The 57,671-nt window shown below is 59.6% G+C and carries 48 protein-coding genes, 2 tRNA genes and 1 pseudogene (1 of these 51 running past the window's edge); 22 read left to right on the top strand and 29 right to left on the bottom strand.

What is annotated here, in order from left to right:
- Both psrA and ACXAC3_RS19880 read right to left on the bottom strand, forming a co-directional pair.
- Positions 1-1,035 carry the 5' portion of an iron-containing alcohol dehydrogenase PsrA gene (psrA, locus tag ACXAC3_RS19885; RefSeq protein ID WP_475164082.1) on the bottom strand. It extends 93 nt beyond the left edge of the window, so the window shows 1,035 of its 1,128 coding nt (coding positions 1-1,035); its start codon is at positions 1,033-1,035; its stop codon lies off the left edge, out of view.
- Positions 1,036-1,158: 123 nt separating this feature from the next.
- Positions 1,159-2,178, bottom strand: a complete 1,020-nt coding sequence (locus ACXAC3_RS19880) for a GlxA family transcriptional regulator (RefSeq protein WP_475164079.1) — start codon at positions 2,176-2,178, stop codon at positions 1,159-1,161.
- A 171-nt stretch (positions 2,179-2,349) separates the two neighbouring features.
- On the opposite strand from ACXAC3_RS19880, the gene ACXAC3_RS19875 reads away from it, so the two are divergent.
- Entirely contained in the window at positions 2,350-3,024 is a 675-nt protein-coding gene (locus tag ACXAC3_RS19875; protein ID WP_475164077.1) for a GntR family transcriptional regulator, read from the top strand.
- An 8-nt stretch (positions 3,025-3,032) separates the two neighbouring features.
- Here ACXAC3_RS19875 and ACXAC3_RS19870 read toward each other — a convergent pair whose 3' ends face one another.
- The 7 genes from ACXAC3_RS19870 to ACXAC3_RS19840 form a co-directional block, all read right to left on the bottom strand.
- Entirely contained in the window at positions 3,033-3,989 is a 957-nt protein-coding gene (locus ACXAC3_RS19870) for an ABC transporter ATP-binding protein (RefSeq protein ID WP_475164073.1), read from the bottom strand.
- Positions 3,986-4,963: an ABC transporter ATP-binding protein gene (locus ACXAC3_RS19865; RefSeq protein ID WP_475164071.1), complete on the bottom strand. Its 978-nt coding sequence runs from the start codon at positions 4,961-4,963 to the stop codon at positions 3,986-3,988. The genes ACXAC3_RS19870 and ACXAC3_RS19865 overlap by 4 nt, the downstream gene beginning before the upstream one ends.
- Positions 4,964-4,967: 4 nt before the next feature.
- Positions 4,968-5,870, bottom strand: coding sequence for an ABC transporter permease subunit (locus ACXAC3_RS19860; RefSeq protein ID WP_475164068.1), 903 nt, complete (start codon positions 5,868-5,870; stop codon positions 4,968-4,970).
- Positions 5,870-6,877 (bottom strand): ABC transporter permease subunit, encoded by a 1,008-nt coding sequence (locus ACXAC3_RS19855; protein WP_475164065.1) that lies wholly within the window; start codon positions 6,875-6,877, stop codon positions 5,870-5,872. Before ACXAC3_RS19855 ends, ACXAC3_RS19860 begins: the two co-directional genes overlap by 1 nt.
- Positions 6,877-7,971, bottom strand: coding sequence for a M24 family metallopeptidase (locus ACXAC3_RS19850; protein ID WP_475164802.1), 1,095 nt, complete (start codon positions 7,969-7,971; stop codon positions 6,877-6,879). Before ACXAC3_RS19850 ends, ACXAC3_RS19855 begins: the two co-directional genes overlap by 1 nt.
- 67 nt (positions 7,972-8,038) lie before the next feature.
- Positions 8,039-9,622: an ABC transporter substrate-binding protein gene (locus ACXAC3_RS19845; protein WP_475164063.1), complete on the bottom strand. Its 1,584-nt coding sequence runs from the start codon at positions 9,620-9,622 to the stop codon at positions 8,039-8,041.
- A 410-nt stretch (positions 9,623-10,032) separates the two neighbouring features.
- The gene (locus tag ACXAC3_RS19840) at positions 10,033-10,650 is read right to left on the bottom strand and encodes a TetR/AcrR family transcriptional regulator (RefSeq protein WP_475164062.1); all 618 of its coding nucleotides are present in this window, start codon (positions 10,648-10,650) and stop codon (positions 10,033-10,035) included.
- Between the two features lie 204 nt (positions 10,651-10,854).
- Here ACXAC3_RS19840 and ACXAC3_RS19835 point away from each other — a divergent pair, with 204 nt between their 5' ends.
- The 5 genes from ACXAC3_RS19835 to ACXAC3_RS19815 all read left to right on the top strand — a co-directional run bounded on the left by ACXAC3_RS19835 (position 10,855) and on the right by ACXAC3_RS19815 (position 15,332).
- Positions 10,855-11,784, top strand: coding sequence for an AEC family transporter (locus tag ACXAC3_RS19835; protein ID WP_475164060.1), 930 nt, complete (start codon positions 10,855-10,857; stop codon positions 11,782-11,784).
- Positions 11,785-11,887: 103 nt separating this feature from the next.
- On the top strand, positions 11,888-12,721 hold the full coding sequence (gene fghA / locus ACXAC3_RS19830; RefSeq protein WP_475164057.1) for an S-formylglutathione hydrolase: 834 nt from the start codon (positions 11,888-11,890) through the stop codon (positions 12,719-12,721).
- A gap of 3 nt (positions 12,722-12,724) precedes the next feature.
- Positions 12,725-14,173, top strand: coding sequence for a Si-specific NAD(P)(+) transhydrogenase (gene sthA, locus ACXAC3_RS19825; protein WP_475164056.1), 1,449 nt, complete (start codon positions 12,725-12,727; stop codon positions 14,171-14,173).
- Complete coding sequence (locus ACXAC3_RS19820; RefSeq protein ID WP_475164054.1) at positions 14,170-14,625, top strand: YaiI/YqxD family protein; 456 nt, start codon at positions 14,170-14,172, stop codon at positions 14,623-14,625. The genes sthA and ACXAC3_RS19820 overlap by 4 nt, the downstream gene beginning before the upstream one ends.
- 86 nt (positions 14,626-14,711) lie before the next feature.
- Positions 14,712-15,332: an HAD family hydrolase gene (locus ACXAC3_RS19815; RefSeq protein WP_475164051.1), complete on the top strand. Its 621-nt coding sequence runs from the start codon at positions 14,712-14,714 to the stop codon at positions 15,330-15,332.
- Position 15,333: 1 nt separating this feature from the next.
- Here the strand turns inward: ACXAC3_RS19815 and ACXAC3_RS19810 are convergent, their stop codons facing one another.
- Positions 15,334-16,572 carry an MFS transporter gene (locus tag ACXAC3_RS19810; RefSeq protein WP_475164048.1) on the bottom strand — a complete coding sequence of 413 codons (1,239 nt, stop codon included), beginning with the start codon at positions 16,570-16,572 and terminating at the stop codon, positions 15,334-15,336.
- Between the two features lie 146 nt (positions 16,573-16,718).
- Between ACXAC3_RS19810 and zapE the strand changes: the two genes are divergently transcribed.
- Positions 16,719-17,777 carry a cell division protein ZapE gene (gene zapE, locus ACXAC3_RS19805; protein ID WP_475164045.1) on the top strand — a complete coding sequence of 353 codons (1,059 nt, stop codon included), beginning with the start codon at positions 16,719-16,721 and terminating at the stop codon, positions 17,775-17,777.
- Positions 17,778-17,854: 77 nt separating this feature from the next.
- On the opposite strand, the gene ACXAC3_RS19800 is transcribed toward zapE, so the two are convergent.
- Genes ACXAC3_RS19800 through ACXAC3_RS19785 form a run of 4 tightly spaced genes read right to left on the bottom strand, consistent with a single transcriptional unit; the run spans position 17,855 to position 24,105 of the window.
- Positions 17,855-19,129: a bifunctional folylpolyglutamate synthase/dihydrofolate synthase gene (locus ACXAC3_RS19800; protein WP_475164040.1), complete on the bottom strand. Its 1,275-nt coding sequence runs from the start codon at positions 19,127-19,129 to the stop codon at positions 17,855-17,857.
- Complete coding sequence (accD, locus tag ACXAC3_RS19795; RefSeq protein ID WP_475164039.1) at positions 19,126-20,058, bottom strand: acetyl-CoA carboxylase, carboxyltransferase subunit beta; 933 nt, start codon at positions 20,056-20,058, stop codon at positions 19,126-19,128. Before accD ends, ACXAC3_RS19800 begins: the two co-directional genes overlap by 4 nt.
- Positions 20,059-20,117: 59 nt before the next feature.
- Positions 20,118-21,005, bottom strand: a complete 888-nt coding sequence (locus ACXAC3_RS19790; RefSeq protein ID WP_475164037.1) for a lysostaphin resistance A-like protein — start codon at positions 21,003-21,005, stop codon at positions 20,118-20,120.
- A complete protein-coding gene (locus ACXAC3_RS19785) occupies positions 20,998-24,105 on the bottom strand; it encodes an ABC transporter transmembrane domain-containing protein (RefSeq protein ID WP_475164035.1) in 3,108 nt (1,035 codons plus the stop codon). The genes ACXAC3_RS19790 and ACXAC3_RS19785 overlap by 8 nt, the downstream gene beginning before the upstream one ends.
- A gap of 245 nt (positions 24,106-24,350) precedes the next feature.
- On the opposite strand from ACXAC3_RS19785, the gene ACXAC3_RS19780 reads away from it, so the two are divergent.
- The 3 genes from ACXAC3_RS19780 (at position 24,351) to ACXAC3_RS19770 (ending at position 27,098) form a co-directional block, all read left to right on the top strand.
- Positions 24,351-25,112 (top strand): DUF6478 family protein, encoded by a 762-nt coding sequence (locus ACXAC3_RS19780; RefSeq protein WP_475164033.1) that lies wholly within the window; start codon positions 24,351-24,353, stop codon positions 25,110-25,112.
- A gap of 11 nt (positions 25,113-25,123) precedes the next feature.
- Positions 25,124-25,483, top strand: coding sequence for a hypothetical protein (locus ACXAC3_RS19775; protein WP_475164031.1), 360 nt, complete (start codon positions 25,124-25,126; stop codon positions 25,481-25,483).
- An 88-nt stretch (positions 25,484-25,571) separates the two neighbouring features.
- Positions 25,572-27,098 carry an MFS transporter gene (locus ACXAC3_RS19770; RefSeq protein ID WP_475164028.1) on the top strand — a complete coding sequence of 509 codons (1,527 nt, stop codon included), beginning with the start codon at positions 25,572-25,574 and terminating at the stop codon, positions 27,096-27,098.
- A gap of 47 nt (positions 27,099-27,145) precedes the next feature.
- Here the strand turns inward: ACXAC3_RS19770 and ACXAC3_RS19765 are convergent, their stop codons facing one another.
- The 7 genes from ACXAC3_RS19765 to ACXAC3_RS19735 form a co-directional block, all read right to left on the bottom strand.
- A complete protein-coding gene (locus ACXAC3_RS19765; protein WP_475164025.1) occupies positions 27,146-28,483 on the bottom strand; it encodes a S41 family peptidase in 1,338 nt (445 codons plus the stop codon).
- Positions 28,484-28,489: 6 nt separating this feature from the next.
- A complete protein-coding gene (locus ACXAC3_RS19760) occupies positions 28,490-29,620 on the bottom strand; it encodes a murein hydrolase activator EnvC family protein (RefSeq protein WP_475164023.1) in 1,131 nt (376 codons plus the stop codon).
- Positions 29,617-31,134 carry a 2,3-bisphosphoglycerate-independent phosphoglycerate mutase gene (gpmI, locus tag ACXAC3_RS19755; RefSeq protein WP_475164021.1) on the bottom strand — a complete coding sequence of 506 codons (1,518 nt, stop codon included), beginning with the start codon at positions 31,132-31,134 and terminating at the stop codon, positions 29,617-29,619. Before gpmI ends, ACXAC3_RS19760 begins: the two co-directional genes overlap by 4 nt.
- Before the next feature lie 102 nt (positions 31,135-31,236).
- Positions 31,237-32,880: a sulfatase-like hydrolase/transferase gene (locus ACXAC3_RS19750; RefSeq protein WP_475164799.1), complete on the bottom strand. Its 1,644-nt coding sequence runs from the start codon at positions 32,878-32,880 to the stop codon at positions 31,237-31,239.
- A gap of 101 nt (positions 32,881-32,981) precedes the next feature.
- Complete coding sequence (gene nqrM / locus ACXAC3_RS19745; protein WP_475164019.1) at positions 32,982-33,218, bottom strand: (Na+)-NQR maturation NqrM; 237 nt, start codon at positions 33,216-33,218, stop codon at positions 32,982-32,984.
- A 15-nt stretch (positions 33,219-33,233) separates the two neighbouring features.
- Positions 33,234-34,259: an FAD:protein FMN transferase gene (locus ACXAC3_RS19740; protein ID WP_475164017.1), complete on the bottom strand. Its 1,026-nt coding sequence runs from the start codon at positions 34,257-34,259 to the stop codon at positions 33,234-33,236.
- A 67-nt stretch (positions 34,260-34,326) separates the two neighbouring features.
- On the bottom strand, positions 34,327-34,512 hold the full coding sequence (locus tag ACXAC3_RS19735; protein WP_475164015.1) for a hypothetical protein: 186 nt from the start codon (positions 34,510-34,512) through the stop codon (positions 34,327-34,329).
- A gap of 121 nt (positions 34,513-34,633) precedes the next feature.
- Between ACXAC3_RS19735 and ACXAC3_RS19730 the strand changes: the two genes are divergently transcribed.
- A complete protein-coding gene (locus tag ACXAC3_RS19730; protein WP_475164014.1) occupies positions 34,634-35,158 on the top strand; it encodes a CBS domain-containing protein in 525 nt (174 codons plus the stop codon).
- An 86-nt stretch (positions 35,159-35,244) separates the two neighbouring features.
- Positions 35,245-36,256, top strand: a pseudogene (locus ACXAC3_RS19725) (NAD-dependent epimerase/dehydratase family protein).
- Positions 36,257-36,300: 44 nt separating this feature from the next.
- Here the strand turns inward: ACXAC3_RS19725 and nqrF are convergent.
- From nqrF to ACXAC3_RS19695, 6 genes are read right to left on the bottom strand one after another with little or no spacing between them, the layout of a single operon-like run.
- Positions 36,301-37,524 carry an NADH:ubiquinone reductase (Na(+)-transporting) subunit F gene (nqrF, locus tag ACXAC3_RS19720; RefSeq protein WP_475164012.1) on the bottom strand — a complete coding sequence of 408 codons (1,224 nt, stop codon included), beginning with the start codon at positions 37,522-37,524 and terminating at the stop codon, positions 36,301-36,303.
- 10 nt (positions 37,525-37,534) lie between these two features.
- Positions 37,535-38,143 (bottom strand): NADH:ubiquinone reductase (Na(+)-transporting) subunit E, encoded by a 609-nt coding sequence (nqrE, locus tag ACXAC3_RS19715; protein ID WP_170480069.1) that lies wholly within the window; start codon positions 38,141-38,143, stop codon positions 37,535-37,537.
- On the bottom strand, positions 38,143-38,796 hold the full coding sequence (locus ACXAC3_RS19710; protein ID WP_475164010.1) for an NADH:ubiquinone reductase (Na(+)-transporting) subunit D: 654 nt from the start codon (positions 38,794-38,796) through the stop codon (positions 38,143-38,145). Before ACXAC3_RS19710 ends, nqrE begins: the two co-directional genes overlap by 1 nt.
- A complete protein-coding gene (locus ACXAC3_RS19705) occupies positions 38,796-39,623 on the bottom strand; it encodes a Na(+)-translocating NADH-quinone reductase subunit C (protein ID WP_475164009.1) in 828 nt (275 codons plus the stop codon). Before ACXAC3_RS19705 ends, ACXAC3_RS19710 begins: the two co-directional genes overlap by 1 nt.
- Positions 39,616-40,824: an NADH:ubiquinone reductase (Na(+)-transporting) subunit B gene (locus ACXAC3_RS19700; protein ID WP_475164007.1), complete on the bottom strand. Its 1,209-nt coding sequence runs from the start codon at positions 40,822-40,824 to the stop codon at positions 39,616-39,618. Before ACXAC3_RS19700 ends, ACXAC3_RS19705 begins: the two co-directional genes overlap by 8 nt.
- A 5-nt stretch (positions 40,825-40,829) precedes the next feature.
- Entirely contained in the window at positions 40,830-42,173 is a 1,344-nt protein-coding gene (locus ACXAC3_RS19695) for a Na(+)-translocating NADH-quinone reductase subunit A (RefSeq protein WP_475164006.1), read from the bottom strand.
- Between the two features lie 288 nt (positions 42,174-42,461).
- On the opposite strand from ACXAC3_RS19695, the gene ACXAC3_RS19690 reads away from it, so the two are divergent.
- Together ACXAC3_RS19690 and ACXAC3_RS19685 are read left to right on the top strand one after the other, a co-directional pair.
- Entirely contained in the window at positions 42,462-43,577 is a 1,116-nt protein-coding gene (locus ACXAC3_RS19690; protein ID WP_475164003.1) for a THUMP domain-containing class I SAM-dependent RNA methyltransferase, read from the top strand.
- Between the two features lie 113 nt (positions 43,578-43,690).
- Positions 43,691-43,767, top strand: a tRNA-Pro gene (locus ACXAC3_RS19685).
- A gap of 84 nt (positions 43,768-43,851) precedes the next feature.
- Here the strand turns inward: ACXAC3_RS19685 and ACXAC3_RS19680 are convergent.
- Positions 43,852-45,471 (bottom strand): GMC family oxidoreductase, encoded by a 1,620-nt coding sequence (locus ACXAC3_RS19680; RefSeq protein ID WP_475163999.1) that lies wholly within the window; start codon positions 45,469-45,471, stop codon positions 43,852-43,854.
- A 203-nt stretch (positions 45,472-45,674) separates the two neighbouring features.
- Positions 45,675-45,759: transfer RNA gene (locus ACXAC3_RS19675), tRNA-Leu, on the bottom strand.
- 768 nt (positions 45,760-46,527) lie between these two features.
- On the opposite strand from ACXAC3_RS19675, the gene ACXAC3_RS19670 reads away from it, so the two are divergent.
- From ACXAC3_RS19670 to ACXAC3_RS19635, 8 genes are all read left to right on the top strand, one after another.
- Positions 46,528-46,935, top strand: coding sequence for a hypothetical protein (locus tag ACXAC3_RS19670; protein WP_475164798.1), 408 nt, complete (start codon positions 46,528-46,530; stop codon positions 46,933-46,935).
- Positions 46,936-46,937: 2 nt separating this feature from the next.
- Positions 46,938-48,947, top strand: coding sequence for a dynamin family protein (locus ACXAC3_RS19665; RefSeq protein ID WP_475163997.1), 2,010 nt, complete (start codon positions 46,938-46,940; stop codon positions 48,945-48,947).
- A gap of 8 nt (positions 48,948-48,955) precedes the next feature.
- Entirely contained in the window at positions 48,956-50,704 is a 1,749-nt protein-coding gene (locus ACXAC3_RS19660; RefSeq protein ID WP_475163996.1) for a dynamin family protein, read from the top strand.
- A 21-nt stretch (positions 50,705-50,725) separates the two neighbouring features.
- Positions 50,726-51,127, top strand: coding sequence for a hypothetical protein (locus ACXAC3_RS19655; protein ID WP_475163993.1), 402 nt, complete (start codon positions 50,726-50,728; stop codon positions 51,125-51,127).
- Between the two features lie 24 nt (positions 51,128-51,151).
- Complete coding sequence (locus ACXAC3_RS19650) at positions 51,152-52,012, top strand: hypothetical protein (protein WP_475163991.1); 861 nt, start codon at positions 51,152-51,154, stop codon at positions 52,010-52,012.
- 67 nt (positions 52,013-52,079) lie between these two features.
- A complete protein-coding gene (locus ACXAC3_RS19645) occupies positions 52,080-54,122 on the top strand; it encodes a dynamin family protein (RefSeq protein WP_475163990.1) in 2,043 nt (680 codons plus the stop codon).
- Positions 54,119-55,405 carry a dynamin family protein gene (locus ACXAC3_RS19640; protein WP_475163988.1) on the top strand — a complete coding sequence of 429 codons (1,287 nt, stop codon included), beginning with the start codon at positions 54,119-54,121 and terminating at the stop codon, positions 55,403-55,405. Before ACXAC3_RS19645 ends, ACXAC3_RS19640 begins: the two co-directional genes overlap by 4 nt.
- Before the next feature lie 339 nt (positions 55,406-55,744).
- Positions 55,745-57,671, top strand: a 1,927-nt coding sequence (locus ACXAC3_RS19635; RefSeq protein ID WP_475163986.1) for a serine/threonine-protein kinase, incomplete at its 3' end; no start/stop codon positions are given.

The following is a 57,671-nucleotide window of genomic DNA, read 5'->3' as shown; positions in this document are numbered from 1 at the left end:
AAAAGCTTCGTCGATGATGTCCATGCGCTGGCCGTCCGAAATACCGTAGTCGGCGAAACGGGTGGCGACCCCAAGCTGTGTCAGGAACGCAGCCAGGTCGTTCGAGCCCACCACAAGATCGGGGCCAAAAACCGCGTGCAACGCGGCCTGCCGGAACCCGCCGATTCCGTCCACGGACCGTAAAATCACCGGCAGCGTGAAGGAACAGGCAATCCCATGCTGTACCCCCCACCCCAACGTGATGGGATAGGACAGGTTATGCGCGATGGCGGTCTTGGTGTTGGAAAAAGCCAGACCGGCGCTCAGCGCCGCTTCGGCCAGGCGCGTGCGCAGGTCCAGATTGCCCAGATCGCCAAGCAAGGCCGGCAACGTGTCCAGAACCATTCTGGCGGCCGCCACGGCGTGCCGGGCCGAGACCGGATTGGCGTTGATGTTCCAGATGCTCTCCAACGCGTGCGAGAGCGTGTCCAGCCCGGTGGCCAGCGTCAGTCCATAGGGCTTGTTGACCATCAGCTCCGGGTCGATCAGTGCCGTTTCGGGGTACAGGTTATTTCTCGCCAAAGAGTATTTCTTGCCGCTTTCCTCGTGCCAGACCGTCGCCCAACATGTGACTTCGCTGCCGGTTCCCGCGGTTGTTGGCACGGCGATGACGGGCAGAGAGGACAAAGCCTCTGCTCCTGACCTTGTCTCCAGAAAATGCGCGACCTTGCCAAAATCGCCCCCGGCGGCGGCAAAGACCTTGGCCGAATCTATGACCGACCCGCCGCCAAGTGCGACGATGACGTCGACGTCACAGTCCGGGTGACCAAACCGAGCAGACTGATCGCGCAACAACCGGTAGTCCGGGTTCGGGGCAACATCGTCGATGATCAACGCGGCAGGCCCCGCCGATTCCGCCAGTCGGCGTGTCAGATCCTTGGAACGGGTATCCGGATAGGTCACCAGCGCATATCGACGGCCGCCGATCAGCCGCGGCAACTCACTGACAGATCCGGCCCCGAATACGGTTTTGACCGGATTGGAATATGTCCACATTGCGGGCCTCACGAAAGTTGCTGAATCGCCGGGTTGGGTCGCAATCTGGTGGAATTCATTCCATCGGTCCAATAGATTGTTTGGATAAAACCTATTGGTTAGTTCTATAGCAAATTCGCTCGCTCAGCCCTGCCCTTCATGCGCCCAGGATCGCCGGAAATTATACGGAGAGACCTTGTATCGCGCCCGGAAATGAACCGACAGCCGGTCAGTGCTGGAGAACCCGGACGCAAAGGCAATTTCAGATACGCTCAGATCGGTTTCGCTCAGTAACGCAAAGGCGCGATCCAGCCTGAGGTTGTTGTAAAATCGGCCCGGCGACATGTTGGTGTGCTGCCGGAACAGACGTTCCATATGGCGCCGGGACAAGGCGGCCTGTTCGGCCACCGCTTCGAGGCTGAGAGGCGATTCAAGATTGTCGCGCATGATCTGAACCGCTTCGATCAGCTTTGCGTTCCGGGTGCCCAGCAGGGCCGACACCGGAGAGACCTGTTTGCTGCTGCTTTCACCGGACCGGCGATGCAAGCACATCTCGGACACGCTGACCGCAAGCGCGTTTCCGAACATCTCTTCGATGACCTCCAGCATCATGTCCGTACTGGCGTGCCCGCCGCCGCAGGTGCGCAGCTTGCCATCTATCTCATACAGGTTCTGCGTAGGGACGATTGCCGAGAAGTTCTCGCAGAAACCGGGGCGGTTTTCCCAATGCACCGTGAATCTCTTGTTGCCAATCACCCCGGCCCTGGCCAGGGCGAATGCCCCGGTGCAGATGCCGCCAAAGTCGCAACCATGCGCCTTCTGGCGACGGATCCAGTTCAGCACCGGCGCGTCGAACGAGTTCATCGGCTCGGTCCCCGAACAGACAAACGTATAGGCCCCCTTGTCCAGATCGTGCATCGCCTGGTCCACCTGAATGCGAATGCCGTTGGAACAGGTCACCGGTTCACCATCCGGCGACAGCACATACCATTCGAATAGTTGCTTTCGGGCCAACTGGTTCGAAATCCGCAAAGGTTCTATCGCGGCGCTGAAGGCCAGCATCGTCGTTTTGGGCAAAAGCAGGAAGTAGAAGGTTTTGGGCGGCCCGTCATAGGGGACGTCCACGGATATTGCGCCTTTGGGCAGGAAACGCTGGCTGTCCATTTCATCCTCCGCTTTCATCGGGGCCAAATCCGATCTCCCTGCACGACCCGCTTTGGCCACCACCTGAAACCAATCAACACCAGATAGTTAACGCCGCATGCAAGCCCCTTGGAAATCGCGCCCTCATTTTGTATTTTGGATACAAGTTGACAGCACCCAGAGACCACCCGAATGCCCAGAACTCGCGCGATCCCACGACAAAGCCTGCCCGATGTTATCACAAACGACCTGCGCGAGCGCATATTGAGTGGTGAAATGGCCGAGGGCGAAACCATCCGTCAGGAGGCTTTGGCCGAGGACTACGACGTTTCGCGCATGCCGATCCGCGAGGCGCTGAAACGGCTGGACGCCGAAGGGCTTGTCCAACTGACAAACAATCGCGGGGCCTCGGTCACGACCCATTCACTTTCGGAAATCGGAGAGATATTTGACCTGCGGGTCCTGCTGGAACTGGATCTGTTCCGACAGGCCATCCCAAAGATGACCAACGTCAATTTTGCCGAGTGCGAACGCATTCTGGACGAGATGGAGAAATCCTATGACGCCTATGACGTCGGCCGGTGGGGCAGTCTGAATACCGAATATCACCTTGCGCTATACGCGGCGGCCGGGCGCGGGCTGACCAATGACATTCTGCAACGGGTCAACCTGCAATCCGACCGGTATGTCCGCATGCATCTCAGCGTCATGGAACAGCGTGAACCGGCGAAAAAGGATCACCGCAAACTGTTGTCGCTGGCCCGCGCGGGGCGGGTGGACGATGCCTGTGACCTGCTGACAAAACATATCCGCCGCACCAAGGAACAACTGCTGGACATGGTCATTTCCACACGAGCCGCCGACTGACGGCTGCTTCAGTCCAGAGGATGCAGGCAGGCGACCTGATGGGTTGAGCCGCTCAACTCTGGCGGTGCCGCGCGGCATTCATCCGTTGCAAGCCAGCAGCGTTGCGCAAATGCACAGCCCGTTGGAATATTCATCGGTGATGGCAATTCACCCTCCAGTTTGATCCGCTCTTTCCGGGCTTCGGGGTCGGCCCGTGGCGTAGTGGAGAGCAGTGCCTTGGAATAGGGATGCCGGGGGGCCGCGAAAAGCTGCTCTTTGGGGGCTTTTTCGACCGCGCGGCCCAGATACATGACGATCACGTCATCGGCGAAATGCTTCACCACCGACAGGTCGTGCGAAATGAACAGATAGGCATGGTTCAGACGCTCCTGCAACTCGACCAGCAGGTTCAGAATTTGCGACTGGATCGACACGTCCAGCGCCGAAACCGGTTCGTCCAGCACAAGCAGCTTGGGGTTCAGCATCAGCGCGCGGGCAATGGCGATCCGCTGGCGTTGCCCGCCCGAGAACATATGCGGATAGCGGTCGTAATGTTCGGGACGCAGGCCCACAAGGTCGATCATTTCGCGCGCGCGCGCCTCGCGATCAGCGGCGGACATGTCGGGGCGGTTGATGATCAGCGGTTCCTGCAGGATCTGACCGATCCGCTGGCGTGGATTGAGCGAGCCATAGGGGTCCTGAAACACGATCTGCACCGTCTCGCGCATCTGCGCCCATTTCGACGGGGTAATATCAACCCCGTCGATGGTCAGGGTGCCCGAGGTCGGTTCCTCGATCATCGTCACCACGCGCGCAAGCGTCGACTTTCCGCATCCGGATTCCCCAACTATGGCCAGCGTTTTGCCGGGTTGCAGATCGAAATCCACACCGGACAATGCCCTGACCGTCGCCGGTTTGGACAGCAGGCCACCCTTGACGGTGTAGAATCTGGCCAATGCACTGGCCTGAACGATGGGGGCACTCATGCCAGTTCTCCGGCGGTTATCTTTTCAACATAATGGCACCGGGCCTTGCCAAATTCCGCGCTGTGCGGCGTTGGTGGAAGGCTGCGGCAAAGATCATCCGCGAATTGGCATCGCGGGCTGAACAGACATCCCTTTGGCCTGTCAAACTGACCGGGCACAACACCGGGAATGGTGGGCAACATCCTGGAGGTCGCCCGCTCGGGCAACGCACTGAGCAGCGCCGCGGTATAAGGATGGCGCGGAGTGCGGAACAGATCGGCGACCGGCTGCTCCTCGACCTTTTGCCCGGCATATTGCACCTGAACCAGCTCGGCTGTTTCGGCGACCACGCCCATATCGTGGGTGATCAGCACCAGCCCCATCCCCTGTTCGTCGCGCAGGCGGACCAGCAGGTCGAGAATCTGCGCCTGAATGGTGACGTCCAGCGCCGTTGTCGGCTCATCCGCAATCAACAGCTTGGGGTTGCAGGCGATGGCCATGGCGATCATCACGCGCTGGTTCATACCGCCCGACATCTGGTGCGGGAAGGTGTTCAGCCGGCTTTCAGGGGCCGGGATTCCCACCTGATCGAACAGCTCGATAGCGCGCTGGTGGCGGTCCTTGCGGTTCAGCCCCAGATGGATGCGCAAGGCTTCCTTGATCTGGAAACCGACCGTGAAACAGGGGTTGAGCGACGACATCGGTTCCTGAAAGATCATGGCGATGTCCTTGCCGATGATCTTACGCCGGTCGCGGGCCGAGATTTTGGTCAGGTCGATGCCTTCGAAACTCAGTTGATCGGCGGTGATCGTGGCGGTCCAGGGTAACAGACCCATCAGCGCCAGCATCGACACCGATTTGCCTGAGCCGCTTTCGCCGACGATGGCCATAAGCTCACCCCTGTTGACGGACAGATCGACGCCATCCACGGCACGGAACTTTCCCGAAGCGGTGGCGAATTCGACGGTGAGGTTTCGGATGTCCAACAGGCTCATATCGTCAGCTCCGCTTTAGCTTCGGATCCAGCGCGTCGCGCAGACCGTCGCCCATCAGGTTGATGGCCAGCACGGTGACCAGGATGGCCAGGCCGGGGAAGGTCACCACCCACCAGGCGCGCAGAATGAACTCGCGCGCTTCAGCCAGCATGGTGCCCCATTCCGGCGTGGGCGGCTGTGCGCCCATGCCCAGAAAGCCAAGGGCCGCAGCGTCCAGAATCGCGGTCGAAAACGACAATGCCGCCTGCACGATGATTGGGGCCAGACAGTTGGGCAGCACGGTCTTGAACATCAGCCGCGCCTTGCCCGCTCCTGCGACGCGGGCTGATGTCACATAATCCTTTTGCCGTTCCGACAAAACCGAGGCGCGGGTCAGGCGCACGTAATGCGGCTGGAACACAATCGCGATGGCGATCATCGCGTTGGTCAGCGACGGGCCGAGGATGGCGACCAGAACCAGGGCCAGCAACAGCGAGGGGAAGGACAGGATGATATCCATCACCCGCATGATCAGCGTATCGACCCATTTCGGCGCAAAGCCGGACAGCAAGCCGATAATCACGCCGCCCGTTACCGCGACACAGACCACAACGATGCCGACAAAGAAGGAATAGCGGGATCCCATGATCAGCCGTGACAGCATATCCCGGCCCAGCGGATCGGTGCCCAGCGGGAAGGCCCAACTGCCCCCTTCCTGCCAGGCCGGCGGCTGGAGGATGTGATCGCGAAACTGCTCGGTCGGGTCATAGGGGGCCAGCAGGGGCGCAAAGGCTGCGCACAGAACAAACGCCGTAAAGACCCACAGGCCGATCACCGCGCCGCGGTTTTCGCTGAAATAGAACCAGAATTCACGCAAGGCGCTCGGGCGCGCTTCCGTCTTGGGTTGGGTTGCGGAAAGCTCTGCCATCACCGCCTCCGGATTTTGGGGTTGATGACGCCATACAGGACATCGACCAGCAGGTTTACCAGCATCACGATCACGGCGATCATCAGCAGGCCACCCTGCACCACCGGGTAGTCGCGGCGGAAAATGCTGTCGACCATCCACTTGCCGATGCCCGGCCAGCTAAAGATCGTTTCGGTCAGGATGGCACCTGCAAGCAGGGTACCGACCGACAGGCCGATCACCGTGACCACGGGGATCAGCGCATTGCGCAGCGCGTGCAGCCCGTTGATCCGCGCGGGCGCAAGCCCTTTGGCGCGCGCGGTTCGGATGTAATCCTCGCCCAGCACCTCAAGCATCGCCGACCGGGTCTGGCGTGCGATCACCGCCAAAGGAATGGTGCCCAGCACGATTGTTGGCAGGATCAGATGCCGCACAGCGGACCCGAACGCCCCCTCCTGCCCCGACAGCAGGCTGTCGATCAGCATGAATCCGGTGACGCTGGGGAAGTAGTACAGCAGGTCGATCCTGCCCGAGACCGGCGTCCAGCCCAAGTTGCCCGAGAACACGATGATCAGAAGCAGCGCCCACCAGAAAATCGGCATCGAATAGCCCACTAGCGCCGACGACATCAGTGCCCGGTCAAAGAACTTGCCCCGGTTCACCGCCGCGATCACACCCGCCGGCAAGCCCAGAGCCACCGCAAAGATCATCGCGCAGAGCGACAGCTCCAGCGTGGCGGGAAACAGAGCGAAGAATTCGTCCCACACCGGTTTCTTGGTGACAAAACTTTCACCGAGATCACCGTGCAGTACACCGACCAGATAGTCCCAGTATTGTTGCAGGACCGGTTTGTCGAAGCCCAGCTTTTCAACCATCTCCTGATAGCGTTCTTCGGTCATACCGCGTTCACCGGCCATGACGATGATGGGATCGCCGGGCAGCACCCGGATGAACATGAAGGAAATCAGCGTCACACCCAGAAATGTCGGAACGAACATGCCGAGGCGTGTGAGTAAGTAGCCAAACATCAGCGACCTATGATTGTGAGATCTTTGGGAAAGCGGGTCAGCGACCGGCAGCCATCCTCGGTGACAAGCACGTCATCTTCTATCCGCACGCCGAAATTGTCCAGATCATAAAGGCCCGGTTCGTTGGTCCAGACCATCCCGGGCAGGATTTTCTGGTCATTGCCACGCATGATATACGGCGCCTCGTGCACGTCCCGGCCCAGACCGTGGCCCGTCTTGGTGCGGATACGGTCGGCATAGGGCGACGCCTCAAGCACGCTGATCACCGCGTCGTCGATATCGTGGGCGGTCACGCCCGGGCGGCAGACCTCGAACCCCACCTGATTTGCGCGCAGAACGGTGTCGTAGACCGCCCTGCCCTCGTCCGAGACCTCTTCGACAAAGAATGTACGGGTGATGTCCGCCGCGAAGCCGTTTTTGCGCGCCCCGAAGTCGAACAGCAGCGCATCGCCCGGTCTGATACGGTAATCGGCGCGGGCCTTGCCATGCGGTTGCGCCGAATTGCCCCCGGCGGCAACGATGGGCGAAAAGGCCAGCGAAGCCGCCCCTTCGGCAAACAGCGCCTGGATCAAGGCCTGTTCGATTTGTTTTTCAGTGTGGCCAACCCGAACATCTTCGATGACCCGCTCCAGCGCGCGTTCCGAGATTTCTATTGCCGCCTGAAGCGCGGCGATATCCTCATCGGTTTTCACGATACGCAGACCGGAAATCTCACGCTCGCCATCAACAATGTGCAGGTCCGGCATCGCGCGGGTCAGGGCCTTGGACACAAAGACGCGCATGACCTGCCCTTCAACGGCCAAGGAACGCAATGGCAAATGTTCGGCCAGTGCATCGAACGCATCGTCATAGCCAGTTTGGTCCATCCAGTCGAAGACAGCGCCCTCGAACCCAACCAGCGCCCATGACCCCAGTTCCAGATTTGGCACAATCGCTGCCGGGACACCTTCGACCGGGATCACGACCACAAAGGGCCGCTCGTGACTCATGAAGGGTTTTCCCAATGCGCGGGTGAAATTCGGACCGGGCACCAACGCCACGGCGTCCACTGACATGTCCTTTGCCAGTTGGCGGTACTCGGACAAATCCGGCATATGTGCCGACCTCCAGAAATAGAAAACCGGAGCCGCCTTGCTGGCGGCTCCGATCAAAGACATTTGGTTATTCGACGCTCACACCATAGAAGATGTGGCCGCCCAGCGGGTGCACCTTGTAGCCCTGCACCTTGTTGCTCATCGGCATGTAAACAACCGAGTGTGCGATGGTTGCCCACGGCGCCTGATCCTTGAAGATCACCTGAGCGTCTTCGTACAGCTTGGTGCGTTCCGCCTGATCGATGGACTGCTTGGCCTGCAGGATCAGGTCCTCGAACGGTTGATGGCACCATTGTGCGCGGTTCGACGCTTCGCGGCCGTCACAGCCCAGCAGAACGGCCAGGAAGTTGTCCGGATCGCCGTTGTCACCGGTCCAGCCCAGCAAAACCGCACCGTCACGGTTCAGTTCCTTCGAGCGCGACAGGTACTCGCCCCATTCATAGGACACGATCTCAACATCCACGCCGACCTTGGCGAAATCCGCCTGGATCAGTTCGGCCATACGACGCGCGTTCGGGTTGTAGGGACGCTGCACCGGCATCGCCCAAACTTTCATCGACAAATCGCTGACGCCCTCGGCTTCCAGCATCGCCTTGGCCGCTTCGGGGTCATAGGCGTCATCGGTGATGGCGTCGTTATAGCCCCACATGGTCGGCGGGATCGGGTTCTTGGCAACCTGACCCGAGCCCTGGAACACCACGTCGATGATCGCGTTCTTGTCGATCGCCATGTTCAGCGCCTTGCGGACGTTCGGATTGTCGAACGGCTCCATCGTGGTGTTGTAGGCCAGATAACCGACGTTCAGGCCCTCTTGCTCCATCATGTTGATGTCACCGTCATCCTTCATCGCCTGAATGTCCGCGGGGTTCGGATAGGGCATGATGTGGCATTCGCCGGCCTTCAGCTTCTGATAGCGAACCGACGCGTCCGGCGTAATCGCAAAGATCAGGTTTTCAACATCCGCAGGTGCCTTCCAATAATCGGCATTCTGCCCGTAACGGATCACCGCGTCTTTCTGATAGGCCACGAACGAGAACGGGCCAGTACCAATGGGCGCTGTGTTCAGCTTTTCAGGCGTGCCCGCTGCCATCATCGCATCGGCATATTCCGCAGACAGGATTGATGCGAAATCCATCGCCATATTGGCGACAAATGGTGCTTCGGGCTTGGTCAGTGTGAATTTCACGGTGTAGTCGTCGATCTTTTCAATCGACTCGACCAGATCCGGCATGCCCATACCCTTGAAATATTCCCAGGTTCCACCGGACACCTGGTTGTAGGGATGGCTGTCATCCTTTTGACGCATGAACGAGAAGATCACGTCATCCGCATTGAAATCGCGAGACGGCGTGAATTCGTCGTTGGAATGAAACTTGACGCCCTGACGCAGTTTGAATGTGTATTCCAGGCCGTCATCGCTGGCCTCGACGCTTTCCGCCAGACCGGGGATGACATTGGTCGTACCGGTTTCAAATTCCAGCAGGCGGTTGTAGATCGGATGCGACGAGGCATCAAACGTTGTCCCCGCCGTGAACAGCGCCGGGTCAAACCCTTCGGGCGAGCCTTCGGAACAATAGACCAGCGTATTTGCCTGTGCCGCAGCGCCCGACAAGGCGATCGCAGCAGTTGCGGCCATTAATTTGAGTTTCATGAGTTTCTCCCAGAAATATTTTCAGACCTTCGCGTTGCTCGTTTAGACCAGAGCAATCCCAGGCGACTCTCATCGCCGCGAAATCTCTGCCCAATGTATCCAAAATACAAAATCCATTGTCAACTGGCTTCGCTGAGCTGTCACAGGTCTGGTTTTTGGGCGGGTTGAATGATCTGCGACGTTTATTGCTTCTGGGTCATTTCCGCAGCGCCCGCCCGGATCAACGCGGTTGCTGACCTGCGCAGCAGCTCGCAATCCCTGCAAGAGAATGCTGGCCGTTCCAAAAGACGGTTTCAGGCAAAGAAGAGCCTGGTTCCAACGGGTGGGAGAATCGAAAATACCCATACTAATCAGTGGTTTAAGTCACCGAAGGCTGCCAAAATTCGAGCCTGTGGGATGACGGTAATTGGTCAGACGCCGTAGCGGGCCATGAACATATCCACCGCCTGAAGCGCGACCTCATCGATTTCCGATTGCGCGAAACTGGTCTGAATCCCAAAGGCGGCACGGGTCCAGATCCTGACCTTGCACAATTCCGAGAATTGTTCGGCCGCGATGTGAACATCTTCTATCGCCAGTTCACCCGCCTTGACGGCTTTCTCCAGATACTCTGCCATCTGTCGCTGACCGTTCTGCGGTCCGGATTCGTAAAATGCCTTGCCCAGTTCAGGAAACCTGTCCCGTTCCGCCACGCAGATCCGAAAGACCTGCTGGGCGAATTCGGAAACCAGAAAGCTGGTCAACTGCGTCGCCGTGATGGTCAGAACCTCACGTGCGGGCTTGGTGTCGTCAATCATTGCAATGATGTTTTCGGCCATCAGCTTGCATTCGTTCTGGGCGACTTCCATGAACAACAGGCGTTTGTCCGGGAAGTAGCTGTAGAGCGTGGCCTTGGACACACCGGCAGCGCGGGCGATGTCATCCACACTGGCCCCTTCAAAGCCGTCCGCCATGAACACCTCTCGGGCCCCGCGCAGTACCTGATCGAATTTGCGGCCCGTTCTGAGGATAGCGGCAGCTTGGGTCATGAGGTCTCCTTTGATCGCAGATTCTTCGAATCTATAAACCGTTCAGTTCAGATACAACGATTCTCATGACCAAGCCGGTGTTTTGCGTCGTGACGTCCCATCATTTTATCGTCAGCCCGCGTGCTCGGTTTGCCCTCAAGAGCCACGAAATCCGGGCCGCGCGCAGGGCTTGCGGCGCGAAAAAACCGTGCTAACACTTCGGCCATGGTCGATATCTTTCTGCGCACGCTCCCGTTTTTTGCGATCATCGGCCTGGGGTATTGGGCCGGGCGCAGCCGGTTCTTCTCGGAAGAAGCAACAGCCTATCTGACAAAGTTCGTGTTCTACTTTGCCCTGTCGGCGATGCTGTTCCGCTTTGCCGCCACCCTGCCCTTTGCCGAGATTTTCAACGGCAGGCTGGTCGTGGGTTACCTGCTGGGGACGGTTGCCGTCTATGCCGTTGCCAGTTTGGTGGCCTGGATACGCGGCCTCGACATCCCCACAACTGCGGTCGAGGCGCAATGTGCCGCGATCGGGAATGTCGGCTTTCTTGGTCTGCCCATGCTGGCCCTTTTGTTTTCAGAGGCGGCAATCGGTCCGGTGATGTTGGTGCTGACCGTTGATCTCGTGGTGTTTTCCTCTCTGATTGTGATTTTGATCAACGGGGGACGTGACGGGCGACTGACACCGGCAACATTTCGACTGATCGGATTGGGGTTGCTGAAGAACCCGATGATCGTTTCGATTTCGGCCGGGATGCTCTGGTCAGCCATGAAATTTCCGGTGCCCGCGCCGCTGAATGACTTCCTGACGATACTGGGTGGGGCGGCCACGCCGGGGGCACTGTTTGCGATCGGGGCCTCGCTGGCCAGCAAATCGGCCGAACGCGTTCAGGTCGCTGCATGGTTGAGCTTTTGCAAGCTGGTCATCCACCCGGCCTGCGTCGCCGTCGTGCTGATCTGGCTGATTCCCGTCGCCGCCTTTCCGGCAGCCGTCGCCATTGCCGCAGCCGCACTGCCGGTTGCGGGCAATGTCTACATCCTTGCCGCGCATTATGGTGTGGCCCCGCATCGCGCATCGGCGGCAATCCTGCTGTCCACGGCGGCCAGCATTCTGACGGTTCCCTTCGTCATCGCCTGGGTCGGAACCCCCTGATCGTCGCCCGCGCGAAAAATGCCTTTGCCCGTGGCGGTCGGACTTTACGTCAGAGCCCGGGATCGTTAGCCATGTCGCAACCCTAACGTAAGGACAAAACCAGATGGAAACCCTTTCGGAAAATGCCTGTTTCGGTGGCGTGCAGGGCGTCTACCGCCACGCCTCGGCCGTGTGCCAATGCGACATGACTTTTGGTCTGTTCCTTCCGGCCGAAGCCAAAGACGGCCCCGTTCCTGTTCTGTGGTACCTCTCTGGCCTGACCTGCACCCATGAAAACGCCATGACCAAAGCCGGGGCGCAGGCCTGGGCGGCTGAGCAAGGCATTGCCGTGGTGTTTCCGGATACCTCGCCACGCGGCGAAAGCGTTGCCGACCATGACGATTACGATCTGGGCCAGGGGGCCGGGTTCTATGTGAATGCCACACAGGCCCCCTGGGCGCCGCATTTTCAGATGTGGGATTATGTGGCCGAGGAACTGCCCGCGCTGCTGACCGAAAATTTCGCCATCGACGGCGACCGTCAGGCGATCACTGGCCACTCGATGGGGGGCCACGGTGCGCTGACGCTGGCGATGAATTTGCCGGGGCGGTTCCGGTCAGTCTCGGCCTTCGCGCCGATCTCGAACCCGACCGGCGCGGATTGGGGTCGCAAACAGCTGAGCGCCTATCTGGGCGATGATCCGGAAGCTTGGGCCAGACATGACGCCTCGGTGCTGATGAAGGAAAAGGGCTTTGACGGCCCGATACTGATCGACACCGGCGCGAACGACCAGTTCATCGATCTGCTGCGCCCCGAGACTCTGGCGCAGGCAATCGCCGAACGCCGTCAACAGGCAACTTTCCGGCTGCAACCGGGGTACGACCATTCGTATTTCTTTGTGTCCACATTCATGGAAGATCACGTCACCTTCCACGCCGAGGCATTGTACGGAGACTGAGGCATGAGCAAGTACGACTATGACCTGATCATCATCGGCTCGGGTCCTTCGGGTCGCTCGGCGGCGATTCAGGCGGGCAAACTGAAACGCCGCGTGCTGGTGATTGATCGCAAGGACAGGCTGGGGGGCGTTTCGGTCCATACCGGCACGATCCCGTCCAAGACCCTGCGGGAAACGGTGCTGAACCTGTCCGGCTGGCGCGAGCGCAGCTTTTACGGCCGGTCCTACCGGGTAAAGGATCAGATCCGCGCCGAGGACCTGAAGGCGCGCCTGCACATGACGCTCGACCATGAAGTCGACGTGCTGGAACATCAGTTCAACCGCAACCACGTCGAAACCCTGAACGGGCTGGCAAAATTCGTGGGCCCGCATGAGGTTGAGGTCGCGACGGATGCAGGTGAAACCACACAGCTGACGGCGGCGAAGTTCCTGATCGCCACCGGAACCAAAACCTATCGCCCGGATTATGTGCCATTCAATGGCAAAACCGTTGTGGATGGCGATGATTTTCTTGAAATGGCGGAAATCCCGCGCTCGCTGGTGGTGATCGGGGCGGGGGTGATCGGCGTGGAATACGCCACCATGTTCTCGGCCCTCGACGTGCGCGTCACGCTGATCGAACCGCGCGAGACGTTTCTGGACTTCATCGACAAAAGGTTGATCCACGACTTCACCCACCAGATACGCGAAAACGGCGTTGATCTGCGTCTGGGCTCTGCGGTTGAAAAGATCGAGGACGCGGGCGGCCATGTGGAAGTGACCTTGGAAAACGGCCGCCATGTGCGGGCCGAGATGCTGTTGTTCGCAGCCGGGCGGATGGGGGCGACCTCGGCGCTGAACCTGGATGCGGTCGGTCTGACAACGGACCACCGCAACCGGATCGAAGTCGACCGCAAGACTTATCAGACCGCCGTGCCGCATATCTATGCCACCGGCGATGTGATCGGCCACCCGTCGCTGGCGTCAACCTCGTTGCAGCAGGGGCGCGTGGCGGCGTGCCATGCCCTGGAAACACCGACGCTGCCGGAAAGCCCGTGGTACCCCTATGGCATCTATTCCGTGCCCGAGATTTCCACCTGCGGCATGTCCGAGGAAGAGTTGCAGGAGCGCGGCATTCCCTATGAGGTGGGCGTGGCGCGGTTTCGGGAAACCTCGCGCGGGCATATCATGGGGTTGGAACATGGCATGCTGAAGATGCTGTTTTCGCTGAAAACCCGCCGTGTGCTGGGTGTTCAGATCGTGGGCGAAGGCGCGACCGAGTTGATCCACATCGCACAGGCGGTTCTGAATCTGAAAGGCACCGTGGATTACTTCGTGCAGAACACGTTCAACTATCCGACACTGGCCGAGGCTTACAAGATCGCCGGGCTTGACGCGTTCAACCGGATGCCGATCCCCGACGAGTTCAAGGTGCGCAAGAAACCTGCGGAAAAGCAGGCGAAAAAGGCGTGACGACACTCTATGTCGACGCGGATGCCTGCCCGGTAAAGGCCGAAGCCGAACGTGTCGCCACGCGACACAAGGTGCCGATGGCTCTGGTCTCGAACGGAGGGTTGCGGCCATCGGCGAACCCGCTGGTGCAGGTTGTCATCGTGGCGCAAGGCGCGGATGAGGCGGACAAGTGGATCGCCGACCGCTGCGACGCGGGGGACGTGGTGGTGACCTCCGACATTCCGCTGGCGGCGAAATGTGTGGAAGCCGGGGCGCGGGTTCTGCGCCCCAACGGCGAAGCGTTCACCGTGGCCAATATCGGCCAGCAACTGGCGATGCGCGATCTGATGGCTGATCTGCGGGCGGCCAACCCGTTGGGCGCTGGTGGCGGTGGCAAACCCTTTGGAAAAGCGGACCGGTCCCGGTTTTTGGACGCGCTGGAACGCGAGCTGCGGGCTGCTTTGCGCGGGTAGCGTTTTGCGCGGCGCCCGGGCCTTGTAACTTCCTGCGCGGATTGGTTCATTCAGCCGTGACAGAAATTGATTGAAAAGGTAGCTCCATGCCGATTGAGGCCGTGATTTTCGACATTGGGAATGTGCTGATCGAATGGCAGCCCGAGCGCTATTATGACCGGATCATCGGCGAAGACCGCCGCCGTGCCATGTTCGAAGAGGTTGATCTGCATGGGATGAACGACCTTGTCGATCAGGGGCATCACTTTACCGATACGATCTATGACTGGGCCGAGAAATACCCTGCCTGGCGCGAGGAGATCCGCATGTGGCATGACCAGTGGATTGAACTGGCCGCGCCGGAAATTCCCCATTCCGTCCGGTTGCTGCGGGCATTGCGCGCCAGCAATATTCCCGTCTTCGCCCTGACCAATTTTGGTGTGCAGAATTTCGACTATGCCACAACGGTCTACCCGTTCCTGAATGAATTCGACCGGCAATATGTTTCCGGCCGGATGAAAGCCGTCAAACCACATGCCCCGATCTATGAAATGGTCGAAGCCGATTGCGGGTTGGCGCCGGATTCATTGCTGTTCGCGGATGACCGGTTGGAAAACATTGAAACCGCTCAATCGCGCGGGTGGCAAACGCACCATTTCACGGGGCCGCAAGGCTGGGCCGACCGGCTGGTAGCCGAGGGATTGTTGACCCGGGACCAGGCCAGCTAGGTCAGGCTGCCACTGCAACGGGCCTGTTTTCGCGGATGGGCAGGTGGACGATGGCGCTGAAGGCGCCGATGGCAACGCCGATCCACCAGACCATGGTGTAATCGCCGTACTGGTCATACATGCGCCCGCCAAGCCAGACACCCAGAAAGCTGCCGACCTGGTGGCTGAAGAAGATGATGCCATACAGCGTGCCCATGTAGCGCAATCCATAGAGATGCGCGACAAGGCCCGAGGTCAACGGCACCGTGGCCAGCCAGAGCGACCCCATCACCAGCGAAAAAACGATGACCGACAGCGGCGTGATCGGGAACACGATGAAAGCCGCCGCCGCCAATGTTCGCGCGGTATAGACAGCGGCAAGCAGGTATTTCTTGGGGAAGTGGTTTCCGGCCCACCCGGCCAGAAGCGTGCCGGCGATATTGGCCAGACCGATCAGCGAGATAGACACCGCGCCAAGTGCGGATGTCGTAGTGATCCCAACCGAATGCAGCACCCCGCCCGGCTGGATCGGGCCGCACATCTCGGTCACAAATGCCGGGAAATGGGCGGTGATAAAGCCCAGCTGATAGCCGCAACTGAAAAATCCCAGAAAGATCAAAGCGTAAGACGGATCGCGAAAGGCTTTGCCAAGGATTTGGCCCATGCTTTCTTCCAGCTCGGTCTTGCTGACCGGTTGCGGGGCCCGCATGAACGGCAGGGTCAGCACCAGCGCCAGGATCGCGATGGCGAAGACGATGAACACCTGTTGCCAGGGCAGGAAACTCAGCAAATATTCTGCGGTGGGCGCGCCGAGAACCTGACCGAAACTGCCGGCCGCGGTCACGATGGCCAGCGACATGGAACGGTTTTCATCCGATGACGCGCGCCCCACGACGGCCAGAACCACGCCAAACCCGGTTCCGGCAATGCCAAAACCGACCAGCCAGGCATACATCTGATGTTCGAACGGTGTGACGGACCACGCCGACAGCACCATACCCGCAGCATAGGTCAGCGCGCCCAGAACGATGGCGCGCCGGTCGCCCACTTTTTCGGCGATGGCGCCAAAGATCGGCTGACCGATGCCCCAGGCAAGGTTCTGGATCGCAATCGCCATCGAGAAATCGGTCCGCAGCCAGCCGAACTCATCCGCGATCGGAATCTGAAACACCCCGAACGAGGCGCGCACGGCAAAGCTGACCGTGATGATGATGCAGCCGACGATCAGGATCGGGTTCAGCAGACGAGCGGATTGGGGCATTGCAACCTCGGGGTGACGGAACCGGGACGTTATCTGAAATTGCTTACGGGTCAATTCACGAGTTTTGCGGTCACGGATCAGTAAAATTGATGCGTCGGGAAAATGGCTGCTTTTCAACGGGCAAACCGGGCGCTATGCCTCGGATCATGACGGGTTTGATTTCGCTTTACGACACTGAGGTCGCCAACGGCACCCTGACCAGAGACGACGCGCAAGAGGCCGTACTTCCCCAATTCGAGCGCATCCGGGCGGCTCTGGCCGAACCGGTAAAGCGCGGATTTTTCCGCAAGGCCCCGCCACCGCCCAAAGGATTGTACCTGTGGGGCGGCGTCGGGCGCGGCAAATCCATGCTGATGGACATGTTTGTCGATTCACTCACGGACATTCCGGCGCGACGGGTGCATTTTCACGCCTTCATGCAGGAAATTCACGCTGGCATGCACAAGGCCCGCAAGGACGGCGTCGAGGACGCGCTGGCCCCGGTCGCCGCCGCCGTCGTCAAATCGGTCCGGGTACTGGCGTTTGACGAGATGCAGATCACCGACATCACAGACGCGATGATCGTGGGTCGCCTGTTCGACCTGCTTTATGATGGTGGCGTCGTCATTGTCACAACGTCGAACCGTCACCCGGACGACCTCTACAAGGATGGGCTGAACCGTCAGCTGTTCCTCCCGTTCATCGCACATATCAAAGAACAGCTTGAAGTATGGGAGCTGATCTCGCCCACCGATTACCGCCAGAACCGGCTTGAGGGGGCTCCGGTCTATTTTGCGCCGATCGGGCCGGAAGCGCGGCAGAACATCCGAAGTGTCTGGAACGATCTGTCTGGGGGGGCGGCTGAGCCGCTGATCCTGCAGGTCAACGGGCGTGCGGTGGAATTGCCCGCCTTTCGCAACGGCGTGGCCCGGGCCAGCTTTTATGATCTGTGCGGACGGATGCTGGGACCTGCGGACTACCTGGCCATCGCCGCAGAGGTGAAGGTTCTGGTTCTTGAGGATATCCCGCGGCTGTCACGCAACAACTTCAACGAAGCCAAGCGTTTCGTTACTCTGATAGACGCGCTGTATGAGGCAAAGGTCCGTCTGATCTGTTCCGCCGCAGCCGAACCCGAGATGCTGTATGTCGAGGGTGAAGGCACGTTTGAATTCGAACGTACGGCCTCGCGCCTGCGGGAGATGCAGGACCGGGACTGGGGGCAATAGGGGGCTCTGCCCCCGCCGCGCCTTGCGCGCCTCCCCCGAGGTATTTTTGGCCAGATGAAGCCCTGCGGGCGGTCGATTCAGCCGTTTTCGCGCAGGATGTTGCCGGCCAGATAAAGCGAGCCGCAAATCAGAACACGCGCCTGCGGGTCATTTGCCACGATTGCGTGCAACGCATCAGCGACGCTGTCGGCGGTTGTGGCAGGCAGGTTCACTTGTGCGGCGGCCGCAGCGGTGTCCTCGGCGCTGAGCGTGGCGGCTTCGCCCGGGATCGAGACGGCTGTCAGGCTTTGGACCTGCGCGGCCAGCGGCGTCAGATAGCCGGTGACATCCTTGGTGTTCAGCATGCCGCAGATCATATGCGTCGGGCGCGCTGGCAGCCTGCCAAGCACGTCAGCCAGCGCGATACCAGCGGCGGCGTTATGGCCCCCATCGAGCCACAGTTCAGCCTGGGGCGCCTGGTCGATCAGAGGCCCGGTCTTCAGCCGCTGCATACGCGCCGGCCATTCGGCCCGGGTCACTGCCGCCTCATAAGCGTCGTCCCCAAGGTTCAGGTGGCGCAGAACCGCCAGCGCAGCCCCTGCGTTCTGAATCTGGTGTGCGCCCAGCAGGTTCGGCAAGGGCAGATCGCGCAATCCGGTTTCGTCCTGATAGATCAGCCGGCCGTTTTCTTCGGTGACGTGCCAGTGCTGCCCGTGAACCAGCAGAGGCGCACCCAGACGCGCGGCGGTGTATTCGATAACCTCCATCGCCTCATCCAGTTGCGGACCGACAATGCAGGGCACGCCCGGCTTGATGATGCCTGCCTTTTCAGCCGCAATCTTGCCCAGCGTGTTGCCGAGAAACTGTTCGTGGTCGATGGAGACCGGCGTGATGACGGTGACAGCCGGTTCATGGATGACATTTGTGGCATCCAGACGCCCGCCCAAGCCCACCTCCAGAAGTGTGTAATCGGCCTGCGCGCGTGAGAAAGCCAGTAATGCGGCGCAGGTCGTGATCTCAAAATAGGTGATGTTCTCGCCGCCATTGGCGGCATAGCACTCATCCAGCACCGCGGTCAGGCCGGGCTCCGAGATCAAGTCTCCGGCCAGGCGGATGCGTTCATGGAACCGGGCCAGATGTGGCGAGGTATAGGCATGGGCAGACAGGCCCGCGCCTTCCAGCCCGGCGCGGATCATCGCTTGTGTCGATCCTTTGCCGTTGGTTCCGGCGATGTGGATCACCGGCGGCAGCTTTGTTTGCGGGTTGTTCAGCGAGTCCAGCAACCGCCAGACGCGATCCAGGGTCAGGTCGATGATCTTGGGATGCAGCGCCATCATCCGTTCAAGGATGAGGTCGGATGACCGGGCGGTCATTTCTCGCCGTCGTCCTCGGCCGGCGTTTCGGCCGCAACCTCTTCGGGCTTGGGTGCGGGCAGATCCCCTTTGACCGCCGGAGGCTGGTTCATCAGCATGCGGGTGATCGTGATCAGTTCATCGCGCATCTCGGTGCGCTTGGTCACCCGGTCCAGCATACCGTGATCCAGAAGATATTCGGCGCGCTGGAACCCTTCGGGCAGTTTTTCCCGGATGGTCTGTTCGATCACGCGCGGTCCGGCAAAGCAGATCAGCGCATTGGGTTCGGAAATATGCACATCACCCAGCATCGCATAAGACGCGGTGACGCCCCCGGTGGTGGGATGAGTCAGCACGACGATGTAAGGCAGCTTCGCCTCTTTCAGCATCTCGACGGCCACGGTTGTGCGCGGCATCTGCATCAGGCTGAGGATACCCTCTTGCATTCGTGCGCCACCGGCGGCCGAGAACAGGATCAGCGGGCGCTGGAGCTTCACCGCCTCTTGCGCGGCGGCAATGATGGCATTGCCAACAAACATGCCCATCGAACCGCCCATGAAGGAAAAATCCTGCGCGGCGGCGACAATCGGGGTACGCCCGATCTCGCCCTTGGCGACCAGCATCGCCTCTTTCTCGCCGGTCTTTTTCTGGGCCGCCTTCATGCGGTCAGGGTATTTCTTCTGATCGCGGAACTGCAGCGGGTCATCTTTGGGGGCCGGCACATCGACCTCGGTGAAGATGCCACCGTCAAACAGGTGGCTGAACCGGTCCCGCGGGGTGATCGCCATGTGGTGATCGCATTGGGTGCAGACATTCTGGTTTTCCGCCAGTTCGCGGTGAAACAGCATCGTGCCGCATTCGTCGCATTTGTGCCAAAGGTTTTCGGGCACTTCCCGGCGTGAGAAGATCGAATTGATCCGGGGGCGGACGTAGTTTGTGATCCAGTTCATATCGGAACCTTGCTAGTGCGGCTTTGACGTCAAATAAGACGCAACGGAAAGAAATGCAATCAACGCCTGAGCGCAAGGCGCGCGACCAGCCAGCTGACGATAATCACTGCGAAATCCACATACAGCCACAGCCGCAGGATGCCGGTATCCATCATATCATAGGGCAACAGGAACAGCGCCAGACCGCTTAGGCTGTCAGGCAGAGAGATGAACAACAGCGCGATGATATTGTTGAAGAAGTGCAAGGCGATAGCCGGGCCGAGCGTCCCTGACCGCGCCGTCAGATCCGCCGCAAACAAGCCAAATACACCCGACCACAATGCGATCAGAAACGCGTTTTCACCCGCGGCACCGGGCGCATAGTGGCCGGCGGCAAACAACAGCGACGGCAATCCCATCCAGATGATCGGAGACCGGAACCGCGCCGCCAGGCTTTGCTGGATATATCCGCGAAACAGCAATTCTTCTGCGCTGGTCTGAATCAATACCGCGACCAGAGACAATGGCAGAAACAGAAACCACCGCGACACGTCCATATTCCGGTCAAGCGGCGCGCCCATATCATATGGCGGCAGGACGGCGACGACGACAACGAGGATTACCAAGGCCCTGAAAACACGCCAGAATTGAAAAATCGCTTCGCCGTAGGGACCCAGAACGGATTGCAGCGTCCGATGTTGCAACTTCCGCGCCGCCAGGGCGACCCCAACGGTCGTAAAGCCGAAACTGGCAAGCAGAACCACCATTGCCATGGGGGATGAGCCATTCAGAAATTCTTCGGCCCATTCCTGTGACCCCAGCCCCGCAACAGTCGCGAACAGGACAAGGTTCAGGCCAGTCACGACCACAGCGACAAGGGCCAGCCCTACAAGCAACCGCCAAAGTTCGGGCCACGCGCGCACATCCCGCACAAGCTGTTCATGGGCGGAATAGGCGGCGTTACGCATTGCCGCCTGCTTCCTCTACCTCAACAAGCTGTGGAATATCCGGGAAAAAGGCGCTTGGATTTTCGGTGTCGTTGATCCTGCTCGCCAGATTAGTGAAATTCTGCGCCACCGATTTCAGCAATTGCGCGGCGACCGAAGCGTCGCTTTCCAATACCGCGCGCAGTTCTTCCGCGCCGATACGCAGGAACGAACAGTCACTGTTTGCAACCAGATCCAATTGCCGGGATTCGCCTGTAATTACCGAAAGATCACCAATAAGGCGCCCGGGTTCCACGACGGACACGGTCCTTTTTCTGCCCGCGTCTTCCGTCCAGTCCAGTCGCGCCTGCCCGGTTATGCACAAATAAGCCGCGTCCGGGGCCTGACCTTTGGAAAAGATGACCTGCCCGGCCGCCGCGTCATACCATTGCGCGGAAAACGCCAGCAGGCGTTGGTTGCGCCCGTCGATGCCGGCGAACAACTCGGTTGAGGAGATGATCTTGAGCTTGCGGCTCAGGTCCGCCGTCGCGCCCGCGTCTTCTTCGGCATGGGTCTTCGAGACGCCGTCTATGCGGCCCTGCTTGACCTCGACAAACAAATCATAAGCCTCGGGATGAGCAAAGTGATCCTCCATGAAAATCATGATCGAGTCAGGCAGCAACTCCCGCAGTTTCAGGCGTGTGCGCAGCCTGCTTTCCGAATCGTGACTGGCCAGCGCCTTGTCCAGAATCAGAACGTCAGGGCGTTTGATCCCCGCGCGGGAAAACGCGGCCCTTTCCTGAAACACGGTCGGCAGGTTGTTTCCGCCCAGACCGGAGGGCAGATCATAAATGATCGCCGCCGCACGACGGCGCAGTCCGGCCTCGTTCATCGCCTCGGCCACGACGTCTTCTATCTCGTCCTTATGCGCACCGGCCATAAGGGAAATTCGCCCGAACAGCGCATTCTCCATCGCGGTCATGCGGGCGATATAGGTCTCAGGCGTTACCGGGATGAACATACCGTTCATATATGCCCGCAGCTTTTCCGCCTGACCGCTGCGAATGGCCAGAATCTTGTCCTTGTATTCACTCGGAAAATCCGGCCCGATTTGTTCGGCCGTTAACAGGAACGGAACCGTCAGCAGCAACGCGCGTTCGCCTTCAGTGATTGCGTCCTCGCCCTTGGCCTTGCGGCGGTCTTCGATATCGAGCAGCCGGTGATACATATCCTTGGTCATGCCAAGCCGCAGGAACAGCGGGTGATCGGTGCCATCCCGCCCAAAAGTCTGGTGCAGCGTTTCAAGAACCGCGGCTGAGATGGACATCGCATCACCATCCAGGTCGTGATGCTGCAGCATCGACGTAAACCGTTCATCACCGGCCAGAATATCCGGAGAAATATCGCGCGACGGTGCCGCATAGAGCAAGTTTCCACCCAGCGGAACAGCCGGATTGAACCGTTCGGGATCAAAGCGATAGACGTACCGGTCCAGACCCTTTTCCCGCAGCCGTTCCGCCACGGTTTCACGCAGCAGAACGATGTCGCGGGCCAGCGCCGGATGCTGGTCCGGGTCGAACTGGCTGCGCAGGGTGCGGCGGAACATGAACTCGTCAATGCCCATCGCCTCGACCAGCTGGAACCACCAGTTGCGGATATCTTCAATATCGTCCAACCCCGCCAGCCCCGGATCAACCCATTCATCCGACAACGAATCCACCGGGTTGCCCGAGCGCGCCGCCTCGATCTGCCGCCGGGTCGGTGCTTTTTTCGCCTCAACCGCATGCTGGGGATGCGTTCGCAACGGCATCAACAGGTTGTCGCCCAGAGTTCCATCGAACAGATAGGGCCGCGAATAGGCGTATCCGATCCGTGCAGCGATGACCGATTGGTGCAGGGTCTGCAGGTTGTGGCCAGCTATGACGACCTCTCCCTGTACCGGCAGCAGTTCGCGAGTCAGCAATTGCGCAAGCGCACTGCGTTCGGCGGCGCTGGAGGACTTGATGGCAACGCGGGCGCCCTGTGGAATGGTCAGATCGATATCTTCCAGGATGGTCTTACCGTCATCGTCGCGCACCGTGACGTTGCGCAGTTCGATGTCGCCTGTCAGATGCGGGATGGTTTCGGGTTCGCCGACGAACAATTTCTCGGGGATCATGTCATCCGGCGCGAAGCGCTCGGTCACCACTTCCCAGCGCAGGGACATATCCTGCACCTGATTGTAGTAAGTCAGCAGATCCTTCCACGGGCCGCTCAGGTCTTTGTAGGCCCCGAGGGCCGCAACAAGTGCGCCGACCGTAACCTCACCCTTGATCGCAAGATAGCCGCCGACCGAATAGAACAGGAACGGCGTCATCTGAGTGATCAGATTGTTGAGGAACTTCATGAAGAATTTCTTGTTGTAGATCTTGAATCGGATCTCGAACAGGTTCCCCAGACGATGACTGAACTGCGCCAGCCGATAGCGCCAGCCGCCATTGGTGCGCAGGTCACTGATACCGGCAGCGCTTTCCCCGATTTCCGAGCTGAGATGGCGCACTTCCTGAATACGCTCTTTGTTCAGCAGGTTGATCTGACGCTGCAGTTTCGGGATCAGCCAGGCCTGCAACGGGATCAGGGCAATGCTGGCTAACCCGAACCAGACGCTCTGCATGAACAGGAAAGTGACGATGGTCATCATCTGGCCGAACTGGAACACAGGCTGCGCGATTGCGTCACCCATCAGGCCGCCCATCGGCTCGGCCTCGGACGTGATCATTGACACCAGCTCGCCCTGGCTGGTCGTGGCAAAATAGGATTTCGGAAACCGCATGGTGCGGTGGATCAGCGTGAACCGCAACCGGCGCAGCATGCGTTCGGCCAGGATGCCCTTCATCGTGTTGATGCGCATCTTCATCAGGCCGCTGGCGATGACAGTGGCCAGAAAGGCGACGCACAGGATCATCAGATACTGAACCTGCGTAAAGGTGAAGCCCAGCACGGTGACCGAGTCCGCCGGGGCGCCGATCGCATCGTTGATGATCTGCTTGGGCAGCTCAAGCGACGCGTAGAGAAACGGAAAAGACAGAACCGTCAGAAACAGAAGCACAAGCTGCTGTTTCTTCGAATGTTTCCAGATGAATGCGAACAGAGTGGGTTCCATGCCCCGGCCTTGCCTCAAGAATTATGGATGCGTTTTATACGGATGATCCACTGCAATCAGGTGCCAGACGGTACGCACTGGCCGGGTCGATTGCAAGAATAGCGGACCGTCTATCAGACCCATGCGGCACTGCCCAGACAATTGCGCATTCACAATTCGCTGATTTTTGGGTCCTATTGTGACAATTCACCCTTATCCCCCGGACCGTCTTTGACTAAAGAGGGTCAAGTTCGAACGATAGGACCATGGGCAGACTTCTGGATCGCTATATTCACCGCAAGGTTCTGGAGCGCTGGCAAAAGGCCGCGCACGGCGCAGAAGATGTCCCAACGCCGCAATTGCGCCTGCAAAGGGATGAGGCGCGCAGGTTGCGCGCGCATCTGGATCTGCTGCTTCACAAGGCCAACGGCCGTCTGACCCGCCCGCGGATCGGGACGACACAGTTTCCGAAACCTCTGGGGACTGACTGGTGCTGGCGTCCGGACCTGTGGCGCGGCCCCCTGTCCCGTCCGGGTCTGGCCTCGGCCCCGCGCAAGGCCGTGATGGATCGGCAGGTGACGCTGTTCCACGATTGCCCGCTGGCCGAAATCGGGATGCGCCAGACGCGCAACACGCGCGACAAAGATTTGGCTGCCTTCGGATTGACGGTCGAAGTATTCAGCTTTGCCGGATCCTTCCTGTCGCTGTCGGTGGAATTGCCGTCCGAGGCGGCAGAGGACCTCACCCGGCAGCACCTGATGCGTGTCGACGCCCTGATCGAGCCCGAACGTGCACTTGGCGTGTTTGCCCGTTTGAATATCCAGCACGGGCCAAACACGGAACAGGTCCTTCGTGAGTTGGACTTGTTCGCGCCCGACAACTCGGTCGACTTCGACCTTGCGCACCTGCCCCTGAATGAGCGGCGGATAGAAAAGATCTGGCTGGACCTGATCTTTGAACAGCCGCAGATGAACCGTATCATGCTGCGCGATTTGACCTTCTGCCGCCATCACCGCGCCGATTTGTGAGAACCCGGGCCATGACGCACCCTACCCTGACCCCCATCCGGTTCGAAGACGGCATTTGGCTTGGGCATCTCCAGGCCGAAACCGAACCGAAGGTCGAGGTCCGTTACCTTGGCCGCGCTCTTGACGATGTTCGCGTGACCGCGTCGGACAAGGGCTGGGACCTGAGCATCCCTGTGCCTGTCGCCGCGCTGTCGGACGGGGTGCATTCCTTTGTGATTGTCGATGTTGGGACAACGCAGAAGCTGGGCGATTTCACGATTATCGCAGGCACACCGGCGGCAGATGACCTGCGCGCCGAAGTCGAACTGCTGCGCGCCGAACTCGACATGCTGAAGCGGGCGTTCCGGCGGGCCCAAAGCCCGGACAGTTGAACCGGCCTGCCCTCCCGGTTGGGCAATCCTTATCTTTTGAACGAAATTAAGGCATGATTGGGCTATCCGCAGCAACGGGGACAGGCCCATGGACCGCAGCAGCATGATCAAAGTCTTTGCCCTGATGGTGACCGGCTTTGGCATCGGCATCGACTTCACCGGAGCGCTGATGCTGGTTCCGGCGATCGAAAACAGTTTCGACGCCGACATCACCAGCACCCAATGGGTTCTGAACATTTATGCGCTGTTCTTTGCTATGACCATGGTCGCCGGGGGCCGGATGGGCGACATGTTCGGGCATCGCAGGATGATGCTGATCGGGTTGTCGATTTTCCTGTTTTCGTCCGTCATGTGCTTTGTGTCACCCAGCCTCGACTTTCTGATCGGTGCGCGCGCCTTGCAGGGGATCGGGGCCGGGTGTGTCTGGCCCTGCACACTTGCCTTTGGCGCAACCAAGGTTTCACGACCGGAACACCGCGCGATGATCATGGGTATGATTCTGGCGGGCGTCACCACCGGCAATGTCTTTGGCCCGCTGATCAGTGGCACAGCGGTGAATTTCGGAGACTGGCGGCTGTTCTTTCTGGCTAATGTGATCTTCTCCAGCATCTCGATGGTCACGGCATTGGTGCTGATGGAGCGGGAAACGCAGCACAAGCAGGGCGAGCACATCGACTTTGCAGGTATAGGGATTCTGTCCTTTGCCGTTCTGCTGCTACTTTACGGGCTGGATGTGGGCGCGGATTGGGGCTGGACCTCGGTTCCGCTGCTGCTTTTGTTTTTCCTCAGCGCAGCGTTGTTCCTCATGTTTCCAAAGGTGGAAAAGCGCGTGAAAGAGCCGCTGTTGTTGCCGCAAATGATGCAGAACCGAGAGTTCAGGATCACGCTGGGGCTGAACATGTTCAACGTATCGGCCGCATTCGTCGGGTTGCTCTACTTTCCGCAATATATGCAAAAGGTTCTGGGCTGGTCGACTTTGGGGTCTGCGGTTGGTCTGGCCCCGCTGACGATCCTGCTGGCGGTCGGATCTATCGTGTCAGGGAAGCTCTATAATGATTTCGGACCCAAACGGCTTTTGTTCTGGGGTTATGTTTGCGCCACGGTCGGCGCCGTCAGCGTTGTCGTGATGCCCGCCGGGCTTGGGTATTTTCAGATCCTGCCCGGCATGGCCATGATCGGGCTTGGGGCCACGCTGACCGTCGGGCCGTCCGGCACGGCTGCCGTCTGTGCGGTCAAACCCGAACGGGCCGGGCTGGTGGGTGGGCTCAGCTTTATGACGCATCTGGTCTATGGTGCGATCTCGGTCGCTTGCGCGACGGCCATTATGTATGCCATCAGCATGCGCAGCCTGGCCGAACATCTGTCATCCGCAGGCATCAAATTGTCGGACGCGGATCAGCGGGCCATCAATGGCGGCACCTTGACCACGCCATCAGCGCAGGCGGTCATGGAAAAGCTGTCCCCGGCTGAATCAGACACGGTCAAATCAGCCATCGCCACAGCCTTCGACACCGGTATGAACTGGGCATTTGTCTTTGCCGCCCTGTCGGTGTCGGTCGGAATTATTCTGGCGGTGATGCTGGATGAAGAAAAGCTGCACAAAGTGGAAAGCTGATGCCATCCACGAAAAAGGGCCGCCGGATCAGGCGGCCCCTTTTTTCGTCACTGGGAAGGACCGTTCGGATTAAAGGCTGACAGCCCCTTGAGGATGTCGATGGCATAGGCCAGCTGGTAATCCTCTTCCCGAAGCTCGGCAGTGGCCTCGGCCTTGGCCCGGTCTTCCTCGATCTGCCGGATTTCGTCCTCGCTCAGGCTGTCATTGTTCAGGCTACCACGCAGATCAGCCTCGGACCGGGTGCGCGCGTCGGCCTCTTCTTCGGTCTCAGGTGCGGGGCGCGGTTGTTCGACAATGATGTCCGGGCTGACGCCCAGGGCCTGGATCGAACGCCCCGAAGGCGTGTAGTAGCGCGAGGTCGTCAGACGCATCGCCCCGTCGCCCCGCAGCGGCATGACCGTCTGAACCGACCCTTTGCCAAAGCTCTTGGTGCCGACAACGATTGCCCGGCGATGATCCTGCAGCGCACCGGCCACGATCTCAGACGCCGAGGCCGAGCCGCCATTGATCAGAACGACAATCGGCTTGCCTTCTGCCAGATCGCCGGGCGTCGCGTTAAACCGTTCGCCTTCGCTGGGGTCGCGACCGCGGGTCGACACAATCTCACCTTCGTTCAGGAAAGCGTCCGAGACTTTGATCGCCTGGGTCAGCAGCCCGCCCGGGTTGTTGCGCAGGTCCAGCACGACGCCATTAATCTTCCCGATACCTCCGGCTTCGGTGATTTGCTCATTCAACCCTTCCTGAAGGTTGGGGAATGTCTGATCGTTGAATGTCGTCACGCGCAGCACGACGCTGGTGCCTTCGGTGCGGGCCCGCACGGCTGTCAGTTTGATGGTGTCGCGGATGATGGTGACGTCAAAGGGTTCCTGTTCGCCCTCTCGCACAACGGTGATCACAATTTCAGACCCGACCGGGCCGCGCATCAGATCCACCGCCTTGTCCAGCGTCAGACCCAGGATGCTTTCGCCGTCAACATGGGTGATGAAATCGCCGGCCTCGATCCCGGCCTCATCCGCCGGAGTATCATCGATCGGAGAGACAACTTTGACAAAGCCTTCTTCCTGCGTGACTTCAATGCCCAGCCCGCCAAACTCGCCGCGGGTCTGAACGCGCATCTGCTCTGCGTCGTCGGGCGACAGATAGCTGGAATGCGGGTCCAGCGAGGTCAGCATGCCGTCGATGGCGGCTTCGATCAGTTCTTCGGGCTCGACCTCTTCGACATATTGCGCGCGGATGCGTTCAAATATGTCGCCGAACAGGTCCAGTTGCTCATAGACGCTGGCCTTGCTTTCCGCCTCCTGCGCCAGCAGGGGGCCGGCAATCTGGGTTGTCGCAATTATACCTGCCACGGTTCCGGCCAATCCGGCCATCACAAATTTCTTCATACTCGTTTATCCATCCTTGTCGGTCCGAAACCACGATTCCGGGTCCACGGGGCTGTTATCCTGTCTTACCTCTATATAGAGCGTTTCTGACCGGTCAGTTCCAGTGCCATCACTGCTTGTTGACAAAATAGCGCCGATTTCCGGCGTTTTGCCCGGCATCAATCCCACCGGTGTTCCTTCGGGCACCACTTGCCCGGTATTTCCATAGACTTCCTGCAATCCCGAAAATACGAATAGCAACCCGGGTTGAGGTTCGAGGATCACCAGATTGCCGAGGTCCAGCAAAGGGCCGCGATAACGAATTGTGGCCGCGGTCGGAGAGGTCACGATCGCCCGTGGGCGGGTGCCCAAAACCACACCGGGCCGCTTGACGCCCGCCGCACCCGTTTCACCGGCGCGATTCAAAAGAACCCCCTGTGCAGGCAGTTCGATCCGGCCTTTTCGGTCGGAAATGTCCGCGTTGGTTCCTGCGATCTCACCTTCCGAGATCTCGGACAAGCCACTGGCAAACCCCTCCAGCGTTTCGGTGGAAGAAATCAGGATCGCGGTGCGGACCGGGTCTTCGACGAAACGGCTTGGCAGGTCCGTCCGGTCTGCGATGGCAGCGCTGAGCTGCGTGCGTGCGGTCTGAACCCCGGTCAGGCCCTCAGTTAGGGTTTCGGACGCGTTTTGCTGCAATTGCCGCAGGGTCCGAACCTCGTGCAGGTCATGGGCCAGCGCCTGCGCGCGCGCGTTCAGGCCCGGCGTGACCTCGGACAACATCATCCCCGCCCGGGCCGAGCCAAGAGGGCCGGACGGATGCAACATCAGAACCGGCGGAGCGGTCGTCTCGATGGTCTGCAAAACGCCAAGCAACTGCGCAATGTCTTTTTCGCGGGTCCGCAATTCCGCTGTCAGTTGCGCCTCGCGCGTGGCCGCCCGGCGCAGACCGTCGCGCATCGCGGTCAGACCGGCCTCATAGGCCTGAATGGTCTCGGTCAGCGCCCGCACCCGATCCCGTGCCCCGTCGGCCTCGGTCAGTGAAACGGAAGCCTGTTCCAGCATCTGCGCCGCCTGCAAGGCCGCTGTCGACGGATCGGTCTGAGCGCCGGCAGACGTTCCAAGCAGCGCCGCCAGAATAATGGCGCGAAAGGTCATGACAGCAAGCTCTTTCCCGTCATTTCCGGGGGTTGTTCAAGCACCATCAGGTCCAGCAGGGTGGGCGCCAGATCCGACAGCCGACCGTCGCGCAGCGTTGCGCCTTCAGGACCGCCGACCAGTGCCACGGGAACCGGGTTCAGCGTATGGGCTGTATGCGGTCCGCCGGTTTCGGGATCGACCATCACCTCGCAATTGCCGTGATCGGCCGTGACGATCATCGCACCCCCTGCCTTTTTCAGCGCCGCAACCACCTTGGCCAGGCCCTGATCCACGGCTTCGCAAGCCTTGATCGCCGCCTGAAGATCACCGGTATGCCCGACCATGTCCGGGTTGGCATAGTTGGTGACGATCAGATCATACCCCGCCTCAATGGCCTCGACGAACTTGGCGGTGACCTCGGGTGCGGACATCTCGGGTTGCAGATCATAGGTCGCGACTTTGGGCGATTTCGGCATAAAGCGGTCTTCGCCGACCTCGGGCGTCTCCTTGCCGCCGTTCAGAAAGAACGTGACATGCGGGTATTTCTCGGTCTCGGCCAGCCGGAACTGGCGCAGACCCTTTTTGGCCACCCATTCGCCCAGCGTGTTCACGATTTCCCGCTTTGGAAAAACGGTCGTCATATAGGCGTTGTGCCCGTCCGAATATTCGACCATTCCCAGCAGGGCCGACAGTTTCGGGCGCGGACCGGTGTCGAATTCGGCAAAACCGGGTTCGCCAATCGCCCGCAGAATTTCGCGCGCGCGATCGGCTCGGAAATTGAGGCAAAAGAACCCGTCCCCGTCCCTGACGCCGCCGTGCCCATCCAGAACCGTAGGCACGATGAACTCGTCGGTTTCCGACTGGTTATAGGCGTGATCGACCGCACCATGCGCGGTTGCCGCCGTCCGGCCCCGGCCCTTGATGATCGCGGCATATGCCTCGCTGACACGCTCCCACCGATTGTCCCGGTCCATGGCGAAATAGCGCCCGCTGACCGAAACGATGCGGGCGCCTTCGGGCAAACGATCTTCCAATTCAGTGATATAGGTGAAAGCCGATTTCGGAGCCACATCGCGCCCGTCCGTAATTGCGTGAAGCGCCACGGGCACGCCCGCACCCGCAATCGCCTTCGCCGCAGCCACGATATGGTTCAAATGACCATGTACCCCGCCATCAGACACGATACCCATAAGATGTGCGGTTCCGCCCGCAGCTTTGATCCGGTCGATGAAATCCTTCAGAGCGTCGTTTTCAAAGAAGGAACCGTCCTCGATCGCCAGATCGATCTGTCCCAGATCCATAGCAACGACTCGGCCAGCACCGATATTGGTATGGCCGACCTCGGAATTGCCCATCTGACCGCTGGGTAACCCGACATCCGGTCCGTGTGTGATCAGGGTTGCGTGCGGACCCTTGGCCATGATGGCATCGAAGGTCGGCGTGTCAGCCAAAAATGGCGCATTGGCCTTGGTGTCCCCGGACAGGCCCCAACCATCGAGAATGCACAGGACAACGGGTTTGGGGACGGTCATTGCGGCTCTCCGGATTTCTGCTGCTGGTTTGTCTTGTACCGCCTGACCCCGGGCAGTTGAACCGCCTTTTCTGCCGCTGTGCCCAGATTTAATGTGCCGGGGTCATTCCTTGACATTCCGATCCTTGTAGGGCCGCGCCTTGCGGCCCCGGTATTTGACCGTCAGCTCCGGTGGCGCATCATTTTCGTCATAAACACCAAGGACAATGCCCTTGTTGCGGCTCTTTGTTCTCATTTCGATTAATTGCTGTTCCGACCGTGTCGTCCGCTGAGACGGACGGCGGGCCCAGTCGAACAGATGTTCATACATCCGGGCGATGATGTCTGCATGTTCGGCACTTGTACCCAGATCGGTCAGTTCATTCGGATCATTCTCCAGATCGAACAGGATCGGCCTGTGCCCGCCCTCGCAATGGATCAGCTTCCATTTCCTGGTCGCCACCATGAACATCACCGCATCGCGGACCGAGGTGTTCAGCAGTTCCGCAATGGGTGAGGCGGAATAGTCATATTCGCAAATCACGAATTCCCTCGGTGTCTCGTCTGACTTGCCGTGCAGAATTGGCAGCAAGGAATGCCCCTCAAGAATATGCCCGGCCACGTCACCTCCGGCGATATCGACAAATGTCGGCGCCAGATCGATGGATTCGACCAACGCGTCACAGACCGTACCCCGGGTTCCGTCCGCCTCGGGAGACGGGTCGCAGATGATCAGCGGCACGCGCGTCGATGCATCCTGAAAAAAGGTCTTTTCACCCATCCAGTGATCACCCAGAAAGTCGCCGTGATCCGATGTCAGGACGATCACCGTGTCCTGCATCCGATCGGTTTCCTCCATCCAGTCGAACAGGCGTCCCATCTGATCGTCTGCCTGCTTGATCAGGCCCATATAGGCCGGAATCACCGCCTCGCGCACATCCTGGCGCGAAAATGCCTGACCGATCCTGGTATCCATGAAGGCTTTGAGAACCGGGTGCGCATTTTGCCGCTCGGCCTCGGACCGGACCACAGGAAGCACGTGTTCCGCCCCATACATCGACGCATAAGGTTCTGGGACGATATAGGGCCAGTGGGGCTTGATAAAGCTCAGGTGACAACACCACGGACCAGCGTGGCTTTCCATAAACTCAATGCCACGTCCGGTCAGGTACGGGGTTTCGCTGTCTTCTTCTGCGATGTTGGCAGCCTCGGCAGAGTTCTTGAGGAACCACCCGGACAACACGTTACCATCCGCATCCAATCCGGAATTGGCGAAATCGTGCCACGGATTATCGCTTTCGTAACCCTTGGCGGTCAGATCCTTGTTGTATTCCTTGGCGCCGTCCGGGTCGTAATACCCGTCCGGTCCTTCCGGCAGCATGCCGTCATCGCGTTCAAACACGTCAAAACCGCATTCCGCCACCCGGGCGCCGATCAGGCTGTCGGGTTCCAGACCCAGTCGGGCCATCCCCTCGGCATCGGCCCGCATATGGGTCTTGCCGACCAGCCAGCAATCCATCCCGGCCTGACGCAGGTGATCGCCCATGGTCAGCTCACCGACCTTCAGCGGGATGCCGTTCCACGACGCCCCGTGCGACTGCACATAGCGTCCGGTATAAGTCGACATTCGGGAACTGCCACAGATCGGCGACTGGATATAGGCGCGGTCAAAGCGCACCCCGCGCGCGGCAAGGCGGTCGATATTCGGGGTATGCAGATGCGGATGGCCGTAACAGCTCAGGTAATCCCAGCGCAGGTGGTCGAACATGATGAACAGGATATTTTTGGCTTTGGCCAAGTCAGCGCCCCCCCCTCTGGTCAGGGATCTACTTAGCCATTCCCGCCATCAGAGCGAAGCGCAAACTGCGCTCAGGCCTTCTGCTCCATCTGTTCGAGCATCTTTCTGGCGCGCTTGCATTGCAACTGATCCCGCAGCGGGCTGTCGGGATCGACGTCTTTCTGGCAGACCACGCATTTATCGGCACCCGATATCGCGTTCAGGCCGCCGCAGCTGCCTTTGATGGTCTTGCCCATCAGCATGACACCCAGTGACATGCCAACCATGATGATCAGCAGCAGAACGAAGGCCAAAATAAACGTGCTCATCTTGCTTCCTACCTGTCAGTTGGTGCCCAATGCGTCCTTGAACGCCGTGCTATGCACAGTGATATAGGCATCTTCGCCGCCTGTCACATCCCGCGAGATGAAATACACGGCAAGTTTATGCTCTTCCGCCAGCTCCAGACCCTTTTCCTGACCCAGCGCCAGCATGGCGGTCGCCCAGGCGTCTGCCATCATCGCGTTTTCGGCCAGAACGGTGACTGAAGTTGTCCGGTGCGTGATCGGACGCCCGGTTGTCGGGTCGATGATATGCGAATAGCGCACGCCATCCTGTTCGAAATAGTTTTTGTAGTCGCCCGAGGTCGCCATCCCCAGATCATCCAGTTCGACGATCAACTGCAGGTTCTGGGTCCCGGCTTCGGGCTTTTCGATACCGATCCGCCAGGTTTCACCTTTGTCATTGTCGCCCATGGTCACCAGATCGCCACCGATCTCGACCATGTAATCCTCGATCCCCGCATCGCGCAGCGTTTCCGCCACCGCGTCGATGCCGTATCCTTTGGCGATGGCCGACAGGTTGATCCCGACACCTGCATCAGACTTGGCCAAAGTGCCCTGATCCCGGTCCAGCTTGAGCAGACGCGCCTGTCCGACACTGTCCAGCGCCGCCTGAATCTCGGTATCCGAGGGAACCGGGTCTTCGGGCTTGCGCGGACCAAAGCCCCAAAGTTCGATCAGCGGCCCGAGGGTTACGTCAAAGAGACCGCCGGATTTCTCATGCACTTCATTGGCGGCTGCGATCACAAGGGCGAATTCATCCGATACCGACGCAGGCTCGGTACTGGGCGACGCGGAAAATGTCGAAACCTCGGAATTCGGGTCCCAGTTGGACATCTTAGCGTTGACCTCGGCCAGCGTTCCTTCAACTGACTTGGCCAGCGCGTCGGTGTCCAGATCGGTGCCGATCGCGGTGATGTTGAAGGTGGTGCCCATCGTCTCACCGGACAGTCGCACCACTTCGGGTTCCTTGTCGAACAGACACCCGGAAACAAGTGTCGCAAGAGCCAGAACAGGCAAAAGGCGCATTGAGGAACCTCCGAAGGATAACCGTGCCCGGCGTATGCCAGCGCCCCCAATCAGAGTCAAACCGGCTTCAGAGTTTCAGGGGCAAGAATCCAAGTACCAGCAGGCCGATGCCCGCCGGCACGCCGAACAACCAGGCCCTTTTCTGCCAGCCCTGCGCCTGCTGTTTCCAGGCCTTGCGGAAATTATGGCCGCAGACAACGACCGCAAAAAAGATCAGGGCGGCAACGGGCGGGGTCAGATAGAGTTCAGACAAAAGGCCGGATATCCTTGGTTTGCGGCAGTTTTCCCCGGTCGGGGCATTTGCACCCTATACAGGTCGTTTGGCTGCGGTAAGGTAAAAACAAAGCCATCTCAGGTAAAAGAGGAGATTGCCAATGGCCCCAAGCTCTTACCAGCCCCCTACGCGCGGCGACAAGGCCGACACTGCGACACGAAGCCAGTCAGTTGATTCCAACTTGTCGCATTCGCAAACGACCGTGGAAAAATTGCTCGCGGGCAAGGGAGATGCGGTTTTTGCGGTGCGTCCGAACGAGACGATTCATTCCGTCGTAAACACGCTGAAGGAAAAGCGGATCGGTGCCGTGGTCGTGACCGACCAGAACGGGACGCTGCTGGGTATTCTGTCCGAGCGCGATATCGTGCGGCGCATGGCGGATACGCCCGGTCAGACCCTGCCCCAGTCGGTCGAAGACCTGATGACACGCGACGTCAAAACCTGCGCGCCCGATGATTACCTGAACGACGTTCTGAAAACCATGACCGAAGGACGTTTCCGGCACATGCCGGTTATGAGCGACGGCAATCTGCGCGGCGTCATTACTATCGGCGACGTAGTGCATTTCCGTCTGAAAGAACTGGAATACGAAGCGCTTCGGATGAAGCAGATGATCGTGGGCTGATCGCGTCTTCGGAAAATCCCCTTGACCTTGCCCCGGCGACGGTATCCCTGATGTTGAAACTGTTCCGGATAAAGGTCGAGGGTTGAATGAAACGGGTTCTGGTTACCGGCACCGCCGGATTTATCGGGTTTCACCTTGCGAAGCGCCTGCTGTCCGAAGGGTTTCGCGTGCATGGCTATGACGGGATGACGGATTACTACGACGTCACGCTCAAACGTCGCCGTCACCAGATGCTGCTGCAAACGCCCGGTTTCACGGCCAGCGAGGACCTGCTGGAAAACAACGACCGCCTGTTGCAGGTCGCGGATGAGTTCCAGCCCGAAGTGATCGTGCACCTCGCCGCGCAGGCCGGTGTACGCTACAGCCTGGAAAACCCGCGCAGCTATGTCGAGTTCGAATGTCGTCGGCACCTTCAACGTGATGGAGGTGGCCCGACAGCACAAGGTCGAGCATCTGCTGATGGCGTCGACATCCTCGATCTATGGCGCGAATGAGGACATGCCCTTTGCCGAAACCGACAAGGCCGACAATCAACTGACGATCTATGCAGCCACGAAAAAAGCCAATGAGGCGATGGCCCATTCCTACGCCCATTTGTGGAACCTGCCGACGACCATGTTCCGGTTCTTCACCGTCTACGGCACCTGGGGGCGCCCCGATCTGGCCTATTTCAAATTCACCGACGCCATCCTGAACGACCGGCCCATCGACATCTACAACAACGGCGATATGTATCGCGACTTTACCTATGTCGACGATCTGGTACGTGGGATCCGCCTGCTGATCGACGCGGTTCCGGTTCGCCCCGAAAGCAGAGATGACATCGCCGAGGGCGACAGCCTGTCACCAGTTGCGCCGTTCCGCGTCGTCAATATCGGCAATTCCGACAAAGTCCTCCTGCTGGACTTTATCGAAGCGATCGAACGGGCGCTCGGCAAGCAGGCCGTGCGAAACTATTTGCCGATGCAAAAAGGGGATGTGCCCGCTACATGGGCAGATACCAGTTTGCTGCAAAGCCTGACCGGCTATAAACCCGAAACGGATATCGCGACGGGCATGAAGGAATTTGTCGCCTGGTATCGGGAATACTACCAATAGCCCGAATAGAAAAAACCGGCGCAACAGCGCCGGTTTTTGGTCTTTTACCCGCCGAAATCGTCGAGCATGATGTCTTCGCGGTCCACGCCCAGATCCAGCAGCATATTGATGACCGATTGGTTCATGATCGGCGGGCCACACATGTAGAACTCGCAATCCTCGGGCGCGGGATGGTTCTTGAGATATTCCTCGAACAGAACGTTATGGATAAAGCCGGTATAGCCTTTCCAGTCATCCTCGGGCTGCGCATCCGACAGGGCGACATGCCATTCGAAATTGTCAAATTCCTTGGCCAGCGTGTCGAAATCTTCGACAAAGAACATCTCTTTCTTCGAACGCGCGCCGTACCAGAAGCTGATCTTGCGGTTGCGGTTCTCAAGACGCTTGAGCTGGTCGAAGATGTGGCTGCGCATCGGTGCCATACCAGCACCACCGCCAATAAAGACCATCTCTTTTTCGGTCTCGCGGGCGAAGAACTCACCAAACGGACCCGAAATCGTCACTTTGTCACCCGGCTTCAGGTTGAAGATGTAGGATGACATCTGACCCGGTGGAATTCCGTCAGACCCCGGAGGCGGCGACGCTACCCGGACATTGAGCATGATCATGCCCTTCTCGTCCGGGTAGTTGGCCATCGAATAGGCGCGTTCGATCGGCTCGGCAACAACCGACTCGTACTGCCACAGATTGAAGCGGTCCCAGTCCTCGCGGTATTCCTCCTGCACGTCGAAATCGGTGTATTTCAACTGGTGTGCGGGCGCTTCGATCTGGATGTAGCCACCGGCGCGGAAGTTCACGTCCTCGCCTTCCGGAAGGTCCAGTGTCAGCGCCTTGATGAAGGTTGCAACATTGTCGTTCGAACGAACCGTGCATTCCCATTTCTTGACGCCGAAGACCTCTTCGGGAACCTCGATGTCCATGTCCTGCTTGACCGCCACCTGACAGGACAAGCGATCGCCGCAGGAGGCTTCGCGCTTGGTGATATGGCTCTCCTCGGTCGGCAGGATCGACCCGCCGCCAGAATGCACCCGCACCCGACACTGAGCACAGGTGCCGCCACCGCCACAGGCCGACGGGACGAACAGTTTCTCCGCCGCCAGCGTTTGCAGCAGCTTGCCACCGGCCGGGACCGAAATGGTCTTTTCGCCATTGATGGTGATGTTGACATTGCCGGTCGAAACAAGGCGCGAGCGTGCCGCCATGATAATACCGACCAGCGCCAGAACGATCAGCGTGAAAAGGATTACGCCAAGGCTAAACGTTTCCATTGACCCCTCCTTACAGCTTCACGCCCGAGAAGGACATGAAGGCCATCGCCATCAGCCCAGCGGTGATGAAGGTGATACCCAGACCCTGCAGGCCGTCGGGAATGTCCGAATATTTAAGCTTTTCGCGCACGCCCGCCATCGCGGTGATCGCCAGCGCCCAGCCAAAGCCGGAAGACAGGCCGTACGTCGCAGCCTCGGCAAAGTTGTAATCGCGCTCCACCATGAACAGCGAACCACCCAGAATGGCGCAGTTCACAGTGATCAGCGGCAGGAAAATCCCCAGCGCGTTGTAAAGCGGCGGGAAATACTTATCGAGGATCATTTCCAGGATCTGAACCATCGCCGCGATCACACCGATATACGAGATCAGGCCGAGGAATGTCAGGTCCACATCCGGGAAACCGGCCCAGGCCAGCGCGCCCGGCTTGAGCAGGTAGTTCAGCAGCAGGTTATTCGTCGGCACGGTGATAGCCTGCACCAGCATCACCGAAATCCCCAGACCCAGCGCGGTCGAAATCTTCTTGGACACGGCGATGAAGGTACACATGCCAAGAAAGAAGCTGAGCGCAAGGTTTTCGACAAAAATAGCCTTTACGGCCAGAGAGATAAGCCCTTCCATCAGTGCGCCTCTACCTGCTGGATTTTGTATTCACGTTCTTCGACCTGGTTCGGCTTCCAGGTACGGAAAGCCCAGATCAGCAGGCCGATCACAAAGAAGGCCGACGGTGGCAGCAGCAACAGACCGTTGGGCACGTACCAGCCGCCATTGTTGACGGTCTGCAGGATGGTGACACCGAACAGGCTGCCCGAACCGAACAACTCGCGGATGAAACCCACCAGCATCAGGATCAGGCCGTAGCCCAGACCGTTGCCGACGCCGTCGATGAACGAAGCCATTGGCGGGTTCTTCATGGCGAATGCCTCGGCGCGGCCCATCACGATGCAGTTGGTGATGATCAGGCCGACGAAAACCGAGAGTGTCTTGGAAATCTGGAAGGCATAGGCCTTGAGGATCTGGTCCACCAGGATCACCAGCGAGGCGATGATCACCATCTGCACGATGATCCGGATCGAACCCGGGATCTGATTGCGCAGCATCGAGATGAACATCGAGGCAAAACCGGTCACGAAGGTCACCGCCAGCGCCATCACGAAGGCCACCTGCAGCGACGAGGTCACCGCCAGCGCCGAGCAGATGCCCAGCACCTGCAAGGTGATCGGGTTATTGTCGACCAGCGGATCGACCAGCAGCTCTTTCCTTGTCTGGGACATCAGAACTCTCCTGCTTGCAGTTTGGCCAGGAAGGGGCCATAGCCCGCATCACCCATCCAGAATTTCACCAGATTATCGACCCCGACCGAGGTGAGCGTGGCACCGGCCAGCGCGTCGACGTAATAATCGGGGCCTGCGGCGGGTTGCGTCTTGGCGACGGTGATTTGCAGATCGCCGGCCTCGTCGCGCAGTTTCTTGCCACTCCACAGCGCTTTCCAGCGCGGGTTATCCACCTCGGCGCCAAGACCGGGTGTTTCACCGTGCTGATAGAACTGCAGGCCGAAAATATCGTTGCCGTTGTTTTCCAGCGCGATAAAGCCGTAGAGCGTGGACCACAGACCATAGCCGTGCAGCGGCAGGATCACCTTGTCCAGATCACCCGCATCGTCGCGCAGCAGATAGATCACCCGGTACCTGGCCTGACGGCCGATCCCTGCCGGGTCGTCCGCCAGCGCAACGCTCAGTTCGGGATCGCTGGCCGCTGCCTGATCGTCGAAAGTGGCCGGGTCGAACTGATCATCGACAAACTCGCCAGTGGCCAGTTCCAGAACATGCGGCTCGAACGCGGCGAAGGCTTCGGTCACGTTGATGCCGGGTTCATAGACACCGGCCACCTGCAAAACGTTGACCTGCTTGTCCTTCAGCGCGTTGGCTTCCTGTACAGGGCGCAGGCTGACCGCGGCGGCCGATACGACCATCGAGGCGACAAGGCACACAGCGACGGCAACAATGATTGTCTTGCCGACGGAATCCGGCGAGGCGGCCAGAAATCTGCCAATCGCGCCTTTCGGGGCGTCGTTGTTATCTGGGGATTGCGGATCAGACATGGCGACGCGCCCTCCGTTTGATGTTTGCCTGCACGACGAAATAGTCGATCAGCGGTGCAAAGACGTTGCCGAACAGAATGGCCAGCATCATGCCTTCGGGGAAGGCCGGGTTCACCACGCGGATCAACACAACCATGACACCGATCAGCGCACCATAGATATAGCGCCCCAGATTGGTATGGCTGGCCGAGACCGGTTCCGTGACCATGAAGGCCAGACCAAAGGCATACCCACCCAGAACAACGTGCCAGTACCAGGGCATCGCAAACATCGGGTTGGTGTCCGACCCGATCAGGTTCAGCAGCCAGGTAAATACAATCGTTCCGGCCAGACAGCCCAGAATCAGGCGGTAATTGGCAATTTTTGTCACCAGAAGGAAGGCCAGACCAACGATACAAGCCAATGTCGAGGTCTCACCAAAGCTGCCCTGAATGGTACCGTAGAAGGCGCTCCACCAGGTGATGCCCTCGGCGGCCAGCGCCTGCATTCCGTCGGCGGCCGATACCGCCAGGGCCGTTGCGCCGGAAAACCCGTCAACCGGTGTCCAGACCGCGTCCCCCGACATCTGCGCGGGATAGGCGAAATACAGGAAGGCGCGACCCACAAGGGCCGGGTTGAGGAAGTTCTTGCCGGTGCCGCCAAATACTTCTTTGCCGATCACAACGCCGAAGATGATGCCCAAAGCCACCTGCCACAGGGGCGTGGTTGCGGGCATGATCAGCGTGTAGAGCATTGAGGTAACAAGGAAACCTTCGTTCACTTCATGCCCGCGAACGGTGGCGAAGATGACCTCGAAAATACCACCTGCGACCAGTGTTACGATGTAGATCGGCAGGAAGTACAACAACCCGTGCATGACGTTGGCAAAGATGCTGGACGGGTCCAGCGAAATGCCGAACATCTGCAACAGGGCAATGCGCCAGCCCGTGGCCGAGTCCGGACCCAGCGCGGCAATGGCAGTGTTCGCCTGATAGCCGGTGTTCCACATTCCCCACAGGATGCAGGGGATCGTGGCGATCACGACATAGGTCATGATCCGCTTCATATCCACATAGGACCGCGCATGAGGGGCGACGGAGGTGACGGTTTTCGGAGTGTAGATGAAGCTTTCCACCATCTCGTAGATGGGGAAAAGCTTTTCGTACTTGCCGCCCTTGGTAAAGTTCGGCTCGATCCGGTCAAAGAAGCTGCGCAAACCCATGTGGCTCAGCCCTCCTTTTCAATCTTGGTCAGGCAGTCGCGCAGCGCCAGCCCGTATTCATATTTGGCCGGACAGGCAAAGCCCACAAGGCCCAGATCCTCTTCGTCCAGCTCCAGCGCACCCAACGCCTGCGCGGTGTCGGTATCCATCACCAAAAGAGCGCGCAGCAGCTGCGTCGGCAGGTAATCCTGCGGCATCAGTTCTTCGAACGTGCCGGTCGGCACCATGGCGCGGCGACCGCCATTGAGGTTGCTGGTGAAGGCGTAAAGCTTTTTGGCAAAGGCCGAGCCCAGCACCGGTTGCACCGCGAATTTCGACGGCATCGGCCGGATCCAACCCATGGGGATCTGATCGGGATCCTCGCGGATGATGGTGATCTGGCGGGCAAAACGCCCCAGATAGGCGGTCGGGCCATCAGCCTGCTGGCCCGACAGAACCGAACCCGAGATAATCCGCGGGGTGCCGTCGAGGTCGACCTCGTCCCGCGTCAGATCCTCGGTCGAGGCGCCCATGACGGTACGGATCAACCGCGGCTGCCGGGCGCCGGGTCCGGTCAGTGCGATGACGATATTGGGGTCCAGATGACCGGTCTGCATCAGGCGGCCAATCGCGATGATGTCCTGATAGCCTATGGTCCAGACCTGCTTGTCACCCGCCAGAGGTTCAAGGAAATGGATATGGGTTCCGGCCAGCCCGGCCGGGTGCGGGCCGGAAAACGCCGCCGCCTCGATACCCGGCAGATCGGACCCGGGAACCGTGTCTCCGTCCTGGTGGCACAGGTAAGTCTTGCCTTCGGTCAGATTGGAAACCGCAGCCAGACCCGCAGCAAAAGCCTCACCCGCGTTATTGATGATAACGCTGGCATCCCCTGCCAGAGGCTCGCTGTCCATCGCGGTCACGAAAATCGCAGCCGGCTGGGTGCCCGGTTCAGGCATCTTGGAATAGGGGCGCGTGCGGAACGCTGTCCACAATCCGGCCGCACATAATTTGGCAGTCACGCCTTCGGCACTGTCGGCATCGCCTGCGGCCGAGAAGTCCAGCCCGGCGTCATTGGCATCCGAAACCTCGATCACGACGCTTTGCAAAACGCGGCGCGCACCGCGATTGATTGCCACGACCTTGCCGCTGAGCGGTGCGACCATCATCGCCTCGGGCGCGTCCTTGTGGCAGAACAGCGGCGTACCACGCTGAACCTCGTCCCCTTCCTGAACCAGCATGCGCGGCTTCAGGCCGAGGTAGTCGCCCCCCAAAACGCCGACAGACTTGAATTCAGGCCCCGGATGGATGGTTTGCTCCGGCGCACCCTGCACCGGCAACTCCAACCCTTTTTTCAGTTTGAAAGTTTGCATGTCGCTACGGTCTTCCAAGCCTCTTTACCTGCGCCAGCTATGCCGACACCCTTTCAGGGTCAGACAATAGCGCGGGTTTTTCAAACAGTCGTCGCAAAAGCGTCGAATTGCGTTCGAAATCCGCGGGCGTCCCTCTGATTGGGGACCCTTTACGCGGGGATGGTGCCAAACGCAAACCCGTTACCGCCTAAATTGGCCTTTCTATGTCACTTTCCTTTGAAGTTATCAGATTTTGGGCAACCGAAATTGCATGTCGCACCTGGAAGACTTCCGGTATAAGCAGCGCGGATGGAACCGACCAACGATCTTGAAATCTTCCTGGTGGCAACGCCGGGGCTGGAGGCCCCCCTGCTCGCCGAAGCCGCCGAACAGGGATTCGCCGGGGCTAAAGTTCTGCCCGGCGGCGTCAGTTGTCGTGGCGGCTGGTCCGAGGTCTGGCGCGCCAATCTGTGCCTGCGCGGTGCCAACAAGGTTCTGGTCCGCATCGGCAGTTTCCCGGCGGTTCATCTTGCGCAACTGGACAAGAGGGCCCGCAAGTTCCCCTGGGCTGACGTTCTTAGACCCGACATCCCGGTCAAAGTCGAAGCCACCAGCCGCAAATCCCGGATCTATCACGCCGGCGCTGCACGTCAGCGGGTCGAGCAGTCAATTTCGGAAACGCTGGGCGCGCCGATCTCGTCCGAGGCACGTCTGCGTGTCCTGTTGCGTATCGAAAAGGACATCTGCACCTTTTCCGTCGATACATCCGGAGAGCCCCTGCACAAGCGCGGCCACAAACCGGCCATCGCCAAAGCCCCCATGCGCGAGACGATGGCGGCGATGTTCCTGCGCGAATGCGGATTTGACGGATCGGAACCCGTATTGGACCCGATGTGCGGTTCCGGCACCTTTGTCATCGAAGCTGCCGAGATCGCCCTTGGGCTGAATTCCGGACGCACCCGCGAGTTTGCCTTTGAAGACTTGCAGGGTTTCGATCCGCTGGCCTGGAAAGCCCTGAAAAAAGGGCACCCCCTGTCAGATTCAAGCGTGCAATTCTACGGGTCCGACCGAAACGCCGGAGCGGTCGAGGCCGCCGCCACAAATGCAGAGCGCGCAGGTGTCGCCCCGGCCACAAGCTTTCTGTGCCGGTCGGTGAGCGACATAAAACCGCCGCCCGGACCGGTCGGGCTCGTCATCGTCAACCCCCCTTACGGCGCGAGAATCGGGGATGAAAAGCGCCTGCGCTCCCTCTACGGAAGTCTCGGCAAGGTCTTGATGAACAAGTTTTCCGGCTGGCGGGCCGGAATCGTCACCAGTAACCCGTCGCTTGCCCGTGCGACGCGCCTGCCGCTGCTGCCCGCCGGACCGGTGGTGGATCATGGCGGCACAAAGATCCGGCTGTACAGAACAGATCGCCTTTCCTGACAAGGTATGAGTGATCCCAAACAGTCGTTTCAGCGTCCAGCACCAATTCCAAAAAACGGCGCAAAAACCCCCTTGCACATCCAAATCCCCGGGTATAGATCACCCGCCACGGTCGGAGTGTAGCTCAGCCTGGTAGAGCACTGTCTTCGGGAGGCAGGGGTCGGAGGTTCGAATCCTCTCACTCCGACCAATAAAACAAGGCGCCCTTGGGCGCCTTTTTGTTTGAAGGGCGCGCGCAACCTTCAGATTACGGGCGTCATTATCAGCGAAATATTCACTGCGCCTCCTTGATCAGATCGGCCGCTTTCTCGGCAATCATCATCGTGGGTGCGTTGGTGTTGCCGGATATCAGGTTCGGCATAATCGACGCGTCAACCACCCGCAGACCTTCCAGGCCGCGCACGCGCAGTTGAGGGTCGACCACCGCCATGTCATCCACCCCCATCTTGCAGGTCCCGACAGGGTGATAGATCGTATCGGCGCGGGCTCGGATATGCTGCTCCCAATCCGCATCCGTGCTGGCGGTTTCCGTTCCGAACATCTCGCGCTTGCGGTATTTTGCCAGAGCCGGCGCTTCCAGAATATCGCGCGTCAAGCGGGCACCCGCGATCATCGTTTGCAGGTCGCGCGGATCGGAAAGAAAGGCGGGATCAATGGCTGGTGTGTCGAAGGGATCCGTACTGTTCAACGTCACGGTGCCGCGGCTTTCCGGGCGCAGTTTGCAGATGTGGCAGCTAAAGCCGTAGCCATAATGCAGCTTGCGCGAATGGTCGTCCACCAACGCGATCGTGAAATGAAGCTGAATGTCCGGCCGGTCCAGATCGGACGATGTTTTCAGGAAAGCCGCGCCTTCGGCAAAGCATGTGGCCGCCATCGACACTCCGGTCTTGCGCCAGCGATTCAGATGACCCACCAATTTGACGCTGCCTACCGGGCCGATGCCGAAATTGTCCGTGTCGCTGGTTTTGTAGGCCAGCGTAAAGTCCATGTGGTCCTGAAGATTCTTGCCCACACCCGGAAGGGCGTGCCGTACCTGAATACCGTGTTTTTCCAGATCCTTCGGATCACCGACCCCCGACAGTTGCAGCAGTTGCGGGGTTTTCAGGGCGCCGCTGCACAGCAGGACCTCGCAGGTCGCGGTGACCTCGATATCCCCTCCCTTGCCGTCCTTTTTATAGATGACGCCGGTCGCGCGCTTTCCGTCAAACCTCAGCCCGCTGGCATGGGCCTGGGCGATCACCGTCAGGTTCGGGCGGTCCATGACCGGAAACAGATATGCCGCTGCCGCCGAGCAACGCTCGCCATTCTTGGCCTTGTCGTGGAATTGCGTGACCTGATAGAGGCCCACACCCTCGTTATCGCCGCGATTGAAATCCTGCGTTTCGCGGATTTGCAGTTGTTTGGCCGCTTCGACGAAGTCTTTTGTGATTGGGCGGGGTTCTTTCTGGTTCGACACCTGCAACGGCCCGGAATCCCCGTGCAGGTCATCGCCGCCACGCTCGTTGTTTTCGGATTTCCTGAAATAGGGCAGCACACTGTCCCAGTCCCACCCCTCGCACCCAAGCTCTGCCCATGCGTCATAGTCCTGACGCTGGCCGCGGACATACAGCATCGCATTGATCGCACTGGATCCACCCAAGGCTTTACCGCGCGGCTGATACCCCTTGCGCCCGTTCAGGCCCGGCTGGGCGACCGTCTCAAAAGCCCAGTTGTTCAACTTGACGGGTTTGCCCGGCAGCATGGCAACAACGGCGGCGGGCATGCGCACCAGCAGGCTGTTCCCCTGCCCGCCCGCTTCCAGCAGGCATACCGTGACTGCCGGGTCCTCGCTCAGCCGGTTGGCAAGTACACATCCGGCCGAACCCCCGCCGACAATCACATAGTCATACTGCATCGGTTTCCTCCCTGTGGCCGTAACTACCGTGCACCGTCAGCAGCGACACTGCGGGTTCGGATATGAAATTGTTACTGTCGCCCGGGGCTTGTTCCAAGTCACGGCCTTTACCCTGACGGGACGTCACATTGTTTTCACACCGGCTGAACCCGTCTCGCGGATCAAGGGCGCCGGGCCGCATTATTGCTTCTACTGGAAAAAGATGGTGCGGGTGGAGGGACTTGAACCCCCACGCCTTGCGGCGCCAGAACCTAAATCTGGTGCGTCTACCAATTTCGCCACACCCGCATTTCCGGCCAAACGCGCCGGACTGACGCGCTCAATAACAAAGCTTGCGAACAAGCGCGAGAGGGAAAATCGCGTGCCCGCAAGATTATTGATCAGACCTTCACGACGCTGCAAAAGCGGCTGTATGCCCGGTCTGTTGCAAGGGTTGCGTCGAGTCGCGCGCCCGAACGTACCGGAGATGGTTGTGTACATTCTGTCCCAAATGCCCGTATTCATTTTAACAAGGAAATTCGCAACAATCCGAACCCTTGTTGGCGGTGGAACTTCAGCAGATTGTTGTTCGCGCTTTAGATAGATTTCACGATTCCGAGCACCCCGAAGCTAAACCCCTTTACGTTGAGTGACAGGAGGTTGGCGCGCTGACCGCCCAATCGAATGACGTTGGATCACGGCCAATTTCATTTTGCTACGGTTTCAGACTTTTCTAAGCATTCTTGCGGCACAAGGAGATGTTTCCTTTGTTTTACAAATGGCTAATCTTGCATCTGGCGAAGCAAATCCGGTTGTTGATGTCACTCTCCACTCCGCTCTCTTTCGCCCTTACCTCGGAAATCTGAAGGCAGCGTTTCCCCTAAGGGTTGAAGTGCCTGACGGATCGACGATCACAATTGCGCCACATTTCAAACGCCAAAAAATCTTATTCGCGTCAAAATAACACCGCCTTGCCAGTAGTTGATGGGGGATGGGAGTTAATGAGTCTTTTTTGCCTTTGGGCACCGTACGAGTTTGTTGCTCAACTCCAGTACAAGGGTCTTAGCCGTGACCAATATGATGAACTCCGCTGCTGCTGAGCAAGACGCCATCGGTCTTGCCCGTGAAAGTTTTCTTGGGGAACTGAAATCCCTGAACCGTGAACACCCGAACACCGGATTCGGCGTTTCGCTGCGCACTCATTCCGGGGGCCACTACCTGTTGGCGAATTCCCGTATGCCGCTGCCCGAGACCAAATCCGCCGGTTTCCCGACCGGACGCCGCGTTGCCTGTCTGGAAAACAGCGAGCGGTTCCGTTCGATCGAAGTGCTTGCCGATTCCCGCGCATATGAGTCGATCTCGCCGGGGGCCGAAGCCGCGATTCTGGGCAATGCACTGAACCTGATTGCCCGTATCGACACCCTGACCAGCACCCCCGACGGTCAGGTTCAAACCCACATCGCCGCCACAGGAACCGGAGGCTGACCATGGCCCGCAACGACCACCTGCTGTCCGTCGGCAACGAAGCGCTGGCGCCGATGACCTCGGCCATCACTTCGCTGTCGACACAGATAGACCAACTGACAGAGGTGGCGGATGCGCGCTCCTCGGCGCGTCTGGCGACCCTCAAGACGCGCATGGAAAACTTTACCGCCAGCGTTACGCTGGTTGGTCAGGTGAAGGCGGGCAAATCCTCGATTGTGAACATTCTGGCCGGGCGCCCCGCTCTTTTGCCGTCGGATGTGAACCCGTGGACCTCGGTCGTGACCACGCTGAACATCAACACTCGGACCGAGGGCGACAAGCGGGCCCGGTTCACCTTCTTCGAACAGGAAGAATGGGACAATCTGATGGTCGGGGGCGGCCGTCTGGGCGAATTGGCCAACCGGGCCGGTGCCGATGACGAGATGGAAGACATCCGCCGCCAGATCGGTGAGATGAAGACCAAATCCGAAGCCCGCTTGGGTCAGCATTTCGACCTGATCCTGGGCCAGAGCCATCAATACGACTATTTCGACGAAGAGCTGATCCAGCGCTATGTCTGTCTGGGTGATGATGACGACCCGGATATCAATCCCAAGACCGGGCGCTTTGCCGATGTCACCAAATCGGCGGAACTGTACATGGACATTCCGCAATATCCGATTTCACTGAGACTCTGTGACACGCCCGGCGTGAACGATACCTTCATGGTGCGCGAACAGATCACGCTGCGCAGCTTGCGTGGGTCCGAGGTCTGCGTTGTTGTTCTGGCCGCAAGCCAGGCCCTGACCACAATGGACATGGCGCTGATGCGGATCATCGCACAGTTCGAGAACCGGCAGATCATCCTGTTTGTGAACCGGATCGACGAGTTGGCGGACCCGGTCAACCAGGTGCCTGAAATCCGCGACCGAATTCAGGACACGCTGAAACAGAACAACATCGACACCAATACCAGTGTCGTCTTCGGCAGCGCGCTCTGGGCCGAGGCTGCGCTGACCGGGAACCCTGACATTCTGACCGAGGAATCCCGCGAGGCGCTGAACACCTTCTATCTGGCCGCCGGTTTCGGTGACCAGGCCCCGTCGCTGGACAAAATCTGGGCGCTGTCTGGTTTGCCGGATCTGTTGCTTGCGATGAACGAACGCATCGCCGAGGGCGCGGGCACCCGACTGCTGGACCGGGTACGCCACCGGGCACGCAATATCGCCAGCCAGATTCGCGCCACGGCAGTGGCGAAAAACCTGTCTGACGGCGAGGGCGTGGTGCGCGACCTGGATGGCATTTCTCCGGAAGAGGCGATCGCCAGGGTTGCCGAGGAATACGAAAAGAAGGCCGTCGCGCTGACCAAATCGCTGCGCGAGAAAGTGCTGGAGCGGTTGAATTCAGCCGAGACCAACTTTGTCAAACGGGCGACGGATTCACTGATTGCCCATCTGGAACAGAATGGCGAACAGGGCACCTGGCAATACGACCCCGCCGGGCTGCGCACGCTGCAAAAGGCGGCCTATTTCAGTTTTGCCCGCGCAATGCGCAAAGAGGCCGGTGCGCTTTACAACGCCGCCGCCGCAGATATCGAGGCGCTTTACCAGAAGCTTTTGGGCAACCATCTGGGCGAGTTCAGTATCGAAGCTCCGATCGTGCCGCGGGTTCCGCCGCCGCTCGGCATCGGACGCACCATAGCATTGGACCTTCAAAGCACATGGTGGCGCCGCTGGTGGCAGCGCCGTAAAGGGTTCGAGGCTTATGCCGCCGATTACACGCGCCTGATTGCGTCCGAGGCGAACTCGATCACCAAGGATATCGAAGAAAACCAGATTGCGGCTGTGCTGGAAAACGTCCGGGCCGGGCTGGCCGATTTTCTGCGCGAGCAGAAAGAAACCCTGCTGAGCATTTCGGCATCTGCCGAGCAGGACCCGAACCAGGCCGCCCTGATGGCGGGGATGGCGCCCAAGAAATCGCGCGACGACATTCTGGGCGACATCCTGAAAGATCTTAGTAACGAGGCAGCATAAGTAGCGATATGGCAAAAGATTCACAAACCCGCTTCGTCTCACCCAAGGCATGGGAACGCATCGAGCAGTGGTCCCGCCGCAAGCCGGTCTTTGCACTTATGGGAGAGTTCAGCGCCGGTAAGTCGACGCTGATGAATTTTCTGCTGCGCTCGCATGCGCTGCCAACTCAAGTCACCGCCACGCAACTGCCGCCTGTGTGGTTCAGCTGGGGCCGGCAATCGGCCTATGTCCAGCGTCCTGATGGTACACGTGAAAATATCAGTTTGGAGCAGCTTGAATCCGTTGGTGTGAACGACGCCCAGTTTGTGCGCATCTTCCTGGAATCCGATATTCTGGAAGCGGTTGACCTGATTGACACGCCCGGTATTTCCGATCCCAAGATTTCCACCGATGTCTGGCGTCGTGCCGTCGGACAGGCCAATGGCGTGCTCTGGTGCACGCATGCGACGCAAGCCTGGCGCGAAACCGAGCGGGCGACCTGGGTGTCGCTGCCGGAACGGTTGCAGCACAATTCGTTGCTGCTGGTGACCCGCGCCGATGTGCTGGGGCCGAAGGATCGGCAGAAAGTGCTGCGCAGGGTCAACCGCGAGGCGGGCCACCTGTTCAACAGATCGATCCTGTTTTCCGCCCGGGACGCGATTACGGCGCGTGACAAAAGCGGCGATGCCGAGCTTTGGACGCGCAGCGGTGGCGGCAAGATGGTCGACAGCTTTCTTGAGATCACAGAACAGATCATGGACAACCGCGCCGATCTGCTGGCCCGGTATCAGATCGACAACAGCTTGTCCGAGGGTGCGCGCGTGCATCCGATGCGCCCAAAACGGAACGCCGACACGGTCGAGGGGCCCGCGCCGCTGAAGCTGGTCAACCCGGTTGAAAACTCCGAACCTGATGCGGACAACGAAGTCGTTACAAGCTTTCCGGTCCGCCCCGCGCGGGTCGAACGCCGCAGCGAAGAAACCGAACGCGCCGAACGTATCGACGCGGAAGAGGCCGAGCGCCTGCGCGCTGAAATGGCGGCTAATGCCGAGACCACGGAACCGATCGCGGAACCGGAGGAAGATGATCTGCGCGCGTTCTTCCGGGATTCCACCAGCCAGCCGCTGAACCTGGCCGACCATGTGGAATCGATGCAGGACGAAGACGAATTCGACCTGCTGGATGACGATGAACTGGACGAGGACGATCTGGACGACGATCTCAACCTGCTGTCCGATGCGGATCAGGCGCAGGACGAACCGGAGCCAGAGGAATCCCACGCCTTCATGACCTCGCTGGAAAGCAGGCTGGCGGATGAACCGGAACGGGATCAGCCGGTATCGGATCTGCCCGAAGAGTCGCGCGTGGACGATTCCGTGTCGTCGATCACAGCCCTGATGGCAGAGCAGTCGGCAGGGTCCGAGGACGAATACGAGCCGGAACCCGAAACCAGCGGCCTTGTGGATATTCAGGTCGTGCCGCTGAAGAACGGAAATGGCGCGGACGCCGCCGAACCATCAGCCAAAAACGGCGACGCGCTGGAGGAATTGCTGAACGTCCCCGCCGGGTCCCCTCTGAGCGCTGCAGCCATGTGGCGGGGGATTGTCGAGGACGAGGAACTGCCCGACGATTCCGAGGGTTTGAAAAAAGTGTTCCAGGCGTTCCTGGAAGAGTTTGACCAGATCGCCGCCGAGCATTTCGCCCGCCAAACCAAAGAAACGGTCCGGCCGGTGCCGAAAGCCACGGACAACGGCGGAGCGGAATGGCATGTGTCGTAGAACAATATCCGGGTCGAAAACATGACTATCGAAGCCGCCCTCAGCACCGCGATCCAGACCATACCCGACTGTGTTGCAGCCGGGTATGTCGACATGGAAACGGGTATGTTGCTGGGGGCCAACACCTCTGACCCCGAAAACGCTGCTGTTCTGGACAGCGTGGCCGTCGCCGTGGCTAACCTTTTTCAGGGGAAAGGGGTCAAAGCGTTCGAGGAATTGCTGCGCGACGCTGGTGCGGAAGATACGGACAACCCGGGTTTCGGAGAGATCGCCGTGTTTTCCAAGGACCGGCTGAATATCTTTTTGCGGACCCGGGAATATCCCGATCATGTGGTCTGCTACATCTGTCGCAACAGTGCCAATGTCGGGTTGGCGCTGACAAAATCACATCTCAGCCTGGGGCCGGTTGCGGCCGCGGTTTAGACGGGACCAGAGGGGGGTCGCGGCATGATGGACACAGACATACTCGACATGCTCGATGACATCGGGCGTTCTTCCGTTGCCCGCCTGAATCCGGCGGTCACCGTGTCGGGTGAGACCGCGCTGATACGGCGTGAAAAAGTTTTGCGCACAATTCGCGGCACGATCCTGCCGCGGCGTCTGGAATTCACCGCAGCAAACGGCGATTGTCTGGCGATTGAAGTCAACAGTTCGCGCGTGACGGATGTGTTCCGGGTTCAGTCCGGTGTCGCCCCGGATTTCGAAACCGAATCGCGTGAGGAACTGGCGGGCAAGCTTGCCAGGCTGGTGTCCGACATCGCCGCCGCGCCGGCGCCGCTTGAGCTGATTTCGCTGCAACCGGACACCGCGCTGGAAGCCGACGACGTTGGCATAACCTTCAGCGAGATCGAAAGCGCCTGCGAAGGGATCGAACTGCCTGCCGAGCCGGTGATCTCAATCGTCGCCGACGCCGCCCCGGAAGAAGCGGATGAAGGTCAGGATGCCCCGGCCGAAGGATTGGCCACCAACTTCTACGAGGGGTCTGAACGGTTTGCGCAGGGTCGGGTTCTGGCCGAAGGAACCGATGGCGTGACGCTCCGGCTGGATGGCACCTGCGCAAAAGGCAAGCCACTGCATCCCGATCAGGGCCTGCTGGGCCGTTTTGCACGCGATCTGGCAGGCTGGGATGGTGACGCGGCCGCGGCCCTTGACCACCCGCAACTGATCGTGTTGCGACCGTCCGGCGGGAAAGGCGCCGGTTTGGCCATCCTGCGCGATGGCGAACAATTTGCGATGGCCGTCCACGAAGCGCGCAAGCTGGGTGCGGTCGTCAATCTGTGGAAAGCTCTGACGGGACCGGACGGATGACACCGCCCCTACTGTTCAATTTTTCGATTAATTCAAACCGTGATTACAAGTTACCAGGGTAAGGTTTATGAGTGAAAACAATCGTCGCGAGTTAATTCGCATCGCTGAAGACATGAACGGGGTCAGCAATGACGAGACCCGCCAGTTCATTTCGCGCATCGTCAGCGATCTTTCCAACCTGAAGCCGTCCATCGCCTTTGTCGGGCAGATCAAGGCGGGCAAATCCCGTTTGATCAACGGGTTCACCGGTCAGGCCGAATACCTGCCGTCGGATGTGAACCCCTGGACGACGGTGATCACCGACATGCATTTCGGACACCCTTCGGGGCGGACCGCAGGTGCCGAGTTCCATTTCTTCGACAACCGCCAGTGGCAGGCACTGATCGCTGAGGGCGAAGAACTGCGCAACATGTTCCCGGATGACGAGGACAGCTATAAGCGCGAGATGATCGAGGAACAGGTCGAGGCGATGAAGACCCGCGCCAAGCTGCGTCTGGGCGAAAGCTATAAACACCTGTTGGGCCAGCATCACGATCTGGATCAGCTGACATCGGATGATCTGGCCCGTTATGTCTGTGCTGGCGACGACCCGACCGAAGAAGGCGGCCATGATCCGGGCTCGGATCGCGGTCTTTACAGTGACATCACCCGCAAGGCCGAGGTCTATTTTGACATCGGCCATTTCCCGTTTCCGCTGACGGTCACTGACACGCCGGGCGTCAATGACCCGCTTTTGATCCGCGAAGAAATCTCGCGCCAGTACCTCAAGGAATCCGATTTCTTTGTGGTGGTTCTGTCCGCCCATCAGGCGTTGTCACGGGCCGACCTGAAACTGTTCCGCCTGATGCAGGCGCTGGAGCTGGGCCAGATTGTCGTGTTCATCAACCGTGTTGATGAGCTGGGCGGCGGCGCCGACGACGCGGGCAAGGTGCGTGCCGATGTGATGGACGGTCTTGAAAAGGCACTGGGGAATTCGGACATCGACGTATTGATGGGCAGCGCCCAATGGGCGCATTATGCCCTGACCGGTGACGAAACCGGTGTGAACCACGATCACGTCCTCGCATGGTTGCGGGCACATCCGGAACAGATGAAGCAATATCTGGACGGCGTGGAAGAGATCAAACAGGGGCCCGGTCCGATCAGCCGCGAAGGCGTGTTGCGGTTTGCCGCAATGATCGCCTCGGGTCTGCCGGACCTGCGCCGGCACGTCACCAATGCCCTGACCGATGGTCCCCGCGAAGAGCAGCTGCGCATGGCATGGCAGCATCTGAACAGTTTCGCGCAGGGCGAACTGGAACGGTCCAGAGCCCATCTGCGGGTGATCGAAGACGAGTCGAGCCCCGCAGCCGAGAATACCGACGAAAACGACAAGACGCTGGCAGAGCTGCGCGCGCTCGTCACCCAAAAAACCTCCGATATTGTCGGTGACATGGACGAGGTCCTCGCCAATCTGCGCGGCGTCATGGACGACACGGTGGCCGAGGCCGTATCGGCCGTGGTTCGGGGTCCGAACGGCGCTTCGCCCTTGTTGGCCAAGGGGGGTGAGACCGAGCTGAATTTCACCCCGTTGCGGGACCGCATGCGCGAGCTTGTGCAGGGGGCCACGCAGGTGGTACGCCAAAGAATGCTCAGCGAGCTTTATGCGATCGACATGCAAAGCAACGCCGCCCTGCGGGCTCTGCCCGGCTGGCAGGACCCTGCCGACAACCGGATGAACACCAGCGCCGTGCGTTGGTTCCGCCCCGACACCACAGCGCTGACACGCGGGATCACTGTTGAATTGCGGGTCAACTGGTTGTCGCGTCTGATTTCGCGGAAAAGCGTGGTGGCCCGTGCCGAGCGCATGATCGTCCAGGAATTCGAGATGATTGGCGACGATCTGGTCGACACCGCACGTGGTGATCTGATGGAACGTCTGACCACAGTTCTGGACCATTATCTGGCTTTGTTGGCCGGACATCTTGAACACCGGAGCGGAAGCGGCGAAACCAACGCAAAAGCCGAAGCGCAATCGGCCTATGACCAGGCGCAGCGGATTGCTGACGAACTGGGCGCCGTATATGCGGCGGACTATGTGGACAAAAGATTAACAGAGGCTGCGGAATGATTGAATTTCCCGGAACCGAACAGGAAGTGAGACAACTCGAGCGCTTCCTGACCGCAACCGAAAACCTGCCCGCCGACGCGGCGCTGGACGAGATGCGCGACCGCGCACTGGCCCATGCCGAGCGACTGTCCAATGCGGTCAATATCGGTTTCGCCGGGGAATTCGGTGCCGGGAAGTCAAGCCTTGCCAATATGCTGGCGGGTGCGGACATTCTGCCCACGGGCCCACAGCACCTCAAACTGCCTCTGGTCATCGTCGCCTATGCCGAGACACCGGAAACGACGGTGGGCTGGTGGGGCAAGGAACCCAAAGTGTATTCCGGCATTGCGCTGGAAAAGGCGGCAGGCGACAATCCTGATTTCATCTCGGTCGGGTTGAACACCCCTGCCCTGAAAGAAATCTCGCTGTTCGACCTGCCGGGTTCGGGCGCGCTGGACGATACCTACAAACCCACTCTGGACCTGCTGAAATTTGTCGACTGCGCGATCTGGTGCACAAACGGAACCAACGCATGGCGCGAGACCGAGCGTCATCTGTGGACGCAGGTCCCGGCCGAATTGCGCGCCAACAGCCTGCTGGCCGTCACCCATACGGACCTGCCGCCGGTCCGTGACGCGCTGGACCGCGTCCTGAGCCGGCTGAACAAGGAAAAAGGCGATTTGTTCCGCGCCGTCGTGCCGATTGGCACACCGGTTGCCGTCCGCGCCATGGCCCAGGAGCCGGAACCGGATTTTGCACTGTGGGAGACCTGCGGTGGTCAGGATCTGGCCGAACAGGTGCTGAACATTGCGTCGAACCGCCGTCAAAGCGACCTCGACGCTGCGCGGGCCGATCTGAAACAGGATTTCCTGCCTTTCATGGAAACGCTGGATTTGCCCCCGGTCGAGCCGTCTCAGCCAGATATGCCGTCGATGCAGGCGACGCTGGAAGGTGCGCTGCCGCCGCTGGAAAACCCGATCCTCGAAGACTGGCTGGCCGCGATTGCAAGCATCTACGAAGACCTTCGCGAATCTTCCGACATCGAGCCTGCGGCGTTCCTGCATGCGTGCCAGGAGATCGTCGAAGACTTTGCCGAGCGGCTGGAACAGGGCGACGAAATCGATCCTCAGGCAGACTGGATTCCCGGTGAGTTCGAAAAAGCCACGGACCTGCTGTTGCTCTTGCAATTCGAAAGCGGCGACGCCCCGTTGAAGGACGCAATCAGCATCCTTGCGCAGCTCAGCGACAACCTCGCCTGGGCCGGTAGCCGGGTGGATTCGATCCGGGCCAAAACCGGAACCTGAATACTTCTCGTTAAAATTGAGTCCCTGGATCGCGATTCGATGTGCCCAGAATCGAGTCGCTATTGTTTCGAATCCGTTGACCAAGCGGGTGGAATTGGCCGTTCAGTCCGCAAATTCCAGACCCGAAAAATCTATATGTTGTCACTCTGGCACACCACACCCCTATATATAGATATTCGACAAATAGGGTCCTTAGTGAAGCCATCAGGCGGCCCCAATAAAGTCAAATTTGAACCGTCTAACCGTCTGCAAGTGTCCTGCGGTTGTGTTTGGTTGTGAGTTCGCGGGCGATCGGCCCAGTTAGAAAAACCGCAAAACGATCAGAACGGGCGGAAAGAAATGAGCCACAACCAGGCTGTCGGTGCTACGCACGACGAACCGAAAATTGAAGGACTTCAACCCGGCGCCAAGCTGCTGCGCGGTCAGTATGAAATCCTGCGCTTTCTCAGCAATGGCGGGTTCGGGATCACCTATCTGGCCCGCGACAGCCTGGAGCGCGACGTTGTAATCAAGGAATGCTATCCAAGCGCGTTGTGCCACCGCAACGGCGACATGGTCGAACCGGCCGATCCGGCCCACAAGGCCGATTTGCGCGCCATCATCGATCTGTTCATCCAGGAAGCCCGCAACCACGCCCGGCTGGTGCATCCGAACATCGTCGACGTTCATCAGGTGTTCGAGGACAACGACACCGCCTATATCGCGATGGATTTCATCAAGGGCTGCGACCTGCTGGACTATGTCGAGGACTCCAATACCGACGCAGGTCCTGACTTTATCGTTCAGGTCACGGAAAAGATGCTGTCGGCGGTGTCTTTCATCCACCAGAGCGGCATGTTGCATCGCGACATTTCCCCCGACAACATACTGATCGACGAGAATGGCGAACCGGTACTGATCGACTTTGGCGCCGCGCGGGAACAGGCGGCAAACCAGTCGGCAGCGCTGTTGACGCTGCGCGTGATCAAGGACGGCTACTCGCCGCATGAATTCTATGTCCGTGGTTCGGAACAGGGCCCAAGCAGCGATCTGTATGTGCTGGCGGCCACCTTGTACCACGCTATTAGCGGTGAACGTCCGATCGACGGGCAAACCCGCCTGAACGCCTTCAACAACGGTCAGAACGATCCCTATGCCCCGCTGGCCGGGCGTTTCCAAGGGTATCCCAAGGGTTTCCTGGAGGCGATCGACAAGGCGATGGAGGTGCACGCCACCGACCGGCTGCAATCCGCGCTGGACTGGCTGCGCATGTTCCGCGGTCCCGGCGTCATGTTCGACACGTTCGAACACCGCCCGGTTTCGGTGATCGTCGCCATGGACCGCAAGGATGAAGAGGCTGAAAAAGCCCGCATCAAGGCTGAAAGCGAAAATGCCGAAGCGGTGGTGACCGCTCTGCTGGCCGGGAATGCAGATCTCGCTTTGGGCAATGAAGACAAGAACGAGGATGAACTGGCCAAGTTCACACCCAAGGAAGACGCCCCTGTCGCAGTCGATACCGTGGTCAAAAGCGGATCAGGCGGCAGCGGCAAGATGGTTGCCGGTGTCGCGGTCGTTGTGGCCGGTCTGGCCGCTGGCGGGTTTTTCCTGATGTCCGGCGACGATACGATTCCCGAACAGGACAGCGCCACCCTGACCGCCCCGGAAGCGGCCAGTGAAACGGTTGCGGCCGAACCGCGCGAGGAACCTGTCACTCAGACCACCGAAATTGCAAGCGCGCCCGAAGCAACCGACCCTGCACCGGCGCCAGCAGAACCCACGCCAGAGCCTGTCGAGCAGACACAGGCCCAGCCGGCTGTCGAAAAAGAGGTTGAAACCCAGACAGCCGAAACCACACCCAGCGAACCTGCCCCTGCCGCCCCGGTCAATCTGGCGGAAACGCAGGTTGCCTTCTCGCACTGGGATGTCGAAATACCGTTCCAGACGTCCAAGCGCCGGGCATCGACCGGCAGCACCATCGCCGTTACAGGTATTGACCCGGCCCGGGACATGTCGGTCATAGGCGAGTGGATTCAGCGCGGCGCGGCGATCTACACCCTGAACGGCAAGCCGGTACGCGAGGATGCAAGTTTTGCCGCACAGGTGCTGGACGATCTTGCAGTAGACCCGGACGGCTATACCCGTGTGACCGCGCGTTATCGCCCACTTGGCAAGACCCGCGCCCAGAACGGGCTGCTCGCCCTGCCGGCCATTCGTATGGTCGGCCTGCAAAACGGGTATGGGTTCACTGTGCGCAATGCGGACGGTCAGGGCTGGACCTCGGTGGTGA

This window comes from Ruegeria sp. ABV4_181 (assembly GCF_056158465.1).
The sequence above is the reverse complement of the archived record's forward strand: the minus strand, read 5'-3'. Positions and strand labels throughout refer to the sequence as shown.

Coding starts and splice junctions, on each gene's coding strand:
- ACXAC3_RS19880 (WP_475164079.1), bottom strand. CDS start 2,178: ATGGACAGCCAGCGTTTCCTGCCCAAAGGCGCAATATCCGTGGACGTC.
- ACXAC3_RS19875 (WP_475164077.1), top strand. CDS start 2,350: ATGCCCAGAACTCGCGCGATCCCACGACAAAGCCTGCCCGATGTTATC.
- ACXAC3_RS19870 (WP_475164073.1), bottom strand. CDS start 3,989: ATGAGTGCCCCCATCGTTCAGGCCAGTGCATTGGCCAGATTCTACACC.
- ACXAC3_RS19865 (WP_475164071.1), bottom strand. CDS start 4,963: ATGAGCCTGTTGGACATCCGAAACCTCACCGTCGAATTCGCCACCGCT.
- ACXAC3_RS19860 (WP_475164068.1), bottom strand. CDS start 5,870: ATGGCAGAGCTTTCCGCAACCCAACCCAAGACGGAAGCGCGCCCGAGC.
- ACXAC3_RS19855 (WP_475164065.1), bottom strand. CDS start 6,877: ATGTTTGGCTACTTACTCACACGCCTCGGCATGTTCGTTCCGACATTT.
- ACXAC3_RS19850 (WP_475164802.1), bottom strand. CDS start 7,971: ATGCCGGATTTGTCCGAGTACCGCCAACTGGCAAAGGACATGTCAGTG.
- ACXAC3_RS19845 (WP_475164063.1), bottom strand. CDS start 9,622: ATGAAACTCAAATTAATGGCCGCAACTGCTGCGATCGCCTTGTCGGGC.
- ACXAC3_RS19840 (WP_475164062.1), bottom strand. CDS start 10,650: ATGACCCAAGCTGCCGCTATCCTCAGAACGGGCCGCAAATTCGATCAG.
- ACXAC3_RS19835 (WP_475164060.1), top strand. CDS start 10,855: ATGGTCGATATCTTTCTGCGCACGCTCCCGTTTTTTGCGATCATCGGC.
- fghA (WP_475164057.1), top strand. CDS start 11,888: ATGGAAACCCTTTCGGAAAATGCCTGTTTCGGTGGCGTGCAGGGCGTC.
- sthA (WP_475164056.1), top strand. CDS start 12,725: ATGAGCAAGTACGACTATGACCTGATCATCATCGGCTCGGGTCCTTCG.
- ACXAC3_RS19815 (WP_475164051.1), top strand. CDS start 14,712: ATGCCGATTGAGGCCGTGATTTTCGACATTGGGAATGTGCTGATCGAA.
- ACXAC3_RS19810 (WP_475164048.1), bottom strand. CDS start 16,572: ATGCCCCAATCCGCTCGTCTGCTGAACCCGATCCTGATCGTCGGCTGC.
- zapE (WP_475164045.1), top strand. CDS start 16,719: ATGACGGGTTTGATTTCGCTTTACGACACTGAGGTCGCCAACGGCACC.
- ACXAC3_RS19800 (WP_475164040.1), bottom strand. CDS start 19,129: ATGACCGCCCGGTCATCCGACCTCATCCTTGAACGGATGATGGCGCTG.
- accD (WP_475164039.1), bottom strand. CDS start 20,058: ATGAACTGGATCACAAACTACGTCCGCCCCCGGATCAATTCGATCTTC.
- ACXAC3_RS19790 (WP_475164037.1), bottom strand. CDS start 21,005: ATGCGTAACGCCGCCTATTCCGCCCATGAACAGCTTGTGCGGGATGTG.
- ACXAC3_RS19785 (WP_475164035.1), bottom strand. CDS start 24,105: ATGGAACCCACTCTGTTCGCATTCATCTGGAAACATTCGAAGAAACAG.
- ACXAC3_RS19780 (WP_475164033.1), top strand. CDS start 24,351: ATGGGCAGACTTCTGGATCGCTATATTCACCGCAAGGTTCTGGAGCGC.
- ACXAC3_RS19775 (WP_475164031.1), top strand. CDS start 25,124: ATGACGCACCCTACCCTGACCCCCATCCGGTTCGAAGACGGCATTTGG.
- ACXAC3_RS19770 (WP_475164028.1), top strand. CDS start 25,572: ATGGACCGCAGCAGCATGATCAAAGTCTTTGCCCTGATGGTGACCGGC.
- ACXAC3_RS19765 (WP_475164025.1), bottom strand. CDS start 28,483: ATGAAGAAATTTGTGATGGCCGGATTGGCCGGAACCGTGGCAGGTATA.
- ACXAC3_RS19760 (WP_475164023.1), bottom strand. CDS start 29,620: ATGACCTTTCGCGCCATTATTCTGGCGGCGCTGCTTGGAACGTCTGCC.
- gpmI (WP_475164021.1), bottom strand. CDS start 31,134: ATGACCGTCCCCAAACCCGTTGTCCTGTGCATTCTCGATGGTTGGGGC.
- ACXAC3_RS19750 (WP_475164799.1), bottom strand. CDS start 32,880: ATGTTCGACCACCTGCGCTGGGATTACCTGAGCTGTTACGGCCATCCG.
- nqrM (WP_475164019.1), bottom strand. CDS start 33,218: ATGAGCACGTTTATTTTGGCCTTCGTTCTGCTGCTGATCATCATGGTT.
- ACXAC3_RS19740 (WP_475164017.1), bottom strand. CDS start 34,259: ATGCGCCTTTTGCCTGTTCTGGCTCTTGCGACACTTGTTTCCGGGTGT.
- ACXAC3_RS19730 (WP_475164014.1), top strand. CDS start 34,634: ATGGCCCCAAGCTCTTACCAGCCCCCTACGCGCGGCGACAAGGCCGAC.
- nqrF (WP_475164012.1), bottom strand. CDS start 37,524: ATGGAAACGTTTAGCCTTGGCGTAATCCTTTTCACGCTGATCGTTCTG.
- nqrE (WP_170480069.1), bottom strand. CDS start 38,143: ATGGAAGGGCTTATCTCTCTGGCCGTAAAGGCTATTTTTGTCGAAAAC.
- ACXAC3_RS19710 (WP_475164010.1), bottom strand. CDS start 38,796: ATGTCCCAGACAAGGAAAGAGCTGCTGGTCGATCCGCTGGTCGACAAT.
- ACXAC3_RS19705 (WP_475164009.1), bottom strand. CDS start 39,623: ATGTCTGATCCGCAATCCCCAGATAACAACGACGCCCCGAAAGGCGCG.
- ACXAC3_RS19700 (WP_475164007.1), bottom strand. CDS start 40,824: ATGGGTTTGCGCAGCTTCTTTGACCGGATCGAGCCGAACTTTACCAAG.
- ACXAC3_RS19695 (WP_475164006.1), bottom strand. CDS start 42,173: ATGCAAACTTTCAAACTGAAAAAAGGGTTGGAGTTGCCGGTGCAGGGT.
- ACXAC3_RS19690 (WP_475164003.1), top strand. CDS start 42,462: ATGGAACCGACCAACGATCTTGAAATCTTCCTGGTGGCAACGCCGGGG.
- ACXAC3_RS19680 (WP_475163999.1), bottom strand. CDS start 45,471: ATGCAGTATGACTATGTGATTGTCGGCGGGGGTTCGGCCGGATGTGTA.
- ACXAC3_RS19670 (WP_475164798.1), top strand. CDS start 46,528: ATGATGAACTCCGCTGCTGCTGAGCAAGACGCCATCGGTCTTGCCCGT.
- ACXAC3_RS19665 (WP_475163997.1), top strand. CDS start 46,938: ATGGCCCGCAACGACCACCTGCTGTCCGTCGGCAACGAAGCGCTGGCG.
- ACXAC3_RS19660 (WP_475163996.1), top strand. CDS start 48,956: ATGGCAAAAGATTCACAAACCCGCTTCGTCTCACCCAAGGCATGGGAA.
- ACXAC3_RS19655 (WP_475163993.1), top strand. CDS start 50,726: ATGACTATCGAAGCCGCCCTCAGCACCGCGATCCAGACCATACCCGAC.
- ACXAC3_RS19650 (WP_475163991.1), top strand. CDS start 51,152: ATGATGGACACAGACATACTCGACATGCTCGATGACATCGGGCGTTCT.
- ACXAC3_RS19645 (WP_475163990.1), top strand. CDS start 52,080: ATGAGTGAAAACAATCGTCGCGAGTTAATTCGCATCGCTGAAGACATG.
- ACXAC3_RS19640 (WP_475163988.1), top strand. CDS start 54,119: ATGATTGAATTTCCCGGAACCGAACAGGAAGTGAGACAACTCGAGCGC.